The 54,287-nt window shown below is 71.4% G+C and carries 48 protein-coding genes (1 of these 48 only partly in view); 29 read left to right on the top strand and 19 right to left on the bottom strand.

Features of this window, described 5'->3' with window-relative positions; genetic code table 11:
* The 3 genes from DI272_RS25680 to DI272_RS25690 form a co-directional block, all read left to right on the top strand.
* Positions 1-303, top strand: the 3' portion of a protein-coding gene (locus DI272_RS25680; RefSeq protein ID WP_109497626.1) for a sensor histidine kinase. 900 nt of this gene lie to the left of the window's left edge; 303 of the gene's 1,203 nt are visible here — the last part of the coding sequence; its start codon lies off the left edge, out of view; its stop codon occupies positions 301-303.
* A 92-nt stretch (positions 304-395) separates the two neighbouring features.
* On the top strand, positions 396-1,067 hold the full coding sequence (locus DI272_RS25685; protein WP_109497627.1) for a response regulator transcription factor: 672 nt from the start codon (positions 396-398) through the stop codon (positions 1,065-1,067).
* 57 nt (positions 1,068-1,124) lie between these two features.
* Entirely contained in the window at positions 1,125-1,757 is a 633-nt protein-coding gene (locus tag DI272_RS25690; protein WP_109497628.1) for an AAA family ATPase, read from the top strand.
* Between the two features lie 11 nt (positions 1,758-1,768).
* On the opposite strand, the gene DI272_RS25695 is transcribed toward DI272_RS25690, so the two are convergent.
* Positions 1,769-2,875: a DUF5937 family protein gene (locus DI272_RS25695; protein WP_109497629.1), complete on the bottom strand. Its 1,107-nt coding sequence runs from the start codon at positions 2,873-2,875 to the stop codon at positions 1,769-1,771.
* Between the two features lie 155 nt (positions 2,876-3,030).
* On the opposite strand from DI272_RS25695, the gene DI272_RS25700 reads away from it, so the two are divergent.
* On the top strand, positions 3,031-3,234 hold the full coding sequence (locus DI272_RS25700; RefSeq protein ID WP_109497630.1) for a hypothetical protein: 204 nt from the start codon (positions 3,031-3,033) through the stop codon (positions 3,232-3,234).
* Positions 3,235-3,255: 21 nt separating this feature from the next.
* Here the strand turns inward: DI272_RS25700 and DI272_RS25705 are convergent, their stop codons facing one another.
* Complete coding sequence (locus DI272_RS25705; RefSeq protein ID WP_109501034.1) at positions 3,256-4,419, bottom strand: low specificity L-threonine aldolase; 1,164 nt, start codon at positions 4,417-4,419, stop codon at positions 3,256-3,258.
* A 198-nt stretch (positions 4,420-4,617) separates the two neighbouring features.
* On the opposite strand from DI272_RS25705, the gene DI272_RS25710 reads away from it, so the two are divergent.
* The 10 genes from DI272_RS25710 (at position 4,618) to DI272_RS25755 (ending at position 13,163) form a co-directional block, all read left to right on the top strand.
* A complete protein-coding gene (locus DI272_RS25710) occupies positions 4,618-5,574 on the top strand; it encodes a Rossmann-like and DUF2520 domain-containing protein (RefSeq protein ID WP_109497631.1) in 957 nt (318 codons plus the stop codon).
* Positions 5,571-6,572, top strand: a complete 1,002-nt coding sequence (panC, locus tag DI272_RS25715) for a pantoate--beta-alanine ligase (protein WP_109497632.1) — start codon at positions 5,571-5,573, stop codon at positions 6,570-6,572. The genes DI272_RS25710 and panC overlap by 4 nt, the downstream gene beginning before the upstream one ends.
* Positions 6,569-8,284, top strand: a complete 1,716-nt coding sequence (locus DI272_RS25720; RefSeq protein WP_109497633.1) for an L-aspartate oxidase — start codon at positions 6,569-6,571, stop codon at positions 8,282-8,284. The genes panC and DI272_RS25720 overlap by 4 nt, the downstream gene beginning before the upstream one ends.
* Positions 8,285-8,289: 5 nt before the next feature.
* A complete protein-coding gene (gene nadC, locus DI272_RS25725; protein ID WP_109497634.1) occupies positions 8,290-9,267 on the top strand; it encodes a carboxylating nicotinate-nucleotide diphosphorylase in 978 nt (325 codons plus the stop codon).
* A 5-nt stretch (positions 9,268-9,272) separates the two neighbouring features.
* On the top strand, positions 9,273-10,070 hold the full coding sequence (locus tag DI272_RS25730; protein ID WP_109497635.1) for a type III pantothenate kinase: 798 nt from the start codon (positions 9,273-9,275) through the stop codon (positions 10,068-10,070).
* 159 nt (positions 10,071-10,229) lie between these two features.
* Positions 10,230-10,964, top strand: coding sequence for a hypothetical protein (locus tag DI272_RS25735; protein ID WP_109497636.1), 735 nt, complete (start codon positions 10,230-10,232; stop codon positions 10,962-10,964).
* A gap of 311 nt (positions 10,965-11,275) precedes the next feature.
* Complete coding sequence (locus tag DI272_RS25740) at positions 11,276-11,455, top strand: hypothetical protein (protein WP_109497637.1); 180 nt, start codon at positions 11,276-11,278, stop codon at positions 11,453-11,455.
* Between the two features lie 144 nt (positions 11,456-11,599).
* The gene (locus DI272_RS25745; RefSeq protein WP_258314675.1) at positions 11,600-12,046 is read left to right on the top strand and encodes a BlaI/MecI/CopY family transcriptional regulator; all 447 of its coding nucleotides are present in this window, start codon (positions 11,600-11,602) and stop codon (positions 12,044-12,046) included.
* A gap of 9 nt (positions 12,047-12,055) precedes the next feature.
* Complete coding sequence (locus DI272_RS25750) at positions 12,056-12,604, top strand: amino-acid N-acetyltransferase (protein WP_109497639.1); 549 nt, start codon at positions 12,056-12,058, stop codon at positions 12,602-12,604.
* A 220-nt stretch (positions 12,605-12,824) separates the two neighbouring features.
* A complete protein-coding gene (locus DI272_RS25755; RefSeq protein ID WP_109497640.1) occupies positions 12,825-13,163 on the top strand; it encodes an Lsr2 family protein in 339 nt (112 codons plus the stop codon).
* A 9-nt stretch (positions 13,164-13,172) separates the two neighbouring features.
* Here the strand turns inward: DI272_RS25755 and DI272_RS25760 are convergent, their stop codons facing one another.
* Positions 13,173-13,850 carry an SCO3374 family protein gene (locus tag DI272_RS25760; RefSeq protein WP_219933859.1) on the bottom strand — a complete coding sequence of 226 codons (678 nt, stop codon included), beginning with the start codon at positions 13,848-13,850 and terminating at the stop codon, positions 13,173-13,175.
* Between the two features lie 430 nt (positions 13,851-14,280).
* On the opposite strand from DI272_RS25760, the gene DI272_RS25770 reads away from it, so the two are divergent.
* Positions 14,281-16,806, top strand: coding sequence for an ATP-dependent Clp protease ATP-binding subunit (locus DI272_RS25770; RefSeq protein ID WP_109497642.1), 2,526 nt, complete (start codon positions 14,281-14,283; stop codon positions 16,804-16,806).
* Between the two features lie 58 nt (positions 16,807-16,864).
* On the opposite strand, the gene DI272_RS25775 is transcribed toward DI272_RS25770, so the two are convergent.
* From DI272_RS25775 to DI272_RS25785, 3 genes are all read right to left on the bottom strand, one after another.
* The gene (locus DI272_RS25775) at positions 16,865-19,906 is read right to left on the bottom strand and encodes an NACHT domain-containing NTPase (protein WP_109497643.1); all 3,042 of its coding nucleotides are present in this window, start codon (positions 19,904-19,906) and stop codon (positions 16,865-16,867) included.
* A 60-nt stretch (positions 19,907-19,966) separates the two neighbouring features.
* Positions 19,967-20,563 carry an HAD family acid phosphatase gene (locus DI272_RS25780; protein ID WP_109497644.1) on the bottom strand — a complete coding sequence of 199 codons (597 nt, stop codon included), beginning with the start codon at positions 20,561-20,563 and terminating at the stop codon, positions 19,967-19,969.
* A gap of 117 nt (positions 20,564-20,680) precedes the next feature.
* Positions 20,681-23,860, bottom strand: coding sequence for an NACHT domain-containing NTPase (locus DI272_RS25785; RefSeq protein WP_258314676.1), 3,180 nt, complete (start codon positions 23,858-23,860; stop codon positions 20,681-20,683).
* A 385-nt stretch (positions 23,861-24,245) separates the two neighbouring features.
* On the opposite strand from DI272_RS25785, the gene DI272_RS25790 reads away from it, so the two are divergent.
* Complete coding sequence (locus tag DI272_RS25790; protein WP_109497645.1) at positions 24,246-24,812, top strand: M23 family metallopeptidase; 567 nt, start codon at positions 24,246-24,248, stop codon at positions 24,810-24,812.
* A gap of 14 nt (positions 24,813-24,826) precedes the next feature.
* On the opposite strand, the gene DI272_RS25795 is transcribed toward DI272_RS25790, so the two are convergent.
* Positions 24,827-25,423, bottom strand: coding sequence for a TetR/AcrR family transcriptional regulator (locus DI272_RS25795; protein WP_109497646.1), 597 nt, complete (start codon positions 25,421-25,423; stop codon positions 24,827-24,829).
* Positions 25,424-25,564: 141 nt separating this feature from the next.
* Between DI272_RS25795 and DI272_RS25800 the strand changes: the two genes are divergently transcribed.
* A complete protein-coding gene (locus DI272_RS25800; protein ID WP_109497647.1) occupies positions 25,565-27,145 on the top strand; it encodes an MDR family MFS transporter in 1,581 nt (526 codons plus the stop codon).
* 516 nt (positions 27,146-27,661) lie between these two features.
* Here the strand turns inward: DI272_RS25800 and cseC are convergent.
* From cseC to DI272_RS25825, 5 genes are all read right to left on the bottom strand, one after another.
* Positions 27,662-29,008, bottom strand: a complete 1,347-nt coding sequence (gene cseC / locus DI272_RS25805; RefSeq protein ID WP_109497648.1) for a two-component system sensor histidine kinase CseC — start codon at positions 29,006-29,008, stop codon at positions 27,662-27,664.
* Positions 29,009-29,019: 11 nt separating this feature from the next.
* Entirely contained in the window at positions 29,020-29,724 is a 705-nt protein-coding gene (gene cseB, locus DI272_RS25810; protein ID WP_109497649.1) for a two-component system response regulator CseB, read from the bottom strand.
* Positions 29,725-29,826: 102 nt separating this feature from the next.
* Positions 29,827-30,573: a hypothetical protein gene (locus tag DI272_RS25815; RefSeq protein ID WP_375138067.1), complete on the bottom strand. Its 747-nt coding sequence runs from the start codon at positions 30,571-30,573 to the stop codon at positions 29,827-29,829.
* Positions 30,558-31,100: a SigE family RNA polymerase sigma factor gene (locus DI272_RS25820; RefSeq protein WP_059193955.1), complete on the bottom strand. Its 543-nt coding sequence runs from the start codon at positions 31,098-31,100 to the stop codon at positions 30,558-30,560. Before DI272_RS25820 ends, DI272_RS25815 begins: the two co-directional genes overlap by 16 nt.
* A gap of 226 nt (positions 31,101-31,326) precedes the next feature.
* A complete protein-coding gene (locus DI272_RS25825) occupies positions 31,327-32,379 on the bottom strand; it encodes an A/G-specific adenine glycosylase (RefSeq protein WP_258314677.1) in 1,053 nt (350 codons plus the stop codon).
* 515 nt (positions 32,380-32,894) lie between these two features.
* Between DI272_RS25825 and DI272_RS25830 the strand changes: the two genes are divergently transcribed.
* The gene (locus DI272_RS25830) at positions 32,895-33,725 is read left to right on the top strand and encodes a hypothetical protein (protein WP_109497650.1); all 831 of its coding nucleotides are present in this window, start codon (positions 32,895-32,897) and stop codon (positions 33,723-33,725) included.
* Positions 33,726-33,806: 81 nt separating this feature from the next.
* Here DI272_RS25830 and disA read toward each other — a convergent pair whose 3' ends face one another.
* The 3 genes from disA to DI272_RS25845 form a co-directional block, all read right to left on the bottom strand.
* Positions 33,807-34,931 (bottom strand): DNA integrity scanning diadenylate cyclase DisA, encoded by a 1,125-nt coding sequence (gene disA / locus DI272_RS25835; protein ID WP_109497651.1) that lies wholly within the window; start codon positions 34,929-34,931, stop codon positions 33,807-33,809.
* An 82-nt stretch (positions 34,932-35,013) separates the two neighbouring features.
* Entirely contained in the window at positions 35,014-36,423 is a 1,410-nt protein-coding gene (radA, locus tag DI272_RS25840) for a DNA repair protein RadA (RefSeq protein WP_109497652.1), read from the bottom strand.
* Between the two features lie 56 nt (positions 36,424-36,479).
* Positions 36,480-37,166: a hypothetical protein gene (locus DI272_RS25845; protein WP_146238389.1), complete on the bottom strand. Its 687-nt coding sequence runs from the start codon at positions 37,164-37,166 to the stop codon at positions 36,480-36,482.
* Between the two features lie 247 nt (positions 37,167-37,413).
* On the opposite strand from DI272_RS25845, the gene DI272_RS25850 reads away from it, so the two are divergent.
* The gene (locus tag DI272_RS25850; RefSeq protein WP_109497654.1) at positions 37,414-39,129 is read left to right on the top strand and encodes a sigma-70 family RNA polymerase sigma factor; all 1,716 of its coding nucleotides are present in this window, start codon (positions 37,414-37,416) and stop codon (positions 39,127-39,129) included.
* 144 nt (positions 39,130-39,273) lie between these two features.
* Here DI272_RS25850 and DI272_RS25855 read toward each other — a convergent pair whose 3' ends face one another.
* Entirely contained in the window at positions 39,274-40,068 is a 795-nt protein-coding gene (locus DI272_RS25855; RefSeq protein ID WP_258314906.1) for a hypothetical protein, read from the bottom strand.
* Between the two features lie 218 nt (positions 40,069-40,286).
* Here DI272_RS25855 and DI272_RS25860 point away from each other — a divergent pair, with 218 nt between their 5' ends.
* From DI272_RS25860 to ilvD, 4 genes are all read left to right on the top strand, one after another.
* Positions 40,287-41,219, top strand: coding sequence for a Ppx/GppA phosphatase family protein (locus DI272_RS25860; RefSeq protein WP_109497656.1), 933 nt, complete (start codon positions 40,287-40,289; stop codon positions 41,217-41,219).
* Between the two features lie 139 nt (positions 41,220-41,358).
* Positions 41,359-42,183 carry a sugar phosphate isomerase/epimerase gene (locus tag DI272_RS25865; RefSeq protein ID WP_109497657.1) on the top strand — a complete coding sequence of 275 codons (825 nt, stop codon included), beginning with the start codon at positions 41,359-41,361 and terminating at the stop codon, positions 42,181-42,183.
* Positions 42,180-42,791, top strand: a complete 612-nt coding sequence (locus tag DI272_RS25870) for a TetR/AcrR family transcriptional regulator (protein ID WP_109497658.1) — start codon at positions 42,180-42,182, stop codon at positions 42,789-42,791. Before DI272_RS25865 ends, DI272_RS25870 begins: the two co-directional genes overlap by 4 nt.
* Positions 42,792-42,897: 106 nt before the next feature.
* Positions 42,898-44,751, top strand: a complete 1,854-nt coding sequence (ilvD, locus tag DI272_RS25875; RefSeq protein ID WP_109497659.1) for a dihydroxy-acid dehydratase — start codon at positions 42,898-42,900, stop codon at positions 44,749-44,751.
* A gap of 170 nt (positions 44,752-44,921) precedes the next feature.
* Here ilvD and DI272_RS25880 read toward each other — a convergent pair whose 3' ends face one another.
* On the bottom strand, positions 44,922-47,021 hold the full coding sequence (locus DI272_RS25880; RefSeq protein ID WP_109497660.1) for a serine/threonine-protein kinase: 2,100 nt from the start codon (positions 47,019-47,021) through the stop codon (positions 44,922-44,924).
* A 180-nt stretch (positions 47,022-47,201) separates the two neighbouring features.
* Here DI272_RS25880 and DI272_RS25885 point away from each other — a divergent pair, with 180 nt between their 5' ends.
* From DI272_RS25885 to DI272_RS25895, 3 genes are all read left to right on the top strand, one after another.
* On the top strand, positions 47,202-47,531 hold the full coding sequence (locus DI272_RS25885) for an SH3 domain-containing protein (RefSeq protein WP_109497661.1): 330 nt from the start codon (positions 47,202-47,204) through the stop codon (positions 47,529-47,531).
* Positions 47,532-47,910: 379 nt separating this feature from the next.
* A complete protein-coding gene (locus tag DI272_RS25890; RefSeq protein WP_109497662.1) occupies positions 47,911-48,414 on the top strand; it encodes a hypothetical protein in 504 nt (167 codons plus the stop codon).
* 230 nt (positions 48,415-48,644) lie between these two features.
* Positions 48,645-49,457: a class I SAM-dependent methyltransferase gene (locus DI272_RS25895; protein ID WP_109497663.1), complete on the top strand. Its 813-nt coding sequence runs from the start codon at positions 48,645-48,647 to the stop codon at positions 49,455-49,457.
* Here the strand turns inward: DI272_RS25895 and DI272_RS25900 are convergent.
* On the bottom strand, positions 49,391-49,789 hold the full coding sequence (locus DI272_RS25900) for a hypothetical protein (protein WP_258314678.1): 399 nt from the start codon (positions 49,787-49,789) through the stop codon (positions 49,391-49,393). The genes DI272_RS25895 and DI272_RS25900 overlap by 67 nt on opposite strands.
* Positions 49,790-49,918: 129 nt before the next feature.
* Here DI272_RS25900 and DI272_RS25905 point away from each other — a divergent pair, with 129 nt between their 5' ends.
* The 3 genes from DI272_RS25905 to proC all read left to right on the top strand — a co-directional run bounded on the left by DI272_RS25905 (position 49,919) and on the right by proC (position 52,437).
* Entirely contained in the window at positions 49,919-50,710 is a 792-nt protein-coding gene (locus DI272_RS25905; protein ID WP_109497664.1) for an ABC transporter ATP-binding protein, read from the top strand.
* Positions 50,707-51,495 (top strand): ABC transporter permease, encoded by a 789-nt coding sequence (locus DI272_RS25910; RefSeq protein WP_109497665.1) that lies wholly within the window; start codon positions 50,707-50,709, stop codon positions 51,493-51,495. Before DI272_RS25905 ends, DI272_RS25910 begins: the two co-directional genes overlap by 4 nt.
* A gap of 132 nt (positions 51,496-51,627) precedes the next feature.
* On the top strand, positions 51,628-52,437 hold the full coding sequence (gene proC / locus DI272_RS25915; RefSeq protein WP_109497666.1) for a pyrroline-5-carboxylate reductase: 810 nt from the start codon (positions 51,628-51,630) through the stop codon (positions 52,435-52,437).
* Positions 52,438-52,484: 47 nt separating this feature from the next.
* Here the strand turns inward: proC and trpS are convergent, their stop codons facing one another.
* Positions 52,485-53,504 (bottom strand): tryptophan--tRNA ligase, encoded by a 1,020-nt coding sequence (gene trpS / locus DI272_RS25920; RefSeq protein ID WP_109497667.1) that lies wholly within the window; start codon positions 53,502-53,504, stop codon positions 52,485-52,487.
* Between the last annotated feature and the right edge of the window lie 783 nt (positions 53,505-54,287).

Genomic DNA, 54,287 nt, shown 5'->3' on the forward strand with positions numbered 1-54,287 from the left:
GAGCTGACGGCGTACCGCATCGTGCAGGAGGCGCTGACCAACACCCGCAAGCACGGCGGGCCCAACGCGGGCGCGAGCGTGCGCCTGGTCTACTTCGACGACGGTCTCGGTCTGCTGGTCGAGGACGACGGCAAGGGCGCTCCGCACGAGCTGTACGAGGACGGCGGCGCCGACGGCCAGGGACACGGCCTGATCGGCATGCGCGAGCGCGTCGGTATGGTCGGCGGCACGCTGGATGCGGGGCCGCGTCCGGGCGGAGGATTCCGTATCAGCGCGCTCCTGCCGCTCAAACCGGCGCACTGACGCCGACGCGCGCCCCCTGTTGACACCTGTAACACCCCGGTCGACGCAACCAGAAGACGCGTCCAGACACGACAGAGACGGAAGAGGCCCCGATGACGATCCGCGTGATGCTCGTCGACGACCAGGTGCTGCTGCGCACCGGGTTCCGGATGGTGCTCGCCGCCCAGCCGGACATGGAGGTCGTCGCGGAGGCGGGCGACGGCGTCGAGGCCCTCCAGGTGCTGCGGGCGACGGCCGTCGACGTGGTGCTGATGGACGTGCGCATGCCGAAGCTGGACGGTGTGGAGACCACCCGTCGCATCTGCCAGGAGGAGAACCCTCCGAAGGTGCTGATCCTGACCACCTTCGACCTCGACGAGTACGCCTTCTCGGGGCTGAAGGCGGGCGCGTCCGGCTTCATGCTCAAGGACGTGCCGCCCGGCGAGCTCCTCGCCGCGATCCGCGCGGTGCACAGCGGCGACGCCGTGGTGGCGCCCTCGACCACACGCCGGCTCCTCGACCGGTTCGCGCCGATGCTGCCGAGCGCCGGCAAGGAGCCCCAGCACAAGGAGCTGGAGCGGCTCACCGACCGCGAGCGCGAGGTCATGGTGCTGGTCGCGCAGGGCCTGTCCAACGGCGAGATCGCGGCCCGGCTGGTGCTGTCCGAGGCGACCGTGAAGACCCACGTGGGCCGCATCCTGACCAAGCTGGGACTCAGGGACCGGGTGCAGGTGGTCGTGCTGGCCTATGAGACGGGGCTGGTGCGGGCCGGCGGGCACGGCTGACGGCTGACATCCGGCGAGCGCGGCCCTCACCGGACCGCCACCCACTAGGGTCTGCGCATGCTTCTCTGGATCAACGGCCCCTTCGGGGGCGGCAAGACACAGACGGCATACGAGATCCAGCGCCGCCTGCCCGGCAGTGTCGTCTGCGACCCCGAGCACGCGGGCTTCGGGCTGCGCCGCATGCTGCCGCCCGAACTCCGGGGCGATTTCCAGGACTTGGCCGCATGGCGGCAGGGCGTCGTGGAAGTGCTCGACCTCGCCCTCACCAAGCACGACGGCGTGGTCATCGCTCCCATGACGGTGACGGACTCCGGCCACTTCGCGGAGACCGTGGGGCGGTTGCGCGAACTCGGCCATGACGTACGGCACTTCACGCTCCTCGCGCAGCGCGAGACCGTCATCAGGCGGCTGCGGGAGCGCGGTCCGGGGCATCTCCTTCGGTTCGCCGTAGGGAAGAACGTCGGCCTGGGGCGCGAGACGTGGGCCGTGCAGCAGCTCGACCACTGTCTGGAGCGGCTGCGCGAGCCCGAGTTCGCCGAGCATCTGTGGACCGACGACTCGACCGTGCCGAAGACCGCGGACCGTATCGCCGTCCTGGCCGGGTTGAGGCTGCGGCCCAACCATGAAGGCGCGCTGCGGACGCGGTTCAGGCAGGTGCGCGTCGGTGTGAAGCACATCCGGTTCGACTGAGCGGGGTGCGCTCAGCGCAGGATGCCCTCCAGGAAGTCGCTGCCCAGGCGGGCCACCATGGTCACGTCCAGCTGGTGCAGGACGTAGCGGCCGCGACGGCGGGTGGTGATCAGGCCGGCCTTCTTGAGGACGCTCAGGTGCCGGGATATCTCGGGGGCCGTCATGCCGTGCACCTGAGCCAGCTCGCTCGTGGTGTAGGCGCTGCGGGCCAGATGGCGGCACAGGCGCATCCGGACGGGGTGGGAGAGCGCGGTCATCCGCAGGGTCAGCTGTTCCACCGACGGCGGTGACGTCAGCTCCGGCGAGCCGACCGGGTAGTGCAGCGTCGGCTGCCAGTCGTAGCGGTGCAGGACGCTCAGATGCGGCCAGCCCAGGCTCGTCGGGACGAGCAGCAGGCCGCCGCCCCCCGTGGCCGTGTGGCCCTCGCCCAGCTTGTCGACCGTGATCCGCGCGGAGGGCTCGTCGAGCGTCACCGCCGGGGACACCGCGGTCAGCGCCTCGGCGAGCCCCTTGCGTCGCAGCAGGTCGGTCTTGTGGCGGGCGTCGGCCGCGAGCTGGTGGCGCAGCCGGGACCAGGTGTCGGCGAAGAACGCCGCGTCGCAGTCCTCGACGAACTCCCGGAACCAGGCCCGGATCCGCGCCGGGTCGGCCAGCAGCCGCTCGGTGAACCGCACCTGCTGGGGGCCGCGGGACGCGGACAGCTCCAGGGCGCGTCGGTGCAGCCCGGGGTCGGAGAGCACGCCGGGGCCGTACGAGGAGTACGGCGGGGCGCAGGTGAACTCCAGAGCCGCGTCCACGAACTGCTCGTCCGTCAGCTTGTCCAGCGAGTCCAGGTCCTGGGCGATGGTGGCCCCCGGAAGCGCGCTCCGGCCCGGCAGGCCGGCGAAGGGCATGAACAGGTCGGAGAAGGTGGTCCGCCACAGGAAGTCCGCCTCGCACATCCGGTCGGCGAGATGCGAGTCGAGCCGCGCGGTCACGCCCGTCACCCAGCCCTGCAGCCCCGGATGGTGACCCGGCTCGGACAGTGCGTGCAGCGCCATGCCGAGCTCGGCCAGGGGGGAGGGGACGACGGCGACCCTCTCCGGCCGCAGCCCCGCGATGTCGATGCGCACGCTCATGCCCTCATGGTGCACCCCGCCACTGACAACGCCGCCCCCGATTGACGGCGGCCGTCAAACGGCGCGACTTCGCCGCCGTACCGGCGCAACCTGGGACGACCGGGGCAGCCGCGGCCCCCGCCCCATCGGAGAACGTCCCGAGAAGGCGACCAGTCATGAGCATCACGCAGCAGTACCTCCTCGACACCTACCGCGCCCGGCAGCACGGTGAGCCCGCCCCGCCCGCGCCCGGCGCCCACGACTGGCAGGTCGTGCGCGAGTGGCGGGACCACCGCCTCTTCCGCGCGGTGCTCGCCGAACGCCCGGCCCGCGGGCGGATACGCCGGGCCCTGGGCCACTGGCTGCACCCCACCCGTTGAGCCCTGGGACGTGTCCGCGACCTAGGGCAGCCTGGCCGCGAAGTCCGCGACGGCCGCCTTGACGTCGGCGGCCGTCCACTCCAGGCCGGCGGCGCCGACGGTGACCTCGGAGACGGCGAGGCCGGGCCCGCCACGCTCCCAGTACCCGGTGAACAGGTACGTCCCGGTCTCCTCCGCCTGGCGCACCGCCGCCTCGATCAGCACGTCGGGGTCATGGGGCAGCCAGACCTGGAACTGGTGGGTGTGCGGCTCCTCGGGGTGCACGCGCGCCCACGCCAGGCCGGCGTCGGCGAACCCTTCCCGCAGCGCGGCGGCCACCACGCGCGCGTGGCGGACGTACTCCGGCAGCCTGGGCAGTTCCCGTTCCAGGCCGACGAGCGCCGACAGCGCCGTGGGGAACTGCTGGAAGGCCGTCCCGCCGTACCGGTGCCGCCAGGTCTTCGCGTCCTCCACCAGCGTCTTCGGGCCGGCGAGCGCGGCGCCGGCGAGGCCCTCCAGGGACTTGTAGAACGACACGTAGACGCTGTCCGCCAGTCCCGCGATCTCGTCCAGGGGACGGCCGAAATGGACGGTGGTCTCCCACAGGCGCGCGCCGTCGAAGTGCACCACCGCGTCGCGCTCCCGCGCGGCCTCCACGACCTCGGTGAGCTCCTCCCAGGTGGGCAGGACGAATCCCGCGTCCCTGAGGGGCAGTTCCAGCATCAGCGCGCCGCAGGGCTCCGCGAAGTCGCGCACCTCGTCGGCGCTCGGCATCCGCGGCTCGCTGGTCAGGCGCACCGGACGCAAGCCGCTGACCTGGGCGAAGGCCTGGCGTTCATGGACCTCGGGGTGGGCCAGGGCGTGCAGGGCGACCGTGGGGTTGCCGGTACGGGCGGCCCAGCAGCGCAGGGCGACCTGCTGGGCCATCGTGCCGGTCGGGAAGAACGCGGCGGCCTCCTTGCCCAGCAGGGACGCGACCCGCTCCTCCAGGGCCGTCACGACCCCGTTCCCGTAGATGTCCGCGGGCTCCTCCACGTCGTAGACCTCGGGGGCGGCCTCCGCCAGTGACGCGAGGCGCTCCCGGATCGTGAGGCTCAGCCCGCCGCGCCACAGAACACGCCGTGCCTCTCGCACGGCGTTCCGGCGGCGCTTCCGCAACCGTTCCTCCGCCGACTGTTCGTCCACCTGCTCCGCAGCATCGCTCATGCCCCGGATCATCCCCCGCGCACTTTCCCGCGGGCACCCGCATTTCCGTTCGCGCGCGGAGTGCGCAAGCCCGTGGTCCGCGGAGTGTGGAAACCCACAGCCTGTGGACAACCGGACGCCCCTGGAACCGATCGCGTTAACATGACGAGAAATCGTCCGGTACCCAGATGCGGACTGGAACGGGAAGGCCACCGTCGCGTGAGTACTAGCCAACAGCCAGACCCCAGGGACCGCCCCGCGCGCCTCACCGTCGGCGTCGTCGGCGCCGGACGCGTGGGGCCCGCGCTGGCCGCGTCCCTCCAGCTCGCCGGGCACCGCCCGGTGGCCGTCTCCGGGGTGTCCGACGCCTCCCGCAGGCGGGCCGCGGAGATGCTCCCGGACGTACCGCTCGTGCCGCCCGCCGAGGTCCTCCAGCGCGCCGATCTGGTGCTGCTGACCGTCCCGGACGACACCCTGCCCGGCCTCGTGGAGGGCCTCGCCGAGACCGGCGCCGTCCGGCCGGGACAGCTGCTGGTGCACACCTCCGGGCGGTACGGCGCGAAGGTCCTCGACCCCGCGCTGCGCGCGGGCGCGCTGCCGCTCGCCCTGCACCCGGCGATGACCTTCACCGGCACCCCCGTGGACGTCCAGCGGCTCGCCGGCTGCTCGTTCGGGGTCACCGCGCCCGAGGAGCTGCGGCTGGCCGCCGAGGCGCTCGTCATCGAGATGGGCGGCGAGCCCGAGTGGATCGCCGAGGAGCGCCGGCCGCTCTACCACGCGGCGCTCGCGCTGGGCGCCAACCACCTCGTCACCCTGGTGGCCCAGTCCATGGAACTGCTGCGGGAGGCCGGTGTCACCGCCCCCGACCGCATGCTCGGCCCGCTCCTCGGGGCCGCCCTGGACAACGCCCTGCGCTCCGGCGACGCGGCCCTGACCGGCCCCGTCGCGCGCGGGGACGCCGGCACCGTCGCCGCGCACGTGTCCGAGCTGCGCAAGCACGCCCCGCAGACCGTCGCCGGCTATCTGGCGATGGCCCGCGCGACCGCCGACCGGGCGCTCGCCCACGGGCTGCTCAAGCCCGAGCTCGCCGAGGACCTCCTCGGGGTACTCGCCAACGGGACCCAGGGAACCAGCGGGACCCACGGCACCGACGGCACCGAGGGAGACGCCGGATGACCACCACCCTGCTGCGCACCGCCGACGAGCTCCACGCGCGCGTACGCGAGGGCCGCCGTGCCGTCGTGATGACCATGGGCGCCCTGCACGAGGGCCACGCCACCCTGGTCCGCACCGCGCGCGAGATCGCGGGGCCCGAGGGCGAGGTCGTCGTCACGGTCTTCGTGAACCCCCTCCAGTTCGGCAAGGGCGAGGACCTCGACCGCTACCCGCGCACCCTCGACGCCGACCTCAAGATCGCCGAAGAGGCGGGCGCGGACGCCGTGTTCGCGCCGTCCGTCGACGAGGTCTACCCCGGCGGCGAGCCCCAGGTCCGCGTCAGCGCGGGCCCCATGGGGGAGCGCCTGGAGGGTGCCTCGCGCCCCGGCCACTTCGACGGCATGCTCACGGTCGTCGCCAAGCTGCTGCACCTCACCCGGCCCGACGTCGCCCTGTACGGGCAGAAGGACGCCCAGCAGCTCGCGCTGATCCGGCGCATGGTGCGGGACCTGAACTTCGGGGTCGAGATCGTCGGCGTCCCGACCGTGCGCGAGGAGGACGGCCTGGCCCTGTCCAGCCGCAACCGCTATCTCTCGCCCCAGGAGCGCCGCACGGCCCTCGCGCTGTCCCAGGCGCTGTTCGCGGGCCGCGACCGGCACGCCGCGCAGGAGGCGCTGCGGGCCCGCGCGCGGGAAGTGCCCGCCACGCAGGCGCGCGCCGAGGCGCTCAGCGCCATCGGGGAGTCCCGCGCGGCCGCCGACGCGCACGCCGTCGCGAAGGCGATCCCGGGCGCCCCCACGGCCGTACGAGCCGCCGCCCGCCTGGTCCTCGACGAGGCCGCCCGCCTCTCGCCGCCGCTGGAGCTGGACTACCTGGCCCTCGTCGACCCCTCCGACTTCACCGAGGTCGAGGACGGCTTCACCGGCGAGGCCGTCCTGGCCGTGGCCGCCCGGGTCGGGACCACCCGGCTGATCGACAACCTCCCCCTCACCTTCGGAACCCTCGGAGCCGCCTCGTGACCAGCACAGGCATACGACTGCACGCACCCGCACCCGGGTGGTCGATCGACGCGGACGTGGTGGTCGTGGGCTCCGGCGTCGCCGGTCTCACCGCCGCCCTGCGCTGCGAGGCCGCGGGCCTGCGGACGGTCGTCGTCACCAAGGCCCGCCTCGACGACGGGTCCACGCGCTGGGCGCAGGGCGGCGTCGCCGCGGCCCTCGGCGAGGGCGACACTCCCGAGCAGCACCTCGACGACACCCTGGTCGCGGGCGTGGGCCTGTGCGACGAGAACGCGGTCCGCACCCTCGTCACCGAGGGCCCCGGCGCGGTACGCCGCCTCATCGAGACCGGCGCCCACTTCGACGAGTCCGAGGAGGGCGACCTGGAGCTCACCCGCGAGGGCGGCCACCACCGGCGCCGCATCGCCCACGCGGGCGGCGACGCGACCGGCGCGGAGATCTCCCGCGCACTGGTCGAGGCGGCACGCGCGCGGGGGGTGCGCACGATCGAGAACGCGCTCGTGCTCGACCTGCTCACGGACGCCGACGGCCGTACGGCGGGTGTCTCCCTGCACGTCATGGGCGAGGGCCAGCACGACGGCGTGGGCGCCGTGCATGCCCCCGCGGTCGTTCTCGCGACCGGCGGCATGGGACAGGTCTTCTCCGCGACCACCAACCCGTCCGTGTCGACCGGCGACGGCGTGGCCCTCGCACTGCGCGCGGGGGCGGAGGTCAGCGACCTGGAGTTCGTCCAGTTCCACCCGACCGTGCTCTTCCTCGGCCCCGACGCCGAGGGCCAGCAGCCCCTGGTCTCCGAGGCCGTACGGGGCGAGGGCGCCCACCTGGTCGACGCCGACGGCGTGCGCTTCATGGTCGGGCAGCACGAACTGGCCGAGCTCGCGCCCCGGGACATCGTCGCCAAGGGCATCCTGCGCCGCATGCAGCAGCAGGACGCCGAGCACATGTACCTCGACGCCCGGCACTTCGGCGCCGAGATGTGGGAGCACCGCTTCCCGACCATCCTCACCGCCTGCCGCGCCCACGGCATCGACCCGGTCACCGAGCCCATCCCGATCGCCCCGGCCGCCCATTACGCCTCCGGCGGCGTGCGCACCGACTCCCGCGGCCGTACGACCGTCCCGGGCCTGTACGCGTGCGGCGAGGTCGCCTGCACCGGCGTGCACGGCGCGAACCGGCTCGCGTCTAACTCCCTCCTGGAGGGCCTCGTCTACGCCGAGCGCATCGCGGCCGACATCACGGCGGAGCACGCGGCGAACGGCCTCCACGCGCGCGTGCCCGAGCCGGTCGAGCACCCCGAGACGCCCGCGCACCCCTTGCAGTCGCCCGAGGCCCGGTTCGCGATCCAGCGGATCATGACGCTCGGCGCGGGCGTCCTGCGCTCCGCCGAGTCCCTGGCGCAGGCCGCCGAACAGCTCCAGCGGCTGCACTCCGAGGCCCGCGTCGCCCTCGACGAGAACGGCAAGACCGCCGAGCCCGGCGTCGACACCTGGGAGGCCACCAACCTCCTGTGCGTGGCCCGCGTCCTGGTCGCCGCCGCGCAGCGGCGCGAGGAGACCCGCGGCTGCCACTGGCGCGAGGACGCGCCCGACCGCGACGACGAGGCATGGCGCCGCCACATCGTCGTACGGCTGAATCCGGACCGCACACTCGCCGTGCACACCACGGATACCGCAGACTTCCCCCCGACCCGCCGGCCCCTTCAGGAGCAGTGACAGCAGTGAGCACCGACGACCTTCCCCTCGCCTCCTCCGGCGGCTGCGGCGACGGCTGCGCCTGTGGCGCGGACGGCGGCGAGGAGTACCTGGAGTGCGGGCTGGACCCCGCGCTCGCCCAGCTCCTGGCCGACGCCGGGCTCGACCCCGTCGAGGTCGAGGACATCGCCAACGTGGCCATCCAGGAGGATCTGGACCACGGCGTGGACGTGACGACCGTCGCGACCATTCCGGAGGACGCCGTCGCCACCGCCGACTTCGTCGCGCGCGAGGCGGGCGTCGTGGCCGGTCTCCGGGTCGCCGAAGCGGTCGTCTCGGTGGTCTGCGAGGACGAGTTCGAGGTCGAGCGGCACGTCGAGGACGGCGACCGGGTGGAGGCCGGACAGAAACTCCTGTCGGTCACCACGCGCACCCGCGACCTGCTCACCGCCGAGCGCAGCGCGCTCAACCTCATGTGCCGGCTGTCCGGCATCGCGACCGCCACGCGCGCGTGGGCGGACGCGCTGGAGGGCACGAAGGCACGCGTGCGTGACACCCGCAAGACCACCCCGGGCCTGCGGTCCCTGGAGAAGTTCGCGGTGCGCTGCGGCGGCGGCGTGAACCACCGCATGTCGCTGTCCGACGCGGCGCTGGTCAAGGACAACCACGTGGTCGCCGCCGGTGGCGTCGCGCAGGCCTTCAAGGCCGTGCGGGAGGCCTTCCCGGACGTGCCCATCGAGGTCGAGGTCGACACCCTGCACCAGCTGCGCGAGGTCGTGGACGCGGGCGCGGACCTGATCCTTCTGGACAACTTCACGCCCGGCGAGTGCGAGGAGGCGGTGGCGCTCGTGCACGGGCGGGCCGCGCTGGAGGCCTCGGGCCGGCTGACGCTGGACAACGCGCGCGCGTACGCCGACACCGGCGTCGACTACCTCGCCGTAGGAGCCCTGACGCACTCCTCGCCGATCCTGGACATCGGCCTCGACCTGCGTGAGGCGGAGTAGTCGCGATGCTCCTCACGATCGACGTAGGCAACACCCACACCGTCCTCGGCCTGTTCGACGGCGAGGAGATCGTCGAGCACTGGCGCATCTCCACGGACGCCCGCCGCACGGCCGACGAGCTGGCGGTGCTGCTCCAGGGCCTGATGGGCATGCACCCGCTGCTCGGCGACGAACTGGGCGACGGCATCGACGGCATCGCCATCTGCGCGACGGTCCCCTCGGTGCTGCACGAGCTGCGTGAGGTCACGCGGCGGTACTACGGCGACGTGCCGGCCGTCCTGGTCGAGCCGGGTGTGAAGACGGGCGTGCCGATCCTGACCGACAACCCCAAGGAGGTCGGCGCGGACCGCATCATCAACGCGGTCGCCGCGGTCGAGCTCTACGGCGGCCCCGCGATCGTCGTCGACTTCGGTACGGCGACGACGTTCGACGCGGTCTCCGCGCGCGGGGAGTACGTCGGCGGGGTCATCGCTCCCGGCATCGAGATCTCGGTCGAGGCGCTCGGCGTCCGGGGCGCGCAGCTGCGGAAGATCGAGGTGGCCAGGCCGCGGAGCGTGATCGGCAAGAACACGGTCGAGGCGATGCAGTCCGGCATCATCTACGGCTTCGCCGGTCAGGTCGACGGGGTCGTGAACCGGATGGCGCGGGAGCTGGCCGAGGACCCGGACGACGTGACGGTAATCGCCACCGGCGGTCTCGCGCCGATGGTCCTGGGCGAGTCCTCGGTGATCGACGAGCACGAGCCGTGGCTGACGCTGGTGGGGCTGCGGCTGGTCTACGAGCGGAACGTATCCCGCATGTGAGCGGATGCGAGGCGCCGTCCCCGGCCGCGGGGCGGCGCCCCCTGCCGCGGGGCGGCGCAACCGGGTGGCCCCGCACGCCACGCCCATCCCCTATGTCGAATTTGTCTGATTAGCGCGTATCGTCGCCGCATGCCCACGCCATACGGATCCCGCGGCGGCATGGCGTTCGGCGCGGAGGAGCTGCGTGTGCTCCGCCGCGCTCTCGCCCTCGCCCTGCACCCCCGACCCGCCTCGGCCGAGGACGTCCAGGACTGCCTACGCCTCGCCGACTCCCTCGACGAGGCGATGCGCGAGGGCGCCCGGCTGCGTGCCTTCCTGGTGGCCGACCTCGCCCGGTACCGCGACGCCCTGCCCGGCACCGCCGCCGGCTACCTCGCCCTCCTGGAGGAGGCGCTGAGCGCCGGGTACCACCCGAACCCCGACGACCTCGCCGGGCTGCGCGCCCTGCGCGGCAACCCCACGGCGGCGGCCTTGCTGGACCGCTGCCAGAGGCTTGCGGAACAGGACGTACGAGCCCGTCTGGCCCGCGGCACGGCCCGCCGGGTCACCCCGGCCGTCCCAGCCTCCCGCACCCGCCTCCTGGCCCTCCCAGGGGGCCTGTCGGCCGTCCCCGAGAGTTCCGGCGACAGGCACGCCGATTCCGCGTCCGGCTCCGGCGCGGGCGGCTTCGGAGCACCCTCCGGCGGGCGTCACGCCGTGGTCGTCGGCGAGGCATCCGCCGCGCAGCCCGAGAAGCCCGCCGCACCCGCGAAGAAGCCCGCGGACGAACCGGCCCCGGGTTCCGAGCCGCCGAAGCCGAACCGCCCCATCCCGACCCCGGGCGAGGTCTTCCCGCGCCGCAAGCCGACACCGCCACCACCCGCGAGCCCGCCGCAGCAACTCGCCGCGGGCTGATCCGCCCGAGCGCCCCCGGGGGCACCGCACTCCGGGCTCCAGGGGGCGCCTTGCGGACGGGTGCATCGCGCGTCTGCGCCTCGCCCCGGGGCATCGTCGGGCGCCCTCGCTGCGGTGCATCGCCGCGAGGCCCCCCGGAGGCATCGAGCGTCACAACCTCGCCCCTGGGGCAGCACGCGGGGGCTGCGCCCCGGGTACGCACGGCCCCCGCCCCACCCCGGCCCGCACGGCCCCCGCCCCACCCCGGCCCGCACGGCCACCGCCCCCACCCCCGGCCCCGCGCGTCCGCGCGCCGTGGCTACCCTGGAGGCATGGACTATGTCTCCGCGCTCGTGCCCCCCGTCGTCATGGCGGTGCTCTTCATCGGTGTGATCAGGGTGATCGTGAAGACCCAGGGCGGGGCCAACAAGGCCAAGGAGGACGCGGTCGTCGACGCCGCCCTCGCGCGCGCGGAGGGGGCCCGGCAGGCCTCTCCGAAGGCCGACGCCTGACGGACTTGCCCCCGGCGCCACTCCGGCACCCCCGGCGTACGACTCCCTCCGTTTCCGAGTCGTACGCCCTTTTTGTTCTTGTTTGCCGGTGAACGTGCACGTCCGGCACGCCAATACCGAGATCTCCCACTATTGTGCTGAGCTGTGCCTCGCCCATTGGGAGAACTCGAAGACGCGGTCATGACGCGGGTGTGGAAGTGGAACCGCCCGGTGACCGTTCGGGAAGTCCTGGAAGATCTGCAACAGGAACGGTCCATCGCGTACACCACGGTGATGACCGTTTTGGACAATCTCCATCAGAAGGGCTGGGTGCGGCGAGAGGCCGAAGGACGGGCCTATCGATATGAGGCCGTCTCCACTCGCCCCGCCTACGCCGCCGCGCTCATGAACGACGCCTGGTCGCAGAGCGACAACCCCGCCGCCGCTCTCGTCGCCTTCTTCGGCATGATGAGCGACGAACAGCGGCAGGCGCTGCGGGACGCCGTACGCATCGTCCAAGGACCGGAAACCCCGGAAGCGTCCGCAACGGATACCGGCGCCGAAACCAGCCGCGAGAACCCCGCCTCGGCACCGGACGGCGACGGGCGATAGCGTCCGCTCATGTCAGCAGAGAGCTCGTCTCCTCAGAGCCCCGAAGTCACCGCAAAAGCCATCACCGTCCGGCGGGCCCGCACCAGCGATGTGCCGGCCGTGCGCAGTCTCCTCGACGAGTACGTCCGCGCTCGCATCCTGCTCGACAAAGCAACGGTGACGCTTTACGAGGACATCCAGGAGTTCTGGGTCGCCGAACGGGACGACAACGGCGAGGTCGTCGGCTGCGGCGCACTGCACGTGATGTGGGAAGACCTCGCCGAAGTTCGTACTCTCGCGGTGAAGCACGGCCTGAAGGGTGCCGGTGTCGGCCATCAGTTGCTGGAGAAGTTGCTGCACACCGCGCGCTGGCTCGGTGTTCGCCGGGTTTTCTGTCTGACCTTCGAAGTGGACTTCTTCGGCAAGCACGGCTTCGTCGAGATCGGTGAGACGCCCGTCGACACCGATGTCTACGCGGAGCTCTTGCGTTCCTATGACGAGGGCGTCGCGGAGTTCCTGGGCCTCGAACGAGTGAAACCGAACACCTTGGGCAACAGCCGGATGCTTCTGCATCTGTGATCAAGGGGTATTCGGCCCCGACGCCTTGCCCAGGTTCCCTATGTCCGAAACGCGCATGTTTCCGGACCGGAGGCGGCCGGTCTGTCTCTCCCAGGGGTTTGTGTTTTTCCAGCAAAAGCGGTTTGCTTTCCGACGTACTGCAGTACTGCATATAACAGGGGTGGCGAAACGGCGGACGCCGCAGACCCCGGTCCTGAAGTTATCGATGAAAGGGAATCCCGTGGCACAGAAGGTTCAGGTCCTTCTTGTCGACGACCTCGACGGCGGCGAGGCCGACGAGACCGTGACGTTCGCGCTGGACGGCAAGACGTACGAGATCGATCTCACGACTGCCAATGCGGACAAGCTCCGTGGGCTTCTTGAGCCTTACGTCAAGGGCGGTCGTCGTACCGGAGGCCGTGCTGCGGGCGGTCGTGGAAAGGCGCGCGCCGCTTCCGGCGGCGGCAGCCAGGACACCGCGCTGATCCGTTCCTGGGCGAAGGAGCAGGGTCTTGAGGTCAATGACCGCGGTCGTGTTCCCGCAGCCATTCGTGAGGCGTACGAGAAGGCCAACGCCTGAGCGCGAGGCCTAGGAAAAGGCAGGCGGCTGAGTGCACACGCGCAGCCGCAGGCGGTGGCACTGCGTGGCCACCGTGTCCAGCACCCGTACGAGATCGGGGGCGCCCCCACCGCCCCCCAGGGCCGACAGCGTCGGCAGCGAGGCCTCGACCTCGCACCCTGTCCCGGGGGGCCGCAACCATACGGCGGCCCCCTGAGCGGCGTCGGCCGCGCCCCGGGGGAGCGGCGGCCGGTGACCGGCGGGGTCCGGCTCCGGAGGCGCCGGCGCGTCCATGACGTCGCCCTCTGAGAGCGTCCTCAGGCCGAGGCGCAGCGAGCCCCACTCCAGCCAGTCCAGGACCCCCGGCACCTCCTCCGCGCTGCCCGCGGCCAGCAGCAGCCGCATCCGTCCGTCCTGCACGGCCACCGGAGAGCCCGGCGCCAGATGGCGCAGCGCGGCGCGGCCGGCCTCGGCGGGGACGTCCAGGACGTCGAAGCGCGGGCCCACGAAAAGTCGTACCGGAGCTCCCGGGCCGTCGGGCACCGTCGGCCACCCCAGTTCGTTCTCGTACCAACGGCGGACCTGATCGCTCGCGTCGAGCGGCCGGCGGGGGAGCGGGACCGTGGTGGCCGCCGCGATCGGAGAGCCCGCCGGAGCGGTGACCGCAGCGGCGGCCGGGGCAGTGGCCGGGGGAGGGGTGCCAACCATGCCAAGTGCAACCGTCCGGCAGGGGTGCGAGTTACGCTGGGTGTTCCGGTGAATGCGCAGCGTGGCAAAAAAGGGAGCGTCCGGGGGTGCGGGGAGACGCAAGGTTGTTCGCCCATAGCGGAGGGAACCGGGCCGCTCGGCATGGAGTGTCAGTCCCAGCGGGTAAGACATCCCTAGTGGGAGGGGGCGACACGCAGGACAGGCCGTCTCACGTTCGCCATCGGCGTACTGACAGTAGGGGTAACTGCCTGGCCTGCGGGAACATCGTCTCGCACCATCAGGTTGGAGCAGATGTCGGCGTTCGGGGTCAGGAGGCCAAGGACGGTGTCGGCAGTTGGAATGAGCGGTCCCCGCTTGCGGGACTAAGCTGCGGAAGGACAGGGAGGGGAAGTTCCCCCCACTGCCTGACCGCTCTGAGGAGCGATTAACGATGTTCGAGAGGTTCACCGACCGCGCGCGGCGGGTTGTCGTCCTGGCTCAGGAAGAAGCCCGGATGCTCAACCACAACTACATCGGCACCGAGCACATCCTCCTGGGCCTGATCCACGAGGGTGAGGGTGTCGCCGCCAAGGCCCTTGAGAGCCTCGGGATTTCGCTCGAGGCGGTCCGCCAGCAGGTGGAGGAGATCATCGGCCAGGGCCAGCAGGCCCCGTCCGGGCACATCCCCTTCACCCCCCGTGCCAAGAAGGTCCTGGAGCTGTCGCTCCGCGAGGCCCTTCAGCTGGGCCACAACTACATCGGCACGGAGCACATCCTGCTCGGCCTGATCCGTGAGGGCGAGGGCGTCGCCGCCCAGGTCCTGGTCAAGCTGGGCGCTGATCTCAACCGGGTGCGGCAGCAGGTGATCCAGCTGCTCTCCGGTTACCAGGGCAAGGAGACCGCCACCGCCGGCGGGCCTGCCGAGGGCACGCCCTCGACGTCCCTGGTCCTCGACCAGTTCGGCCGGAACCTCACCCAGGCCGCTCGTGAGTCCAAGCTCGACCCGGTCATCGGGCGCGAGAAGGAGATCGAGCGGGTCATGCAGGTGCTGTCCCGCCGTACGAAGAACAACCCGGTCCTGATCGGTGAGCCCGGCGTCGGCAAGACCGCCGTCGTCGAGGGCCTCGCCCAGGCCATCGTCAAGGGCGAGGTGCCCGAGACCCTCAAGGACAAGCACCTCTACACCCTCGACCTCGGCGCGCTGGTCGCCGGCTCCCGCTACCGCGGTGACTTCGAGGAGCGCCTGAAGAAGGTCCTCAAGGAGATCCGCACCCGCGGCGACATCATCCTGTTCATCGACGAGCTCCACACCCTCGTGGGTGCGGGTGCCGCCGAGGGCGCGATCGACGCCGCCAGCATCCTCAAGCCGATGCTGGCCCGCGGTGAGCTCCAGACCATCGGTGCCACCACGCTGGACGAGTACCGCAAGCACCTGGAGAAGGACGCGGCCCTGGAGCGCCGCTTCCAGCCCATCCAGGTCGCCGAGCCCTCGCTCCCGCACACCATCGAGATCCTCAAGGGTCTGCGTGACCGGTACGAGGCTCACCACCGCGTCTCGATCACGGACGAGGCCCTCGTCCAGGCCGCGACGCTGGCCGACCGGTACATCTCGGACCGCTTCCTGCCGGACAAGGCGATCGACCTGATCGACGAGGCCGGTTCCCGGATGCGCATCCGCCGGATGACCGCGCCGCCGGACCTCCGCGAGTTCGACGAGAAGATCGCCGGTGTCCGCCGGGACAAGGAGTCCGCGATCGACTCGCAGGACTTCGAGAAGGCCGCGTCCCTGCGCGACAAGGAGAAGCAGCTCCTGGCCGCCAAGGCCAAGCGGGAGAAGGAGTGGAAGGCCGGCGACATGGACGTCGTCGCCGAGGTCGACGGCGAGCTGATCGCCGAGGTCCTCGCGACCGCCACCGGCATCCCGGTCTTCAAGCTGACCGAGGAGGAGTCCTCGCGTCTGCTCCGCATGGAGGACGAGCTCCACAAGCGGGTCATCGGCCAGAAGGACGCCGTCAAGGCGCTGTCGAAGGCGATCCGTCGTACGCGTGCGGGCCTGAAGGACCCGAAGCGTCCCGGTGGTTCGTTCATCTTCGCCGGCCCGTCCGGTGTCGGTAAGACCGAGCTGTCCAAGGCGCTCGCCGAGTTCCTCTTCGGTGACGAGGACGCGCTGATCTCCCTCGACATGTCGGAGTTCAGCGAGAAGCACACGGTCTCGCGGCTCTTCGGTTCGCCCCCCGGTTACGTGGGCTACGAAGAGGGCGGCCAGCTGACCGAGAAGGTGCGGCGCAAGCCGTTCTCCGTGGTCCTCTTCGACGAGGTCGAGAAGGCCCACCCGGACATCTTCAACTCGCTGCTGCAGATCCTGGAGGACGGTCGCCTGACCGACTCCCAGGGCCGGGTCGTGGACTTCAAGAACACGGTCATCATCATGACGACCAACCTCGGCACCCGGGACATCTCCAAGGGCTTCAACCTGGGCTTCGCGGCCTCGGGTGACACGAAGACCAACTACGAGCGCATGAAGAACAAGGTCTCGGACGAGCTCAAGCAGCACTTCCGGCCCGAGTTCCTCAACCGCGTCGACGACGTGGTCGTCTTCCCGCAGCTGACCCAGGAGGACATCCTCGCGATCGTCGACCTGATGATCGGCAAGGTGGACGAGCGCCTGAAGGACCGGGACATGGGCATCGAGCTCTCCCAGTCCGCCAAGGAGCTGCTGTCCAAGAAGGGTTACGACCCCGTTCTGGGCGCGCGTCCGCTGCGTCGCACGATCCAGCGCGAGGTCGAGGACACGCTGTCGGAGAAGATCCTCTTCGGCGAGCTGCGCCCCGGTCACATCGTGGTCGTGGACACGGAGGGCGAGGGCGACGCCCAGACCTTCACGTTCCGCGGCGAGGAGAAGTCGGCACTGCCGGACGTTCCGCCGATCGAGCAGGCGGCCGGCGGGGCCGGGCCGAATCTGAGCAAGGACGCGTAAGCCGCAGGGCGATGCGTTGAAGGGGCCGGTGCCTTCGGGTGCCGGCCCCTTCGCCTTGTCAGCGCTGGTCGAGGCTGATCTCGACGCCGGGGAAGACGCCGGCGTAGCGGGCCGCGGGTATGAGCTTGCCGGGGTAGCTCTGCAAAGTCACCGAGTGCAGGCCCGGCAGCCGGTCGACCAGCGGGGACAGGTCTTCGGCGCCGTGCATGGCGGAAATCCGCAGCGTCTCGACGCCGGGAAGCACCGGCATCAGCTCGACGGAGTGCGGGAAGTTCTGGATGATCTCCGAGTTGATGTGGAGCTCGGTCAGTTCGGGCAGTGCGGCGACGGCCTGCCAGTCGCCGGTGGTCAGTTCCTTGGTCAGCGGACCGAGGCTGAGGGTGCGCAGCCCGGACCAGTGCTGGAGCCCGCGCAGGCCCGTGCTGTCGGTGGTGTTCCTGCCCAGGAAGAGGAACTCCAGGGGTGCGTCCGTCGGCAGCGACTCGGTGAGATCGGCGCCCGGCAGCTCCTGCGACAAGGACAGGTACCGGGCGCCGCGGAAGCACCGGAGTCCGGTCAGGTCCTCGACGCCGGTGACGGTGACGCCGGTGAGCGACCGCGTGGACAGCCGGTCCAGGCCGGCCAGGGTCGGGCAGCCCTCCAGCCGCAGTACGCGGAGTGAGCCGAACGCCGACAGGGCGGCCAGGTCGGTGAGCAGCGGATTGCCCTGCACATCGAGCTGCTCCACGGCCTCGGGCGCGGGAACGGCGGCCAGGATGTCCTCGACCCGCTGCGGCCCCTGAAACGCCAGGCTGTACCAAGGGCGCATGCCGGCGAGCGCCGACCTCTCCTCGGCCGTCTTGCAGGTGAGGAACAGATGCTTGCGCTCCAGATGGTCCAGCACCTCCGTGGCGTACTCCTCGGTGTCGAACCGCTGCCAGGTCCCGGCGAGCTGGCGTCGTACCTCGAGGTCCGGGTGCTCGCGGAACCGGCGGAGCACGGCCAGAGCCCCCGTCGGTTCCTCTCCGCCGAGGATCGAGGCGGTGATCGTGACGCCGAGGGCGGCCTCCTCCGTCAGGCCGGCCGGCCCCGGCAGCAGCTCCAGGACCAGGGGCCCGGCCTCGGCCAGGACCTTGGCCTCCTCTTTGGTGCCCGGTGGTATCAGCGCGGACGCCTGGGACTCGACCGCCGCGCGCACCCCCGGGTCCAGGGCCGTGACGTGTTCCAGGCAGGCCAGCGCCAGCAAGGTCAGCCGGGGGACGTCCCGGGACAGCAGCGCCTTGAGGAGATGGGCCCGTTCCCGCGGCCGGGCGTGGGCCACGGCCAGCCGGATCACGTCCTCCCACTGGGTGTCGTCCGCGTGGCTGAGCAGGACGTCGAGGTGGCCCTCCTCGACCGCGTACCGGGCTCCGAGGTAGTCCTGGAACGTGCGGTGCACGAAATCCACGACGCCCGCGGCCGGCTGGCGGAGCAGGCCGCTGCGCAGCAGCAGGGACTGAAGCACCGTGCGCGCGTCACCCGGTACCGCGATCGACGGCAGACAGCGCTCCACGATGCCCTCGGCGGTCTCGACGTCCATCTCCGTACGGCCGCTCAGCACCAGGGCGTACGCGAGGCGTTGGAGCACCTCCAACTGGGCCTCCTCACCCAGTTCGGAGACCGTCGGCATGCCCCGCTCCAGGTCCCGGCGGGTGAGCAGCATCGTGAGGGCGGCGTCGTACAACTCCTTGCGGCCGGTGGGGAGATAGCCGCGGCGCTCCCGGTGCAGGGCGCAGATCAGGCCGCACATCAGGGGGTTGGTGGCGAGGCGGGCCAGGTCGCGTTGGGTGCGGAGGGAGTCCAGGAGCGGGCCCTCGTACTCCGGGGCCCGGGCTGCCGTGTGCCAGCGGTGGACGAAGGTGGCGATGTCCGGGCGGCGCATCGGGGCCATGGCCAGCTCGTGGAAGCCCTCGCTCGCCAGCCAGTCGGGGCGGACCGCGGTGGGGCGGGAGGTCAGGAGCCAGCGGTTGCCGGGGAAGGCGCGGATGAGGGCGAGGAGCCAGTCGCGGGTGCGGGTGCGGTCGGGGGCGGGGATCTCGTCGAGACCGTCGACCAGGATCAGCCCCCGGCCAGCCGTCAGGACGCGTTCCGCCCAGCCCTCGGGCGGGGTGTGCGGGCAGCTCACCGCGGACAGGAACTCCGCCGGGGCCGGGAGCGTGCCGGTGCGGATCAGGGTGCGCAACGGGAGGACGTACGGGATGTCGAGGCCGTCGCGGGCCGCCGTCACCGTCAGCCATTGCACCAGGGTGGTCTTGCCCGAGCCCGCGTCCCCGCGCAGGAACACGCGGTCGTGGGCCAGCAGCGCTCCCTCGGCCGGGAGTTGGACGGTCACCGGGCCGCCGGAAGGGCGCTCCTCCTCCGGCGCCCGCTCCTCGGACGTGGTCGCCTCCAGGCTGAGGTACGCCACTTCGAGGGGCCAGCGGTCGGGGGAGTCGCGCAGATCGATGCCGTAGATGGTGATGTGGTCGTGGCGGTCGGCCAGATGGCGCAGGTAGCGGCGTTCGAAGGCGTGGTCGCGGCTGCCGGGGCGGGGGGTGCGCACCAGCAACTGGTCGACCTTGGCGATGAGTTCGGCCTGGCGCCGGGTCTGCTCGACGAGGGTGCGGGCCACGAAGGCGGACCGGCGGGTGAAGTGCTCCAGGATGTGCAGACAGGCCCACTCGGTCGCCGAGTCCAGGAAGTAGTCGGCGTCGGCGGACAGCCCAGTGGCCGGCGAAGCCCGGTGGGCGAGCCGTTTCGCCAGCTCGCGGTGGCCCAGGCTCACCGCCTGGACGTCGTCCATGTCCAGCTCGCCCAGGGCCAGCAGGCGCAGCACGAGGGCCTCGATGACCGCCGTCGTCTCGTCGGGCGGGAACGGCGGCTCGCCCGGGGTGTCCGTCGCCGCCTCCACCAGGCGGGACGCCAGGACGTGGACCTCCTTCTCGCCCAGTCTCCGCCGTTCGCCCCGGAACGAGACGAGTGACTTCAGGCGTACGGGTCTGTCGACCAGGCCGGCCCCAGGGGCGTCCGGTGGGAAAAGCCGCCGCAGCAAGGAAGCCACCGCGCCGGACGCCAGTTTGCCGCCGAGGACCGCCGGGTCCATCCGCCCCACCCCCGTGATCGTGCGAACGGGGGTGAGGATATCGGCAGTTGACCGGTCGGGTCAGGAAAGCTGACCGTCGTAGTCCGGCAGCTTGTACGTCTTCTCGGCGTGGCCGCCGGAGAGGTCGGTGGCGCTGTTGCCGATGTTCGCGATGATCGTGTAGCCCTTGTTCTCGATGTCGACGCGCTGGGCGGTCTTGTAGGCGGCGACGTCCTTGAACAGGTCGAGGAAGCCGCGGACGTAGAGGCCGGAGACGTCGTAGCCGACGTGGTCGAGGTTGTAGTCCGTGAACGAGTAGATGATGCCCGGGCGGGCCGTCACGAAGAACAGCGATACGCCGTGCTCCTGCGCGTACTTGGCGACGTCCAGGACCGGCTTGTTGGCGGGCTGCGGGTAGCTGAAGCCGAAGTCGGTCTCCAGGGTGGTGTTGTCGATGTCGAAGACGATCGCCTGCTTCTCGCCGGGCTTCGTGGCGGCGATGCGCTGCTTCAGGTACGGGAGCGCCTGGTCCATGACCGCCCGGCAGTCCTGCTGCCAGGTGGTGTAGTCGATGTCTTCGGTGGTCGCGGCGTCGGCCGGGGCGGCGAGTGCGACGAGGGCCGCCGTGGAGACGGCGGTGACGGTCATGCGGCGCACCAAGGGGCGTCGGTTCGTCATGGGTGGGGGGTCCTCTCACGTCCGGTGCTGCTGCCGTTGACGGGGGCATGGTGGTTGGCGTGGGTGGCGCGAGGGGAACCGTAAGGTTACTGGAGGGTAAGTGGGAAGAGGCTTGCGCTACTTGATCTGGACATGGGCGGGGAGCCGATCGAGGCCGCGGGGGCGGAGGGTGGCGCGTGGCAGGGTGAGCTGCTGGAGCGCGGGCAGGTGCCTGAGCGGGGTGAGATCCCAGTTCGGCAGGGAGTCGTGAGGGGCTTCGAGGGTGAGGTGTGTCAGGGCGGGGAGGCGCGCGGGAAGGCGTTCGAGGTACGGCGGCTCGGTCGGCTCCGCGATCAGGGTCAGCCGCGTCACCTTGGGGAACACCGTCGTCGGCGGGCACCGTTGCAAGGAGGCGGTGGACACCCGGAGCGTGAGCAATTCGCTGAGTGTCTCGATCTCCGACCATTCGGCGGCGGACGACGGACTGGCGGCCTGGCTCAGGGCGAGGTTTCTGAGCTCCGCGAAACGACTCAGGCCGAGCAGGCCGTCCTCGGGGGCGGGCGTTCTCAGCCCGAGCTTGAGCCGGCGCAGGGGTGCCCGGGCCGGCAGCATCGACGTGGCCCAGACGCCTCGCTGCGGCAGGGAGAGTTCGAGCATCTGCAACCGGTTGAGGCCGGTGAGGGGGCGCAGGTCGAGGTCGGGGCCGAGGCGTTGGAGGTTCAGCCACTTGAGGCTCGCTCCCGGGAGGCCGCCGATGTCCGTGAGGCGGGGGCAGTTCGCGAGGGACACGGTCACCAGCGCCGTGGCTTCGGCCAGCAGGGAGAGGTCGGTCAGCTCCGGGTTGCTGCCGATGGTCAGGTCGGTCGGCTGCGTCTCGGTGACGTACTCGGTCATCTCGTGCCGTGGCAGCGCTCCCCGGAAGAGCACCAAGGGACGTCCGCCCATGGAGCGCAGCGCCCGCAGCTGCTCGGGGCTGTCGACCGGGAAGACGATGCCGTGCGGGGTGATGCGGGCGATGACGTCCCGCGCGTAGGCCTCGGCGTCGAACCTGTTCCAGGCGGCCGCGAGCGGTGACCGCACCGACCGGGACGGATGGTCGGCGAACCGCGCCAGATAGGGGATCGCCGTCTCGGACGCCACGCCGGTGGCGGTGATCACCGCGTGGTAGGCGGCCTTGTCGTCGAGCCCCTCCGGCCCCGGCAGCAGGTCCAGCACCAGCGGACCGACCGCCGCGAGCGCCTCGGCGGCCGGTGCGGTGGCCGGCGGGACGAGCGTGGCGGCCCGCTCCTGCACCGCGGCGCGGACCGCCGGATCCAGCTCCGTCGCGTGTTCCAGGCAGGCCGCCGCGAGCAGATACACCCGGCTCCGCTCCCGCCCCTTCTCGTACGCGTCCCCCTTCGCCAGCAACTCCTGGAAGATCTCCGCCCGCTCCCGCGGCCGGGCGTGTGCCACGGCCATCCGGATCACGTCCTCCCACTGGTCGTCGACCGCGTGCTCGACGAGCAGGCCGAGGTCCCAGATCTCCACGGCGGCACGGGCGGCCAGGTAGTCCTGGAAGGTGCGGTGGATGAAGTCGACGGCGTCCGGGGCGGGTTCGCGGAGCAGCCCGGTGCGGTCGAGGAGGTGCCGGAAGACGGCCCTGGCGTCGCCGAGGGCCGCGGCGGACGGCACGGCGGGCAGGATGTCGGCGACGATCTGTTCGGCGCGGTCGCGGTCCATCTCCGTACGGCCGTTGCGGATCAGCCAGTAGGCGAGGCGCTGGAGAAGCTGCGTCTGGGATTCCTGTTGCAGCTCGACGCCGCCTGTGGTGACCACGGCACGTTCGCGGTCCCGGCGGGTCAGCAGCATCGCGAGCGCGGCCTCGTACAACTCCTTGCGGCCCTGCGGGAGATAGCCGTGGCGGTCGCGGTGCAGGGCGCAGATCAGGCCGCACATCAGGGGGTTGGTGGCGAGTCGGCCGAGGTCGGTCTTGCTGCGGATGGCCGCCAGCAACTGGCTCTCGTATGCGGCCAGTTGCGCGTCCTCGTCGGCGTTTCCGGTGGTCGCCGCCTTGTGCCAGTGCGCGATGAAGGTGGCGACGGCCGCGGGGCTCATCGCGGACAGGGTGAGTTCCGTGAAGCCGTCGTCGGCGAGCCAGTCGTCCTGTACGGCGCTCGGTCGGGAGGTCACCAGCCAGCGGTTGCCGGGGTGGGCGGCGATCAGTTCGCGCAGCCAGGTCCGGGCGCGGTCGCGTTCCGCCTCCGGGATCTCGTCGATGCCGTCGATCAGGACGAGGCCGCGGCCCTGGGCGAGCACGCGGTCGGTCCAGCCCTCCGGCTGCCTGCCGGCGAGGGGGCAGCCGGAGGCCGCGAGGAAGCCGGCGGGGGCCGGGAGCGGTTCGCCGTGCCGGGTGAGGGTGCGCAGGGGCATGACCAGTGGAATCCGGCCGTACAGGTGGGACATCGCGTCGTCCGCGTCCGCCCGGGTGGCGGAGACGGCCAGCCACTGCACGAGTGTGGTCTTGCCCGAACCGGCGACGCCGCGCAGCAGGACGCGGTCGTGGTGGGCGAGGACCTGGTCGGCGGGAAGGACGGCGAGGCGGCTGATGTCGAGGGAGGGCAAGGGGTCGGCCACGGGCTTCTTCTTGAAGGCCGCGGGGGGCCAGAAGCCGTCGACCCCCACGACTGGCTCGCTCGTCGTGTTGAGCCAGTAGTGTCGCGATGCTGTTGCCTCCAAGCTGAGATAGGCCACCTCCAGGGGCCATTTGGAGGGGGAGTTCACCAGGTCGATGCCGTAGATGGTGAGTCGGCCGTGTCGTTGGGCGACGTACTGCAGATAGTCATGCTGGAACGCCGTGTCACGGGGGTCCGGGCGAGGGGCGCGCGTGATCAGCTCGTCGATCCTGACGACGAGGTCGGCCAGGCGGCGTGCTTCCTCGGGCAGGGTTCGGGAGACGTACTCCGAGTGCCGCGCGAGCCGGGCGACGATATGGAGGCAGACCCATTCGGTGAGGTTGTCCATGAAGGACGCGGAACCGGAGGAGAGATCCGATTCCGGCGCGGCCCGGCGAAGCTCTCGCGCCAGTGCGCGGTACCCCAGCCGCACCGCCTCCACGTCGGTCATGGCCAAGCGCCGCAGGCCCAGCAGCCGCAGCGCGAGGGCCTGGCGGACCTCGGTTCCCTCGTCGGGGAGCAGGTGCTGTGCGCTCAGCGCATCCGGATCGGTCAGCCACGACAACGGCACCGGCCCGGCGGCCTCGCCCTCCCGCACGAACAGCCGCTCCACCATCGGGCCCACCACGCTCGCCCCGAGCCCGGCCCCGATGCTCGTCGGATCCACCCGGCATCCCCCCCCGCATTCCCCATGTATCCCTCGCAGAGACCCGGCAGCGTAGCCCCCGTCACATCCGCATGTCCGTCGATCTCCGCACCCGGTGACATGGCGCACAGGCGATTTGTCCGTTACTAGGACGCTTAGGAGTAGGCCCGATAAGGGCAAAAAGGACTTTTATCCCGGAACCCTCGACGGCATTCCGCCGTCCTGGGTGGATTCGTACCTCCTGGGTCCTCTGTCAAGGAAGCGGAAGTTTTCGGATGAAGTACTAGCTTCCGTCGTAGATCGGCGGTTTGGGTGTTCCGCGGGGGCGGGGTTACCAAGGGATGCCCCATCCGGCGGATGCCTGTGCGCCGGGTGGTTTTTCTGTCCCCGTCTCCATGAGGTTCCGATGTCCCCGCGTTTCGCTTCCCGTTCCGCCCGTACGTCCAAGCTCCGCACCCGCGCGGCCGTGGTGGCCGTCGGCCTGGGGGTCTCGGCCGTGCTGGGGACCGGGGTCGCGGCGGCCGCCGAGACCGGTGTCGCCGCCAAGAAGGCCGTCTCCTGGGTCGACCCGGTGAAGAAGTACACGCTCAGCGCGAGCTTCGCGCAGGCCGGCAAGATGTGGCAGTCCACCCACAGTGGTCAGGACTTCGCCGTGGCCAGCGGCACCAAGGTGTTCGCCGCGCACGGCGGCACCGTCGTCAAGGCCGGCGGGAACGGTGCCGGTGACGGCTCCGCGTACGGCAACGCCATCGTCATCAAGCACGGCAACCGGCTCTACTCGCAGTACGCCCATCTCTCGCGCATCGAGGTCAAGGTCGGCCAGGTCGTCAAGACCGGCCAGCGCATCGCCCTGTCCGGCAACACCGGCAACTCCAGCGGTCCGCACCTGCACTTCGAGATCCGTACGACCGCCAACTACGGGTCGGCCGTGGACCCGGTCGCCTTCCTGCGCTCCAAGGGTGTGACCGTCTGAGTCTGAGGCGGGCCCTACTTCTCCGTGGCGCCCCGGTGGGCCTGGGTCACCAGGTCCGACGCCACCTCCAGGACCGCCTTGCGCTTGGCTTCGGGGTCGGCGTCGAAGTCCTGGAGGAAGAACATCCCGGCGTGCAGGGTGAAGATCGCGCTGACGTAGCGGACCTGGTCGACCAGGTCCGCCGACGGGTCGATCATGATGTCGCGCAGTCCCTGCATGCGCTCCTTGAAGGTCTCGCCGACGCGCAGCTCCCGCACCGTGGCCTGGTTCTCCTGCATGAAGCGGAACAGGGGGGCGGCGTCGGCGAGGATGTCGCTGTAGCGCCGTACGATCTCCTGCTTGGTCTCCAGGGTGTGCGGCTGCCGCTTGCCCCAATCGATCAGGTCGAGGATCGGCTGCGTCAGATCGTCGAAGATGCTGACGAGGATCTCTTCCTTGGTCTTGAAGTGGTAGTACAGCGCCGCCTTCGTGACCTCCAGACGCTCCGCGATCTCGCGCAGCGACGTCTTCTCGTAGCCCTGCTCGGCGAAGAGTTCGAGGGCCACGTCCTGGATGCGCTGGCGGGTGTTCCCGCGGCGCCGCTGCCTGGTGCCGTCCATGGTGTCGCCCATCCTCGCGCACTCCTGACTTGAAAACTCGGGACACAACCGCTGCCGGTAAAACTTACTTGACGCCCGGCTAGTTACGGGTCTACCTTCCCTCAGTGTAGTTAACTAGCCGGGCGGCAAGTAAGTGCCGGGGGAGTGGGAACAATGGCGGACACACAGGCAGCCGAGCCACAGGCGCCGGAAGACGAGAAGCAGCCCAGGAGCGTGCGGGTCGTCCTGCTCGCCCTGATGATCACCATGATGCTCGCGATGCTCGACAACATGATCGTGGGCACCGCGATGCCGACGATCGTCGGTGATCTGGGCGGACTGGAGCATCTGTCATGGGTCGTGACGGCGTACACGCTCGCCACCGCGGCCTCCACCCCCGTGTGGGGCAAGCTCGGTGACATGTACGGGCGCAAGGGCGCCTTCATGTCGTCGATCGTGATCTTCCTGATCGGCTCCGCGCTCAGCGGCATGGCCCAGGACATGCCGCAGCTCATCGGGTTCCGGGCCGTCCAGGGCCTCGGCGCAGGTGGTCTGATGGTCGGCGTCATGGCGATCATCGGTGACCTCATCCCGCCGCGCGAGCGCGGCAAGTACCAGGGCATGATGGCCGGCGTCATGGCGCTCGCGATGATCGGCGGTCCGCTGGTCGGCGGCACCATCACCGACAACTGGGGCTGGCGCTGGTCCTTCTACATCAACCTGCCGCTCGGCGTCGTCGCGCTGGCCGCGATCAGCGCCGTACTGCATCTGCCGAAGAAGCGGTCCCAGGCGCGGATCGACTACCTCGGTGTCGCGCTGCTGACCGTCGGCATCACCTCGATCGTGCTGGTCACCACGTGGGGCGGCACCGAGTACGCCTGGACGTCCGCGCGGATCATGGAGCTCATCGGCATCGGCGTGGCCTCGCTGATCGGGTTCGTGTTCTGGCAGACCAAGGCCGCCGAGCCGGTGGTGCCGCTGCACATCTTCCGCAGCCGCAACTTCACGCTGATGTCCGTCATCGGCTTCATCACCGGCTTCGTGATGTTCGGCGCCACCCTGTACCTGCCGCTGTACCAGCAGTCCGTGCAGGGCGCGTCCGCGACCAACTCCGGGCTGCTGCTCCTGCCGATGCTCGGCGCCATGCTGGTGACCTCGATGGTGGCGGGCCGGGTGACCACGAGCAGCGGGCGGTACTACGTCTTCCCCGTCATCGGCAGCGTGCTGATGGTCGTCGGGCTGTACCTGCTGTCCCTGATGGACACCGGCACCTCCCGGTTCACCTCCGGTGTGTTCATGGCCGTCGTCGGGCTCGGCATGGGCTGCCTGATGCAGATCACCATGCTGGTCGCGCAGAACAGCGTCGAGATGAAGGACATGGGCGTCGCCTCGTCCTCGACCACCCTCTTCCGGACGCTGGGCTCGTCGTTCGGCGTCGCCATCATGGGCGCGCTGTTCAACAACCGGGTCCAGGACGTCATGGCCGAGCGCGCCGGGGCCGTCGGGGCCAAGATGACCGAGCAGTCCGCCCAGCTGGACGCGGCGAGCCTGGCCAAGCTGCCGGACGCGGTGCGCGAGGCGTACCAGCACGCGGTGTCCGCCGGCACGCACTCGGCGTTCCTGCTGGGAGCCGTGGTCGCGGTGGTCGCGCTGGTGGCGGCCGTGTTCGTGAAGGAGGTTCCGCTGAAGGGCGCGGGGCCCAAGACGCAGGACGCGGAGGCCGCGGCTCCGCCGGCGGTGGTCGAGGCCGTCTGATCGGACGGTGCGCCACTGAGCAAGGCGCACCAGCGCGAAAGCGCAGCAGAGCTGAAGGCCCCCGGTGGGTGTCCGCCCCGGGGGCCTTCGTCATGCGGTGACGGTCGGCCGGGGGCGGCCCGGTCTCAGCGGGCTCGGTCCGTTCTCCGCGCGCTGCAAGGCTGCAAGGCTGCAAGGCACGGAGGGGATGGATCGGGCTCGCGCCGAGCGACTCCCCGGCTCGTTCGTTGCGCGCTGCATGGCGCTGGGCCCGGATTGGGCTCGCGCCGAGCGACTTCCCGGCTCGTTTGTTGCGCGCTGCATGGCGCTGGGCCCGCCCGGACTGGGCCCGCCCGGACTGGGCTCGCGCCGCGCGATTTCCTGGCCGAGCACATGGGGCGCGGAGCGTTCCGAATCTGCGGGTGCCACGCGCTGTTCCCGGCCGCGATTGGCCGCGGAGCCTTACGGCATCGAGCCTCGCGGCATCGAGCCTGACGGCATCAAGCCTGACGCCATCAACCCTGACGCCATCAACCCTCACGGCATCATCGGATAGCTCCCCGTGTTCGTCGGCGCGTGTTCCGGCAGCCACAGCACCGCCACCGCACCCTCCGCCCGCACCCCCTCCGGCGCGCCCGCCGGGCGGACGTTGCGGAAGGTGAGGCGGGCGCCCAGCACCCGGGCCTGGCCGGCGGCGATGGTCAGGCCGAGGCCGTGGCCGTGCCCCGCGCGGTCCGCGCTGCCGGTGCGGAAACGGCTCGGGCCCTCGGCGAGGAGGTCCTCGGGGAAGCCGGGGCCATGGTCTCGGACGCGGATGACCCGGCCCTCGACGGTGACCTCGATCGGCGGCTCGCCGTGCCGGGCGGCGTTGGCGAGCAGGTTGAACAGCACGCGCTCCAGACGGCGCGGGTCGGTGGTGACCATCGACTCGTGCACCACGCGGACCTCGATGTCGGGGTCCTTCGCTGCCACCCGTCGAGTGACGAACTCACCCAGCAGGATGTCCTGAAGCTCGGCCCGCTCGGACGCGCTGTCCAGGCGGGCCACCTCCAGCACGTCCTCGACGAGCGTGCGCATCGCCTTCGCCCGGTCCAGGACCAGTTCCGTCGGCCGGCCGGGCGGCAGCAGCTCCGCGGCCGTGAGCAGGCCGGTCACGGGGGTGCGCAGTTCGTGCGCGATGTCCGCGGTGACCCGGCGCTCGGCCTCGATGCGCTGGTGCAGGGCGTCCGTCATCGCGTCCACCGCGCTCGCCAGGTCGTCGGTCTCGTCCCGTACGACACCGCCGATGGCGTCCCGCACCCGTACGTCCGTCTCGCCGCCGGCGACCTGGCCCGCGGCGGTCGCCGCCTTGCGCAGCCGGCTCGACAACCGGCCGCCTATGAGCACCCCGAGGGCGCTGCCGCCGAGGACGACGGCGATGGAACCGATCACCAGGGCCTGGTCGAGGTCCTTGAGGATGTCGGTGCTGCGGTCGGTGAACGTGGTGTGCAGGGACAGCACATGGCCGTCCGACGTCGGGACGGCGGCCCAGATGTCCGGCTCCCCGCCCGGCCGGTCGGTCACATACGTCGCCCGGCGCCCCTGCTCGACCTTCTCCCGCAGCTCCACCGGCAGCGAGGAGTCGTTGATCTTGACGTTGGGGAAGGGGTTCGGTCGTTTGTACTGGTCGTAGTTGCGCTGGGCGATCTGGATGCGCTCGTCCGCGAGGTCGCGGGCGTTGTCCAGCATCGAGACCCGGGCCGCGTTGTGCACGACCAGGCTCAGCGCGATCGCGACCAGCGCGCCCACGAACGCGATGGCCGCGCTGAGCTTCCACCGCAGTCCCGTACGGATGCCCGCGCGCTCCAGTCGCGCCGGGACCAGGCGCTGAAATGTCCCCCGCATGTCCGCCCCGCTCAGGCCTTCAACTTGTAGCCGAAGCCACGGACCGTCTCGATGCGGTCCTGGCCGATCTTCGTCCGCAGCCGCTGCACATGGACGTCCACGACACGGGTGTCACCACCCCAGCCGTAGTCCCACACGCGCTCCAGGAGTTTGTCACGGGACAGGACCGTGCCCGGCGCGGAGGAGAACTCCAGGAGCAGGCGCATCTCGGTCGGCGTGAGCGCCACCGGCTCGCCGGCCCGGCGCACCTCCATGCCCTCGGTGTCGATCTCCAGCTCGCCGAAGGTCAGCACCCCGCCGTCCGCCGCCGACGCCGTCTCGGCCACCCGCTCGCCGCCCCCCGCGTGTCCGAAGCGGCGCAGCACCGCGCGGATGCGCGCGACCAGCACGGCGCCGTCGAACGGCTTCGTCACATAGTCGTCGGCGCCCGCCTCCAGGCCCAGCACGACATCGATGGAGTCCGCGCGCGCCGACAGCATGATCACCGGCACGGTCGACTCGTCCCGGATGCGCCGGCACAGGCTGACGCCGTCCAGGCCCGGGACCATGACGTCCAGCAGGGCGATGTCGGGGCGGTTCGCCCGGAAGGCCTCCAGGCCCGACAGGCCGTCGGGCATCGCGGTGACCGCGAAGCCGTCCCGCTCCAGGGCGAGCTGGGTGGCCTCGCGGATGACGTCGTCGTCCTCGACGAACAGAACGTGGGTCTGGTCTGCCATCCCGCTGCTCTCTGTCCTTGGTCCTGCGGCTTGGTCTTGCTCTCGAAAGGTGATCGTCCCGGAGGGCCCGATCGGTTCACGGAACCCGGGGCGTTTGCGGACTCAGGTCGTCGGCGCCGGCGTGCTCGACGTCGTCGGCGCCGGGGTGGGCGTGTCCCCGGACGAGCGGCCGGACGTGTCGCCGTACTCGCTGTACTGGTCCCAGCGCTTGACGAACCGGCCCGCCGTCCAGTGGTAGATGAACACGTACTCACCGGAGGGTGCCGCCACCGCGTCGCCCTTCTCGTAGACCTGCTTGTCCACCACCAGATCGCCGCGGTCGATCTGTGCGTAGACCGGAGGCTCCTCGGCCTTGAAGACATTCTCGTACGCGCCGTCCTGGAGGCGATATACGTAGGCGCCTATGCCGATGATGTCGCCGCAGGTCAGCACGTTGACCACGACATCGCGCGCGGTACCGCCGGTGAGGTTGCCGGAGGTCACGTCGAGGGGCGGGTCGTCGCCGGTGCAGGGCTGGAGGTCGTTCTTGACCTCCGCCGAGACCGCGGGGTCGTCCTTGAGCAGCTGGGCGGCCTCGGCCTTGGTGAGGTTGCCGGAGTACGAGGCCGTGGCCGACGGCGCGGCGCCCGCCGCCATCTCCGAGCCCGCCGAGGTCTCCACATGGGCCGGGCCCTCGTCGCGCGTGCCGGTGCCGCCGGTGGCGCAGGCGGAGGCGAAAAGGGCAAGGGCGGCGAGCACGGCCACCGCCGTCATCGCCGCCTGGAAAGCGCCCCGCCCCGGTGCGGGGTCGAGATCGGCGCCGAGCATTCCGTCCGCGCCGCGAGCCCTGTCGGTCAGGCCGCCGTGCAACGCTCCCGCTCCTCACGCTCCAGCGCGCGTGCGTCCAGATCGCGGCTCTCCAGCTCCTCGCGGAGCCGGGCGAGGGCCCGGTGCAGCGTGCTCTTGACCGTACCGGCCGACATGCCGAGGGCGGCGGCCGTCTCCTCCGTGGACATCTGCTCCCAGTGTCGCAGCACGACCACGGAACGCTGTTTGGGGGCGAGCACCTTCATGATGTCCATCAGCAGGGCGCGGTCCGCGTGCTGCTCGGTGGCGTCGTCGACCGAGGCGTCCGGGAGCTGCTCGGTCGGCACCTCCTCCAGCTTGCGCGCCCGCCACCACTCGGTCCGGGTGTTGATCATGACCCGGCGCAGGTAGGCGTCCGCGAGCCGCTTGTCCTCGATGGTCTCCCAGCGGCCGTACGTCCGTGCCAGCGCGGTCTGGAGCAGGTCCTGCGCGTCGACGGGGTCCGGAACCAGGCGACGGGCGCTGCGCAGCAGCGCGTCCTGCCGGGTGCGGACGTACTCCTCGAACTCGAGCACCTCGCCCTGCGCCATGATCGACCGCCTCCATCCCCGTTTCCGACTCGCCTGCCGCCGGTTCTCCATTGCCTGTGTGCCGCCGTCCTGCGGTACGCCAATGAAGCTACGGAGCGGTTGTCACGGGGCTGTGCGGAGCAGCGCGCGGCTAGCCCTCGGCTGTCCGTCGGTTGTGTAACGGAAGTAGGAAAGGGGTAAACCGGCACCCTGATTGGTGCCGGTTCGGGGTGATTTGGTGCTCGGCTCAGGTCAAGGGCAGCCGATACAGACCGCCGGGCAGCGGCTCCACGAGCCCGTCCGCGACGAGCCCGTCCAGGGCCCGGGCGCGTTGCACCGGCTCGTGCCACACGCGGTCGAGCACGGCCTGCGGCACGGGCGCGTGCGCCTCCCGCAGGACCGCCAGCAGCTTGCCGCGCACCTGGCGGTCGGTACCGGCGTACGTCTGGCCGCGCCGCGGCGGACCGTCGTGCTCGGGCTTGCCCGCGAGCCGCCAGGCGCACTGCGCGGCGATCGGGCAGCGGTGGCAGGACTCGTTCTTGGCGGTGCACACCAGCGCGCCGAGCTCCATGGAGGCGGCGGCCCAGCGGGAGGCGGTGGGCTCGTCCGCCGGCAGCAGGGCGCGGGCCAGCTTGCGTTCGGCGGCGGTGGTCGCGTTCGGCGGGTACTGCACACCGGTGACGGCCCGCGCGAAGACCCGCCGGACATTGGTGTCGAGGACCGCGTGCCGCTGGCCGTAGGCGAAGGAGGCGACGGCGGCGGCCGTGTACTCGCCGATGCCGGGCAGCGCGAGCAGCTGGGTGTGGTCGGTGGGTACGTCACCGCCGTGCCGTTCCGTTATCGCGACGGCGGCGCCGTGCAGCCGCAGCGCCCGCCGCGGATACCCGAGCCGGCCCCAGGCGCGCACGGCCTCGCCGGGCGCCTCCTGGGCGAGGTCGGCGGGGCGCGGCCAGCGGGCCAGCCACTGCTCGTAGACCGGCAGGACCCGGCTGACCGGCGTCTGCTGCAGCATGAACTCGCTGACCATCACCCCCCACGGCCCGGCCTCGGGGCGCCGCCACGGCAGATCACGGGCGTGCTCGTCGAACCAGTCGATGACGGGGGCGTGCAGATGCTCTCCGGCGGGGGCGGCGGGCTCGGCACCGGTGAGGGTGCCGGGCCGCGCACCGGCGTGGGCCTCGGCTCGGCCGTCGCGTCGGGCTTCGCTCCGGGCTGCGGTTGCGGCTTCGGCCGTGACCTCGGCTTCAGCGTCAGCGACGGCTTCGGAGGGGGCGGGGGGCTTGGTGATGGGCGCAGTCATGGCCTTCCGATCCTGCCATGCGGGGGAGGGCGCGCGGGGGCTCCGCCACCCCTGAGGCTTACGGCGACACCCGGCGATCGACAGCAGTGCCGTTTCTCCGGTCGTGTGCCCGTCGGACACCAGAGCCCTGGCCAAAGCTGCAAGGGCTGCTGTCGCGAACGTGCGTGCGGCAGGCGTGAGGGGAACGCCGCCGCAGTCGGGTCAACGGCCCGGCGAACAGCCCGGTGAGCAGCGGCAGTCGGCATCCCGTCGATGTTCCGGCCGTGTGCCGTACCCACGTTGGGGTGTCGTGGCCGCAGTCGATGACGTCGAGGCGGACGCGGCATCCCGGACGCCCGTGGTCACCCACCGTAGGCGGCGGCCCGAAACGGTCACACCCCGCGATCGCCAGGAGTCGCACCCGACGAAGGGCAGCCGGTGGAACTCCCGCGTCCGGAATGATGATCCGGAAAAGTTGTGATCCCCCGCGGCGGGTAGGGGCAGCGAAGGCGCCGATCTCTCGTACAGTTTGCGCCGTGGGATCTCTGCGCAATCCGGTCGGGCCGCTTCCCTCCTCCATCTACTGGCGTCGGAGGGCCGTACTGCTGTCTGTATTGGCACTGTTGGCGTTGCTGATCACCTGGGTGGTCGCCTCGGGCGGCGGCGGTGGCAAGAACGGCGCCGACGGGACCAACGGCAAGAATCCCGCTTCTTCCATCACTCCCGGGCCGTCGAGTTCCGGGCCGGCGATCAGTCAAGCCCCCGGCGGGCGCGACGAGTCGAGCGGTGGCGGGGACGACGGCGGATCGGGGTCCGGCGACGCGTCCGGTGACGGCTCCGGTTCGACCGCGGGCTCAGGGTCCTCGGGGGCGGCCGGTTCCGGTGGCTCGGGCGACGGGGCCGCCGGTGGCGGCGCGGGCAGCGGCGTCGGTCAGAACGACACGGTACCGGCGGGCTCCACGCTCCCCAACTGCACGACCGGCGCGGTGAAGTTGACCGTACGCAGCCTCCGCAACGGGTACGAGCCCGGTGAGACGCCGACCCTGCTGGTGACCGCGACCAATTCCTCCGGCAGCGACTGCAAGGTGGATCTCGGGCCGAAGAGCGCGGTGTTGACGATCACTCAGGCCGCGGAGGACGACGAGTTCTGGTCCTCCGCCGACTGCCCGAAGACCGCGGGCAGCCTGGTGTTCCGGGCGCCGGCGGGCAGCAGCATCACGTACACCGTGAAGTGGGACCGGAAGCCGAGTGCGCCGCAGTGCGCGACGCCTCCGGCGGGGGTGGCGGGCGCCGGGACGTATCTGGTGGAGCTGGCCGCGCCGGGGTTTGCGAAGGTGCAGACGTCGTTCGTGCTGGAGAGCGACTGAAGGGGAGCCGCTCGGCGGTTCTTCGTCGCCTGCCGCGCCCTCGTGGTTGATCGCGCAGTTCCCCGCGCCCCCTTGGGGGCGCTAGACGTACCGCTCCAGGATCGAGCTCTCCGCCAGCCGGGACAGGCCCTCTCGTACGCTCCTCGCCCTTGCCTCGCCCACGCCGTCCACCGTCTGCAAGTCGTCCACGCTTGCCGCGAGGAGCTTCTGGAGGCCGCCGAAGTGTTCCACCAGGCGGTCGATGATGGCGCCGGGGAGGCGGGGGACCTTCGCCAGCAGGCGGAAGCCCCGCGGGGACACCGCCGAGTCCAACGTCTCCGGTGAACCCGTGTAGCCCAACGCCTTCGCCACCGTGGACAGTTCGAGGAGCTCCGCGTGGGTCAGGGCGTCCAGCTCGTAGAGCGCCTCGTCGACCGTGCGGGAGCGCTTGGCGGTGGGCTCGGGGACGTAGTCCCGGACGACCAGCTCGCGCTCCGGCTCCACGCCCGCGATCAACTCGTCGAGCTGGAGGGCCAGGAGACGGCCGTCCGTGCCCAGCTCGACCACGTACTCGGCGATCTCCGTCGCGATCCGGCGCACCATCTCCAGGCGCTGGGCCACCGCCGAGACGTCCCGGACCGTGACCAGGTCCTCGATCTCCAGCGCTGACAACGTTCCCGCGACCTCGTCCAGGCGGAGCTTGTAGCGCTCCAGCGTCGCCAGGGCCTGGTTCGCGCGGGACAGGATCGCCGCGGAGTCCTCCAGGACGCGGCGCTGACCGTCGACGTAGAGGGCGATCAGACGCATCGACTGGGAGACCGAGACGACCGGGAAGCCGACCTGCTTCGAGACGCGGTCCGCGGTGCGGTGCCGGGTGCCCGTCTCCTCCGTCGGGATCGTCGGGTCGGGCACCAGCTGCACGCCCGCCCGCAGGATCTTCGACAGGTCGGAGGAGAGGACGATGCCGCCGTCCAGCTTGCACAGCTCACGCAGGCGCGTGGCCGTGAACTCGACGTCCAGGACGAAACCGCCCGTGCACATCGGCTCCACGGTCTTGTCGAAGCCGAGCACGATGAGCCCGCCCGTGTTGCCGCGGAGAATCCGCTCCAGGCCGTCGCGCAGGGCCGTGCCGGGTGCCACGGCGCTCAGTGAGGCGCGCATCAGGCCATCGGCACCGGAGCTCCCGCCGGACTTTCCGGGAGCTGCTGCCCGGTCGTTGGCTGCCACTGCACTCCTCCGGTCGCAGGTTCTTCAGGCGCTCCCGTTTCGCACATTCGGTTCGTACGGACGGGCGAGACCAGGGCAAAGTCTACCGGCGCTCCTCCTCGTCCCGTGGGGCCTCTCGCCGACGCGACCGCGGAAGGACCCTCAGAGCGTCCCCTATGTCGGCGACTTCCAGGACCTTCATGCCGGGAGGGATCTTCCCGGGGTCGCCCGGCACGAGCGCGTGCGTGAAGCCCAGCCGGTGCGCCTCGGTCAGCCGGCGCTGGACGCCCGTGACCCGTCTGACCTCGCCCGCGAGGCCCACCTCGCCGATCGCGACGAGGTTCTTCGGCAGCGGGGTGTCGCTCGCGGCGGAGGCCAGCGCGAGGGCGATCGCCAGGTCCGCGGCGGGCTCCGAGAGCTTCACTCCGCCGACCGTCGCGGAGTAGATGTCCCGCTTGCCGAGCGCGCTGATCCGGCCCCGCTGCTCCAGGACGGCGAGCATCATCGAGACGCGGGAGGTCTCCAGACCGGACGTGGTGCGCCGGGGCGAGGGGATCTGAGAGTCCACGGTGAGGGCCTGGACCTCGGCCACCAGCGGGCGGCGGCCCTCCAGGGTGACCGTCAGACAGGTGCCGGGGACCGGTTCGTCACGACGGGTCAGGAAAAGTCCGCTCGGGTCCGCAAGACCCGTAATGCCCTCGTCGTGCAGTTCGAAGCAGCCGACCTCGTCCGTCGCGCCGTACCGGTTCTTGACGCCCCGGACGAGGCGCAGGCGCGCGTGCCGGTCGCCCTCGAAGGAGAGCACCACGTCCACGAGGTGCTCCAGCAGGCGCGGGCCCGCGATCGCGCCGTCCTTCGTGACATGGCCCACCAGGAGGGTGGACATGCCGCGCTCCTTGGAGGCCCGGATGAGCGCGCCCGCCACCTCCCGCACCTGGGCCATGCCGCCGGGGGCGCCGTCGATCTCCGGTGAGGCCACCGTCTGCACGGAGTCCAGGATCAGCAGGGACGGCTTCACCGCGTCCAAGTGCCCGAGCACGGCCGCCAGGTCGGTCTCCGCGGCGAGGTAGAGATGGTCGTCGATGGCCTTGATGCGGTCGGCGCGCAGCCGGACCTGGCTCGCCGACTCCTCGCCCGTGACGTACAGCGTGCGGTGCTCGTCGCTCGCCGACTTGGCCGCCACGTCGAGGAGGAGCGTCGACTTTCCCACGCCGGGCTCGCCCGCGAGCAGCACGACCGCGCCCGGGACGAGACCGCCGCCCAGGACGCGGTCCAGTTCGGGTACGCCGGTGGACCGAGCCGTCGCCTGACGGCCGTCGACCTGGCCGATGGGCAGGGCGGAGGTGGTGACGCGGCCGGGTGCGGTCGTGCGCACCGCGGGCGCGCCGTACTCCTCGACCGTGCCCCACGCCTGGCATTCGGGGCAGCGGCCGAGCCACTTCGCCGTCTGCCAGCCGCACTCGGTGCAGCGGAAGGCGGGGCGGTCCTTGGCGGTCTTCGTACGGGCAGCCATGACGAAACCGTAACCGCCCGCACTGACAACGCCCGCCGCGGCTCAGTGTCCGGGCCTCACCTCCGCACCTCGGTGCAGTCGGCCTCCACGTCGGCGCCGTAGGAGTCGATGGTGGTCTTCGTGCCCGTCGTGGTGCCGGACAGGCACAGGGAGCCGCCCATCACCCGCAGGTCGAGAGTGAACTCGACGCCCCCACGCGCGCGTTGCGGGCCGTCGACCCGCTCCTGGATGTAGCCGAGTCCGCCGAGGACCGCGCCGACGTCCTCCGGCGCCGGGTCCGCGCTGCCGGCGGCGAGGGCCTTCGTGATGCGGCGCACGTGCTGCCGGGCCTCGCACTTCTCGACGGGGCTCAGCTCGATCTCCTGGCGGGCCTCCTGGGGGTCTCTCGGCTCGCTCGAGGGCGGCGGCTCGTCCGGGAGGGGCAGTTCGGGCAGGGGTGAGGCGGGAGGCTCGGCCATGGCTTCCGACTCCTCCGGGGGCACCGCGGTCGGGGGCTCCGGCACGCACGGCTCGGCGACCGTGTTGAGGAGCATCATGAACGCGATGAACTCGGAGTCGCCGGACTCGTCGTCGGCCGGGTCGGGCCGAGGGGTGGCGGTCTGCGTGGCGGAGGAACCCGGCTGGACCCGGTCGACCTCGGTCCGCGCGGCCGCGGACCCCGCCCGTTCATTGCCGCAGCCCGTGAGAGCCAGCGCGCACACCGCAGTCAGTGCCGTGATCGACACCAGCGAAATTCTTCTCATGCCGGAAGTCTGTGGGCCCGCGGTGGACCGGACATGAGTACGACTACTCAGAAGAAGGCGGGCGGCACACTCAGTGGGTACGGGCCGCCGACGGGTGAGACGCGCCGTCGGTAACCGGCCACCGCTGTCAGGAACAAGCCACGGAACGAAGCGTTCCTGTCCCCTTATGAGGGATCGTTTCACCCGTACGGAGTAAAAGTGCTCAAGGTGGAAGAAGGGGCGATCGCCCGCGCCCTACGGTCCACGGATGATGAGCAGCAGCCCGGAGACCACGACCCGCACCACCGGCGCACATCGGGCGCAACGGGAGGCGCGCGATCGCGGTGCCGCGCGCACCCTGGCGCAGCGGCCGCCCGCGCGTTACGAGCCGTACCTGGACGGCCTGTTCACCTACTGCCTGTCCGTGCTGTGCGACCACGACGCGGCCACCGCCGCGCTCGGCGACGTCCTGGTGCTCGCCGAACGCCGCCGCGGCCCGGACGCGGCCGGCGACCGCCGGGCCTGGCTCTACGCACTGGCCCGCTGGGCCTGTCTGCGCAAGCTGGCCGAGGCCAAGCAGAAACGTCAGGCCACCCACGCGGCGGGCCGCCACACCGCCGGCCGCAAGGCCGGTGACCGCAGGACCGACGAGCGGCGGACCACCCCGCCGGTCTCCGAGGCGGTCCAGGAGGAGCGCCGGCGCGAACTCGCCCTGCTCGCCTGGCCGGAGGCGGCCGGCACCACCCCGGAGCAGCGCGAGGCCCTCGAACTCGCCGTACGCCACCACCTCGCCGCCCACGAGGTCGCCGCCGTCCTCGGCATGGACCTGGCCGCCGCCCGTGAGCTGCTCGCGGCCGCCGCCTGTGAGGTGGAGCGCACCCGCGCGGCCCTCGCCGTCGTACAGACCGGCACCTGCCCGGGCGTCGCCCGCCTCACCGGCGACCACCAGCTGGTGCTCAGCACGGCCGTGCGCCGCGAGCTGGTCCGGCATGTCGACGACTGCCCGCGCTGCCGCCGCACCGCGGAGCGCGCGATCACCGGTAGCTGGCCCGGCGCGAGCGTCACCCCCTCGGAGCTGCCCGTCCTGGAGGCGCCCCGCGCGACCCTGCACGTCGCCATGGCGCATCTCCCGCGCGCGCGGGGCGCCGCGGCGCCCCGCTTCGACCGGCGCGGCTTCCCGATGGACCCCAAGGACCGCGCGGCCCGCCGCGACCGCCTCCGCGCGCGTGCCGTCACCACGACCGTCGTCGCCACCGTCGTGGCGGCCCCGGTACTGGCGCTCTGGGCCGCCTACCGGGGCACCCCCACCGCCGAGGGCACCGAGGGCCGCTCGGCCTCCGCCAGCGAGGCACGCGGCCCGGGCGGCCTGGACGGCGAGGCGGTCGGGGACGGCTACGAGAACGCGGGCAACGCCAGCACCCAGCCCGGCCGCGGCTTCGGCAAGGGCAACCGGCCCGATGTGTCCGTGGAGGTCATCAGCGTCACCGGCGCCGGCACGAAGGGCGCCGGTCACCTGGACGTGGCGGCCGGCAACAGCGGCGACACCACGCTGATCACCCTCACCGCCACCGGCGAGACCCCGGTGCGCTGGTCCGCGACCACGGGCGCCTCCTGGCTCTACCTCAGCCAGACCTCGGGAACCCTCGCCCCCGGCGAATCGTTGACGATCAAGGTGTACGTGAACCATCTGCGCGAGCCGTCCGGCTACTGGACCGCGCGGGTGGCCGTGTCACCGGCCGGCGCCGTCGTCTCCATCGAGGGCTACGGCACCGCGCCCACCCCGACCGACCCCGACACCCCCGCCGACCCGCCGCCCTCGTCCTCCGACCCGACACCCACCACGCCGGCCCCGACGGACCCCGCGCCGAGCGACCCGCCGCCCTCGTCGCCGGACCCGACACCGACCGGCACCGCGCCCTCGGACCCGGCGAGCTCGACCCCGCCGCCCAGCGACAGCGGGGACCCGAGCCCGTCGACGTCATGACCCGCAGCCGCACCCGGGGACGCGGACGTGAGCGCAGCCACCGACGTGACCACAGGCACCAGCGGTGACGTGGACCCAGACGTGGAGCGGCCAGCCCACGACCCAGACGTGGAGCGGTCAGCCCACGACCCAGACGTGGAGCGGTCAGTCCACGGGGTCCGCGGGATGCGGTGCCAGCAGCGGCAGTTGCGAGGCCAGCCGCTCCTCGCACAGCTCGACCAGACGGTCGTAGCCGGCCTTGCCCATCAGCTCGGTCAGCTCCGGGCCGTAGGACACGTACACCGGGTCGCCCGCGCCGTGCGCCGAGGTCGCCGAGGTGCACCACCAGTGCAGGTCATGGCCGCCCGGGCCCCAGCCGCGGCGGTCGTACTCACCGATCGACACCTGGAGCACCCGTGTGTCGTCGGGCCGGTCGATCCACTCGTAGGTCCGCCGCACCGGAAGCTGCCAGCAGACGTCCGGCTTGGTCTCCAGCGGCTCGCGGCCCTCCTTGATGGCCAGGATGTGCAGCGAGCAGCCCGCGCCGCCGGCGAAGCCGGGACGGTTCTGGAAGATACAGGAGCCCTGGTAGGGGCGGGTCTGCCGGTCGCCGTCCTCGTCCTCCGCGACCCAGCCGTTCTCCCGGCCCTCGTCGTGGAACTGCCAGATGTCCGGAGTGAGCCTGGCCACATGCCCGGCCACCCGCTTCTCGTCGTCCTCGTCGGAGAAGTGGGCGCCCAGCGTGCAGCACCCGTCGTCCGCGCGGCCCGCCTGGATGCCCTGGCAGCCGCTGCCGAAGATGCAGTTCCAGCGAGAGGTCAGCCATGTCAGATCGCACCGGAAGACCTGCTCGTCGTCTGCCGGATCAGGGAATTCCACCCATGCGCGCGCGAAGTCGAGCCCCTTCTCGTCCGCTGCCCGGGCCTTCTTCGACATCTTCGGCGACTTCACCTTGGTCATCAGCTGCGACTTCTGGGAGTCCGCCGATGCCGTCGCCGAGGACTTCACCGAGGACTTCGCCGACGACTCCACCTGCGACTTCGCCTGCGAAGAAGCGCCGGAGGCCGTGGCGGCCTGCTCATTCTTCGCCTTTTTGGTCTTTGGCACGCGTCCAGGGTAAGTCGCCCAGGACGGCTCCGGGGACGGCGTACGGCTCGGCTGGCAGTAGCGTTCCGTACATGAGACTCGGTGTCCTCGACGTGGGATCGAACACGGTGCATCTGCTGGTGGTGGATGCACACCCCGGCGCGCGCCCGCTGCCCGCGCACTCGCACAAGGTGGAGCTGCGCCTCGCCCAACTCCTCGACGAGGCCGGGGCCGTCAGCCCCGAAGGGGTCGACAAACTGATCGCGGTCGTCAAGGAGGCCCTTCAGGCCGCCGAGGACAAGGGCGTCGAGGACCTCCTGCCGTTCGCCACCTCCGCGGTCCGCGAGGCCAGCAACGCCGACGACGTCCTCGCGCGCGTGCAGGCCGAGACCGGCGTCGAGCTCCAGGTTCTCGCGGGCGAGGAGGAGGCCCGTCTCACCTTCCTCGCCGCCCGCCGCTGGTTCGGCTGGTCGGCCGGGAAGCTGCTGGTCCTGGACATCGGCGGGGGCAGCCTGGAGATCGCGTACGGCATCGACGAGGAGCCCGACGCGGCGGTCTCGCTGCCGCTGGGCGCCGGCCGCCTCACCGCGGGCTGGCTCCCGGGCGACCCGCCGGACCCGGAGGCGATAAGGGCGCTGCGGCGTCATGTCCGCGCCCAGATCGCCCGCACGGTCGGCGAGTTCAGCCGCTTCGGCGCCCCCGACCATGTCGTCGCCACCTCCAAGACCTTCAAGCAGCTGGCCCGCCTGGCCGGCGCCGCCCGCTCCGCCGAGGGCCTCTACGTCCAGCGCGAGCTGAAGCGGGAGTCCCTGGAGGCGTGGGTGCCGCGGCTGGCGGGGATGACGGCGGCGCAGCGCAGCGAGCTGCCGGGGGTCTCGGAGGGCCGGGCGGGACAGCTCCTCGCGGGTGCGCTGGTGGCTGAGGGAGCGATGGATCTCTTCGGCGTGGAGAGCCTCGAGATCTGCCCCTGGGCACTGCGAGAAGGCGTGATCCTGCGGCGACTTGACCACATGGGCTCGGTGTAGCGGCCCGTACAGGGGTCCAAGGGGGCGCGCGGAACCGCGCGAGCGACCACACCGCACCCGCACCCGCCCCCGTGGCGAACCCCACAACGGCGAATAGACCCCCCGCACCCACCCGGCCCAACCCTTTAGGCTGACCAACGTGGCAGAACCAGTCGTCAAGATCCCGGACGCGAAGGTCGCCCTCTCGACGGCCTCCGTGTACCCGGAGTCCACGGCGACGGCCTTCGAGATAGCCGCACGCCTGGGGTACGACGGGGTCGAGGTCATGGTGTGGACCGACCCGGTCAGCCAGGACCTGGAAGCCCTGCGCAGGCTGAGCGACTATCACCAGATCCCGATCCTGGCCGTGCATGCCCCTTGTCTGCTGATCACACAGCGCGTGTGGTCGACGGACCCCTGGGTCAAGCTCCAGCGCGCCCAGGCGGCCGCCGAGAAGCTCGGCGCGAGCACGGTCGTCGTCCACCCCCCGTTCCGCTGGCAGCGCCAGTACGCCCGCGACTTCGTCGAGGGGATCTGGCGGATGGCGAACGAGACGGACGTGCGGTTCGCCGTCGAGAACATGTACCCCTGGCGTTACCGCGACCGCGAGATGCTCGCGTACGCCCCCGACTGGGACGTCACCAAGGACGACTACCGGCACTTCACGATCGACCTCAGTCACTCCGCGACGGCCCGCGCCGACGCGATGCAGATGGTCGACCGCATGGGCGACCGGCTCGGCCACGTCCACCTCGCCGACGGGCGCGGCTCGGCGAAGGACGAGCACCTCGTCCCCGGCCGCGGCACCCAGCCCTGCGCCGAACTGCTGGAACGTCTCGCCCTGACCGGCTTCGACGGCCATGTCGTCATCGAGGTCAACACCCGGCGCGCGATGTCGAGCGCCGAACGTGAGGCCGATCTGGCGGAGGCGCTGGCCTTCACCCGGCTCCATCTGGCGTCGGCGGTCAGGGTGCCGCGGCGATGACCGACGCCACCGCGCGCAGGCGGGGCCGCCCTCGGCGTACCGAATCCGACGCGGTCGGCACCCGCGACCGCATCCTGACCGCCGCCCGCGAGGAGTTCTCCGAGCGCGGGTACGAGAAGACGTCGGTGCGCGGCATCGCGAAGGCGGCCGGGGTCGACTCGGCCCTGGTCCACCACTACTTCGGCACCAAGGAGCAGGTCTTCGAGGCGGCCGTGGAGGTCGCCTTCGCGCCCGCGCTGAAGGTGCGGGACGCCGTGCTGGAGGCGCCCCTCGACGACGTCGGCGAGCGGATGACCCGGGTCATCTTCGGGCTCTGGGAGAACCCGGTGACCCGTAAACCGCTGCTCGCGATCGTCCGGTCGGCGGTGAACAACGAGGCCGCGGCCACCGTCTTCCGCCGGCTCGTCTCCACCCAGTTGCTGCGCCGGATCGCCGGCGAACTGGACGCGCCGGACGCGGAGCTGCGGGCCGAGCTGGCGGCGGCGCAGTTGGTGGGGGTCGCGATGATGCGGTACGTGATCAGGATCGAGCCGGTCGCGTCGGCGGACGTGGAACAGATCGTCGCGCGGGTGGCGCCGGTGGTGCAGGGGCATCTGACGGGGCCGTGACGCCTCGGCTGAGACATGCGTCCCGCATTCCGGACAGCCTGTCCGCCCTCTGGATGACCGGCGTACGCTCGATAGCAGCCACAACTGTCAGAAGGAGCGAGCGACGATGCCCGAGCTGAGGTCCCGCACAGTCACCCACGGCCGCAACATGGCGGGCGCCCGCGCCCTTATGCGCGCCTCCGGTGTACCGGGTGCGGACATCGGCCGCAAGCCGATCATCGCCGTCGCGAACTCCTTCACCGAGTTCGTGCCGGGCCACACCCACCTCCAGCCGGTCGGCCGGATCGTCTCCGAGGCGATCGTCGAGGCCGGCGGCATCCCGCGCGAGTTCAACACCATCGCGGTCGACGACGGCATCGCGATGGGCCACGGCGGCATGCTGTACTCCCTCCCCTCCCGCGACCTGATCGCGGACTCGGTGGAGTACATGGTCGAGGCGCACTGCGCCGACGCCCTGATCTGCATCTCCAACTGCGACAAGATCACCCCGGGCATGCTCAACGCGGCCCTGCGCCTGAACATCCCGACGGTCTTCGTCTCCGGCGGCCCGATGGAGTCCGGCCGCGCCACCCTCGTGGACGGCACGGTCCGCACGCTCGACCTGGTCGACGCGATCTCCGACGCCGTGAACGACAAGATCTCGGACGAGGACATCCTCCGTATCGAGGAGAACGCCTGCCCGACCTGCGGCTCCTGTTCCGGCATGTTCACCGCCAACTCGATGAACTGCCTGACGGAGGCCATCGGCCTCTCCCTTCCCGGCAACGGCTCGGTCCTGGCCACGCACACGGCCCGCAAGGGCCTGTACGAGGCCGCCGCCCGCACCGTCATGGACATCACCCGGCGCTACTACGAGCAGGACGACGAGACGGTCCTGCCCCGCTCGATCGCCTCCTTCGCGGCCTTCGAGAACGCGATGGCCCTGGACATCGCCATGGGCGGTTCCACCAACACGATCCTGCACCTGCTGGCCGCGGCCCAGGAGGCGGGCGTCCCCTTCGGCCTCGCCGAGATCGACGCCGTCTCGCGCCGCGTCCCGTGCCTGGCGAAGGTCGCGCCGAACGTCGCGAAGAACCGCACGTACTACATGGAGGACGTGCACCGCGCGGGCGGCATCCCGGCCCTCCTCGGCGAACTGCACCGCGCCGGCCTCCTCAACGAGGACGTCCACTCGGTCCACAGCCCGTCCCTGGCCGACTGGCTGAAGACCTGGGACGTGCGCGGCGGCTCCCCGTCCCCCGAGGCGGTGGAGCTGTGGCACGCGGCCCCCGGCTGCGTCCGCTCCGCCGAGGCCTTCTCCCAGTCCGAGCGCTGGGAGGCGCTGGACGAGGACGCCGAGGGCGGCTGCATCCGCTCCGCCGAGCACGCGTACTCCAAGGACGGCGGCCTGGCGGTCCTCAAGGGCAACCTGGCGGTCGACGGCTGCGTGGTGAAGACGGCCGGCGTCGACGAGTCCATCTGGACCTTCGAGGGCCCGGCGGTGGTCTGCGAGTCCCAGGAAGAGGCCGTCCAGAAGATCCTCCTGAAGGAGATCAAGGAGGGCGACGTGGTGGTCATCCGCTACGAGGGCCCCAAGGGCGGCCCCGGCATGCAGGAGATGCTCTACCCGACCTCGTACCTGAAGGGCCGCGGCCTCGGCAAGGCCTGCGCCCTGGTCACCGACGGCCGCTTCTCCGGCGGCACCTCGGGCCTGTCGATCGGCCACGCCTCTCCGGAGGCCGCCGCGGGCGGCACCATCGCCCTCGTCGAGGACGGCGACCGCATCCGCATCGACATCCCGAACCGCACGATCGACCTCCTCGTCGACGACGCGGAGCTGGCCCGCCGGGAGCAGGCGCTGGGCGGGGCGTACGTCCCCAAGAACCGCGAGCGCAAGGTGTCCGCCGCGCTGAAGGCGTACGCCGCGATGGCGACGAGCGCGGACAAGGGCGCGGTGCGCGACGTGTCCAAGCTGGGCTAGGCGTTCGACGCAGAGGGGCCGTCTCTTTCGGGGCGGCCCCTTCGGCATGCGTACGGCCGCGGGGGCGGGGGCGGGGGCGGGGGCGGGCTGCGGTTCCGCGGCGTCCCGATGCCGCCGCTTCACCACTTCGCGCCGCTGCGGCTGCCAGGCGGCCGGGGCGTGGGCGGCGGCTACCAGGCGGCCGGGTCCCGGGCGTCCACGGCGAAGACCGTGCCGTCGGGGGCGCTGGCGTAGGCGCCGGCGTCGGCGAGGAGGGGCACCGGCAGCGAGGACGTCACCTGGTCCGAGTGCGGGCCGGGCCGGAGCGGAGTCTGGCCGAGCAGCTTTCCGCCGCGGGCGGAGACGGCGAGCAGCCGGCCGTCGGGGGCCGTGACGTACACCCGGCGGCCGTCGGTCACCGGCGCCGAACCCTGGCTCACGCCTGTCTCCAGGGACCACACCTGCCGCTTCGCGCTCATGTCGACAGCCACCAGCGAGCCGCCCGTGCCCAGCAGCCAGACCAGGTCACCGCGCACGGTGGCCTGCGCCTGGTCGACGGGCACCGTCAGCGGCACCCGCCGGGACGCCCCTGACGCGAGGTCGTAACGGACCACGGCGCTCGTCTCGCCGTAACTGCCCCCGTCGGCCAGGAAGAAGACACCGCCGGCCGAGGTGCCGACGGGCCGCAGCGCCCCGTCGAGCCGGTCGTCCCGCTCCACCTCGCCCGTGGCCGGGTCCACCGTCGTCACCCGGGTGCTGGTCCCGTCCGCGGATCTGCCCGTGCGGTAGGCCCAGGGGCTGGCGGGGAACGACCCGAAGCTCGCGTCGGCCGAACCGGGAATCCGCTTGCTCCACTTGATCTCGCCCGTCGCACTGTCGACACCGGTGACCTTGCCGTCGGCGCCGGTCAGGAGCAGCGTTCCGCGCGCGTGGGCGAAGCCGCGGTACGCGGACAGGTCGAGCTTCCACCGCGTACTGCCCGTCGCCGGATCGAGCGCGAGCAGCCGCCGGCCCGTGTGGGTCACCACATGCGCCAGGCCCCCGGAGAAGACCGGAGGCTCGCTCGGGGAGTCGCCGTCGCCCAGCGGATGCCGCCACAGGACGTGGCCGTCGGCCGGATCGAGCGCGCTGACCAGCCCGGTCTGCACGCACAGCAGCGCCTGACCCCCGTGCGAGCACCGGGGCAGGCCGCCCTCCGCGCCCTTCGGCCGGGTCGCCCACGGGCTGAACCCGGCGGACGCGGCCGGTGCCGCGCTGCTCGTCGGGCTCGACCCCGAGGTGCCGACGACCTGGACGGAGACCAGCGTGGCGAGCGCCGCGAGGCCCAGCACCCCGGCTCCGATCACCGTCCTCCTGCCCGGCCGCCGACCGCGCCGCCGTCTCTCCGGCTCCACGGGGCGCGGTTCCGGCCCGGGCGTCTCGCCGGTGCGCTGCGCGGGGATGAACGCCTGGGTGTCGTACGAGGCCGCGACCGACCGCAGCTCCCGCATCAACTCGTCCGGCGTGGGCCGGTCCTCGGGTTCCTTGGCCAGACAGCGCTCCACCAGCGCCGCCAGATTCTGCGGTACGCCGGTCAGATCGGGCTCGTCGTGCACGACCTGGTACGCGACGACGTACGGGCTGTCGGAGTCGAACGGCCCCCGCCCCGTGGCCGCGTGCACCATCACCGAGCCCAGCGCGAAGATGTCGGCGGCAGGACCGACGGCACGGGGCCGCCGGAACTGCTCGGGCGCCATGAAGGGCGGCGTACCGATCAGTTTCCCGGTCTCGGTGCGCAGTTCGCTGTCCTTTGGCCGAGAAATGCCGAAGTCGATGACCTTGGGCCCGTCCTCGGCGAGCAGCACATTGCTCGGCTTGAGATCCCGGTGGACGACCCCGACCCGGTGGATGTCGCGCAGGGCCTCGGCCAGCCCGGCCATCAGCCGACGCAACTGGGCCGGGGCCATCGGTCCATTCCGCTTGACCTCGTCGGAGAGGGTCGGTCCGGGGATGAACAGCGTGGCCATCCAGGGCCGTTCGGCCTCCGGATCGGCATCGACGACGGGTGCGGTGAACGCCCCGCTGACCTTGCGCGCCGCGGCGACCTCCTGCCGGAAACGCCCCCTGAACTCGGGATCCCTGGCGAATTCGGCGTGTACGACCTTCACCGCGAGCGTCATCCCCGAGGCGCTGCGCGCACGATGCACGACACCCATGCCACCGGACCCGAGACGTGCTTCCAGGCGGTAGTGACCGGCGTAATCGGGAAGTTCCGCTTCCGCGCCCGCTCCGGTGTTCTGCTGTGGCGCCATGGGACCACCCCCGTGCTGTCCGTCCGCGTGCGCGACGCACGGAGCCTAGTCGATGACTCGTACGAGACAGAGGCGGCTTGCTAGCGTTCGTGTTCGAGTCGCGCACGTCTGTTTCGGGACGCGTCGCGGGGGAATCAAAGGGGCCCACGACAGGCGTGGGACTCAACGGGGGAGGCAATCATGTCGGTTGACCGTGTCGAAGAGGCCCAGGGCGGCGAGCAGGAGATCGCCGTGACGGCGGCGGCCTCCACAACGACCGTGCGCTACTACTCGGTCGCGCCCGGGGTCCGCCTCAACGTCCGCAGCGGACCGGGCACCACCTACTCCATCGTCGACGTGCTGCCCGAGGGCGCGCAGGTCGCGATCCTGTGTCAGACGCCCGGCACGACCATCACGGGCCCCTATGGCACGAGCAGCATCTGGGACTGCATCGCCAACGGCAAGTACGTCTCGGACGCGTACGTGCAGACCGGCAGCGACGGCTACATCCGCCCGCGCTGCTCGCTCTGACCCTCACGGGACGCGGGTCCGACCCGCACCAGAGGCAGGGGAATCCCGTGACATCGCCGAAGCGCCGCTCGCTCCTGCTGGTCAGGACCGTCGGCGCTTTCCGGCGTCGAGGACCGTGAGGCCGTGAACATGTGCGGCGGCCCGGGAATCAGCCACCGGGTCATCAAGGAGATCGAGCAGGGCACGAACGGTCACGCTGGTCCGCCGGACGCCGGGCCGGACGATCACCGGCCCGCTGTGCACCTCGCACACCCGGGACAGGCTCGCCGACGGCGGCCACATCCCGGACACGTACCCGCGGACGGTCAGCGACGGCTGTGTGTCCGGCCGCTGCCGAGCCCTCGCGGGGCCCGCGCTCGTCCCCGGCCATAATCGACGCGTGAGCGACGAACACGGCACCCAGGACAGCGCGGGCCCCGCCACCGGTCCCCGCCCGGAACCCATCCGCTTCTTCGGCACGACCTGGGTCGAGCACACCGACGGCTACACCCTCCGCCGCGTCGCCGCATCCGCCGGCTCCCTCGCCGCCGCCGTCGCCTCCTGCCTGGTCCTGCGCTTCGCCTACGAGGGCCTCGCGATCGCCGACATCGGCAGCTTCGTCACCCTCCTCATGGTCGTGATGTTCGCGATCTGCAGCGCCCTCGCCTTCCGCCACACCTGGGAGGCCTTCACCAAGCGCCCCGACCCCGACCGCCAGGCATCCCTCCGCGGCCTCCTGGCCATCGGCTTCGTCGGCTCCCTCCTCGCCTACTTCTTCCGCTCCCTCACCGAGGCCCCGGGCGAGAAACTCCACCGCGAGGAGTACGAGACCGCCCGCAAGCAGCACGAGAAGCGCACCACCCGCCGCACCGGCAACCCCTCAAAGAAGCGCCGCCGCCCCTGAGGACCCTCGCGAGCAAGGCCGGGCGGCCCCCGGCAGAGCAGGGCTGTCGCCCGCCCCACGGGGCCAGGGCACCACGCCGCGCGAGGGCACGGCTCCAGGGCCGGCACCGGCCCCGTACGCCCCGCGACGGCACGGCTCCCGGCACGGCGCCCCACACCCCGCGAACGCGTCGTCCGCCCTCTCACCAAAAACTCACTGCACCCTGCACCCACCTCCGCCACCATGGCGCTATGACGACGGCCGCCTCGCACTCCGCCCGTGCCCACTCCTTCAACGCCGCCGCAGCCCAGTACGCGGCGAACCGCCCCTCCTACCCGCCCGCCCTCTTCGACGCGATCGAGGACCTTGCGGGCCGGCCCCTCGCCGGTGCCCGCGTCGCGGACGTCGGGGCCGGTACCGGTATCGCCACCGCCCTCCTGCACGCCCGCGGCGCCGATGTGATCGCCGTCGAACCCGGCGACGGCATGGCCGCCCAGTTCCGCCGCAGCCACCCCGGCATCCCGATCGTCCGCGGCAACGGCAACACCCTGCCGCTGGCCGCCGCCTCCGTCGACTTCCTCACCTACGCTCAGGCCTGGCACTGGACGGACCCGCGCCTCGCGGCCCCGGAGGCCCTGCGCGTACTGCGGCCGGGCGGGGCGTTGGCGCTGTGGTGGAACATCTCCCCCCTCGACGTGCCCTGGATCGCCACCCAGGCCGAGCGCATGGCCGCGAGCTTCAGCGACATCGCCACCCCGCCGAGCGTGGAGGCGAACGGCAGCGGCACCCGGGCCGCCCTCGCCGACCCCATGCGCTGCCTGGACTTCACCCAGCGCAAGGTCCGCTGGAGCCGCCGCGTCCCGGTCGACACCCATCTCGCCAACATCGGCAGCCACTCGCTCTTCCTGGTCGCAGGTGAGGAACGCGCCACGGCCTTCCTCACCGAGGAGCGACGGCACCTGCTGGCGGCCTTCCCGGACGGAAGCGTCGAGGAGACCTACGACGTGGAACTGCTGGTCGCCACCAAGCCGCTCGCCACCGAACCGCTCACCCCCAACGCCTGACCTCGCCCGGCGGCCCATCCCTCCTGGGCCGCCGCGCACGCGTGGTCCAGGTGCCGCGGCCCGCCCCATTCCAGCCGTACCTTTCGGTCGCGCGGCCATGCCCCCAACGCGTCCAGCAGTTTCGGCAACCGCGAGAGCGTCGCGTGGCCCAGCACCCGCACGACGACCCCCGCCGCGCCCCGGTCCTCGGTCCCCACTTCCATAGGACCGGTGTCGTACGCGCGCTTCGCCACCGCCAGGGCCAGTCCCACCAGCACCCCCTCGAAGAGGTCCCCGATGACGATCACCGTCGCCGTCACCACCAGCGCGGCCGGCGCCGCCACCGGGATCACTCGGCCTGCATACCCCCCAGAGGGCACTCCAGCCGCGCTCCGCAAGATCGCGCGGTCACGGGCCTGCGCCGCCGAAAGCCGTACGCACCCTGCTTGACGACACCTGCCCCCGAGAGGATTATTCATCGCATGATGAATTATTCTTCCAAGCCTCCCGACACCCCCGCCGTCCACGCCGAAGGCCTCACCGTCGTCCGCGGCCCCCGCACCGTCCTGCGCGGCCTCGACTTCAGCGTCCCCCGCGGCCAGATCACCGGCCTCCTAGGCCCCTCCGGCTGCGGCAAGTCCACCCTCATGCGCGCGATCGTCGGCACCCAGGCCAAGGTCACCGGCACCCTCGACGTCCTCGACCACCCCGCCGGACACCCCACCCTGCGCACCCGCATCGGCTACGTCACCCAAGACCCCTCCATCTACGACGACCTGACCGTCCGCCAGAACCTCGACTACTTCGCCGCGATCCTCGCCCCCGGCCACGCCGCCGCCGACCGCCGCCGCACCGACGTCACCCGAGTCATCGACGAAGTGGACCTCGCCAGCCACACCGACTCCCTCGCCGGCAACCTCTCCGGCGGCCAACGCAGCCGCGTCTCCCTCGCGGTGGCCCTCCTCGGCACGCCCGAACTCCTTGTCCTCGACGAACCGACGGTCGGACTGGACCCCGTCCTGCGCCGCGACCTCTGGAACCTCTTCCACGACATCGCCGCCCAGCGCGGCGCCACCCTCCTCATCTCCTCCCACGTCATGGACGAGGCCGAGCGCTGCCACCGCCTCCTCCTCATGCGCGAGGGCGAGATCCTCGCCGACGGCACCCCGGACGCCCTGCGCACCGACACCGGCTCCGAGACCGTCGAAGGCGCATTCCTGCACCTCGTGGACGAGGCCGTCGCGGCCGGACGCAAGAAGGAGACGACCCGATGAGCACCACGACCGCCACCACGCCGCTCCCGCCCGCGCCCACCAGCGCCCTCAACGCCTCCCGCACCCTCGCCACCGCCGCCCGCGTCCTGCGCCAGCTGCGCCACGACCCGCGCACGATCGCGCTGATGCTCCTCGTCCCGTGCGTGATGCTGCTCCTGCTGCGCTACGTCTTCGACGGCAGTCCGCGCATCTTCGACAACATCGGAGCCTCCCTCCTCGGGATCTTCCCGCTCATCACGATGTTCCTCGTCACCTCCATCGCCACCCTCCGCGAGCGCACCTCCGGCACCCTCGAACGCCTCTTCGCCATGCCGCTCGGCAAAGCCGACTTCATCGCCGGCTACGCCCTCGCCTTCGGCACCCTCGCGATCATCCAGTCCGCCCTCGCCACCGCCCTCGCACTCTGGGGCCTCGGCCTGGACGTCACCGGCAGCCCCTGGCTGCTCCTCCTGGTCGCCCTGCTGGACGCCCTCCTCGGCACCGCCCTCGGCCTCTTCGTCTCGGCCTTCGCCGCCTCCGAGTTCCAGGCCGTCCAGTTCATGCCGGCCGTGATCTTCCCGCAGATCCTCCTCTGCGGCCTGTTCACCGCCCGCGACAACATGCACCCCGTCCTGGAGGCCATCTCCGACGTCCTGCCCATGTCCTACGCGGTCGACGGCATGAACGAGGTCCTCAAGCACACCGACATGACCGCCACCTTCGTCCGCGACGCCCTGATCGTGGCCGGCTGCGCCCTACTCGTCCTCGGGCTCGGGGCAGCGACCCTCAGGCGCAGGACCCAGTAGCCGCACCGGCCCCCACACCCCGCCGAGCGGTCGGGCACAGACGTTCCGCCCACCGGACAGCCGCGCCGCCCGCCACCCCCCGGTGCGAGGATGAACTCCGGACGACGAAACCCCCGGAGGGCACCCGCAGCCATGACCCAGAAAGTCGCAGTCCTCGGCACCGGCAAGATCGGCGAAGCCCTGCTCAGCGGAATGATCCGAGGCGGCTGGGCCCCGGCCGACCTCCTCGTCACCGCCCGCCGGCAGGAGCGAGCCGAAGAACTCCGCGCGCGCTACGGAGTCACCCCGGTCAGCAACGCCGAGGCCGCCAAGACCGCCGACACCCTGATCCTCACGGTCAAGCCGCAGGACATGGGCACCCTCCTCGCCGAGCTCGCCCCGCACGTCCCCGCCGACCGACTGATCATCAGCGGCGCCGCGGGCATCCCCACCTCCTTCTTCGAGGAGCGCCTCGCCGCAGGCACCCCGGTCGTCCGCGTCATGACGAACACGCCCGCCCTCGTCGACGAGGCCATGTCCGTCATCTCCGCCGGCAGCCACGCCACCGCCGCCCACCTAGCCCACGCCGAGGAGATCTTCGGCGCCGTCGGCAAGACGCTCCGCGTCCCCGAGTCCCAGCAGGACGCCTGCACTGCCCTCTCCGGATCCGGCCCGGCCTACTTCTTCTACCTGGTCGAAGCCATGACGGACGCCGGCATCCTGCTCGGCCTGCCCCGCGACAAGGCCCACGACCTCATCGTCCAGTCCGCGATCGGCGCCGCGACGATGCTCCGCGACAGCGGCGAGCACCCGGTCAAGCTCCGCGAGAACGTCACGTCCCCCGCGGGCACGACGATCAACGCCATCCGCGAACTCGAGAACCACGGCGTACGAGCAGCCCTCATCGCCGCCCTCGAAGCCGCCCGCGACCGCAGCCGCGAACTGGCCTCCGGCAACAACTGACACCGCCCGGCCGCCCCACCCCGGAGCGGGGCGGCCAGGCGCACGCCCTACACGCTCACGCCGATATCGGCAGCCGCCGGCAGCAACCCGATCGCCCGATACGCGGCATCCACGGTCGGCCGGGCCATCTCCCGGGCCTTCTCCGCGCCATCCCGCAGCACCCCCTCCACATAGCCAGGATCCGCGCACAACTCCTTGTGCCTCTCCTGCACGGGCCTCAGAGCCTCGACCACGGCGTCTGCGGTGTCCTTCTTCAAGGCCCCGTACGACTCATATACACCGCTCAGCTCCTCCGGGTTCCCATCGGAGCACGCCGCGAGGATCTCCAGCAGATTCGCCACCCCCGGCCGTGCCTCCCGGTCGTACACGACCTCGGACCCGCTGTCCGTGACCGCCCGCATGACCTTCTTCCGCACCACGTCCGGCTCGTCCAGCAGATAGACGATCCCGGGCCCGACGTCGTCGCTCTTCCCCATCTTCGACGCCGGATCCTGAAGGTTCATGACCCGGGCCGCCACACCCGGCCGCGTGACCCGAGGCACCACGAACGTATGGCCGTACCGCTGGTTGAACCGCACCGCGATGTCCCGCGCCAGCTCCACATGCTGCGTCTGATCGTCCCCGACCGGCACCTCGTCCGTCCGGTACGCCAGGATGTCCGCCGCCATCAGCACGGGATACGTCAGCAGCGACAGCCGCACACTCCCACCGCGCTCCCGTTCCCGCGCCGCCTTCTCCTTGTACTGGATCATCCGCCGCATCTCGCCGTCCGTGGCCACGCACTCCAGCAGGTACGACAGCCGCGCGTGCTCGTCCACGTGGCTCTGCACGAACACGGTGCACAGCTCGGGATCCAGCCCTGCCGCGAGCAGCAAGGTCGCCGCCTGCCGACTGAGCCGCCGCACCCGCGCCGGATCGTGGTCCACGGTCAGCGCGTGCAGGTCCACGACGCAGAAGAGCGCGTCGGCCTGGTGCTGATCCACCTCAGCCCACCGCCGCATGGCTCCCAGGTAGTTCCCCAGCGTCAGATGCCCGGTCGGCTTGACCCCACTGAAGACCCGCGTCATCTCTCACTCCATCTCCTGGTCGGGACCGCCGCCTCCGCGGGCCGTCCCCCTGGAGCTCTGGAGGGAGATACGAGAACGGCCGCCGAGTCGGCGGCCGTTGAGTGCATACGTAAGTCCGGCCGCCGTCAGGCGGCCCACCACAGCTGGGTGTACGTACGCGTCGTCATGCGTCCCAGAGTACGCCGGGAGGGTTCCCTCCGGAGCGGAGTTGACACACCCAGACGCGGTCCGTACTGTTCTCCGAGTTGTCCGACGTGAGAGCCGACTCCGGTCGGTCCCCGGACAGCCATTCCGTAGGTAGCCAGCAAACAATCGACGATCTGTCGTCGTGCGTATCTGCATGCGTATTTGCGAAATGAGGAATCCACGTTCGAAAGGACGCGGTCCCCGATTAGCTCGGGAGCCGGGAATCCGCTAAAGTCTCACTCGTCGGAACGGCCCAACGGCCGGGAAGACAAGCCCCTCTGACTGGGAGTCAGGCCCGAAAGGATCTGATAGAGTCAGAACCGCCGGAAAGGGAAACGCGGAAGCGGGAACCTGGAAAGCACCGAGGAAATCGGATCGGAAAAAAGCCTTACAGCGCCGATGGTACTGCAGGGGGGACCCTGTGGGAGAGTAGGACGCCGCCGAACAAATTTTGAGAAAACCCCCGGCCGGGGATACCGGTCCGGGGGTTTTCTGTTTTTAGGGGATCGGGGGAACGCCCTTTCCCCCGATTACTCAGGTTGAATCGGTGATGTCCGGTGTCTCGATCAGGCCCTGAAGGTCCAGGCCGGTGGTCGG

This window comes from Streptomyces sp. Act143, assembly GCF_003143935.1.
GTDB lineage: Bacteria > Actinomycetota > Actinomycetes > Streptomycetales > Streptomycetaceae > Streptomyces.

Coding starts and splice junctions, on each gene's coding strand:
- DI272_RS25685 (WP_109497627.1), top strand. CDS start 396: ATGACGATCCGCGTGATGCTCGTCGACGACCAGGTGCTGCTGCGCACC.
- DI272_RS25690 (WP_109497628.1), top strand. CDS start 1,125: ATGCTTCTCTGGATCAACGGCCCCTTCGGGGGCGGCAAGACACAGACG.
- DI272_RS25695 (WP_109497629.1), bottom strand. CDS start 2,875: ATGAGCGTGCGCATCGACATCGCGGGGCTGCGGCCGGAGAGGGTCGCC.
- DI272_RS25700 (WP_109497630.1), top strand. CDS start 3,031: ATGAGCATCACGCAGCAGTACCTCCTCGACACCTACCGCGCCCGGCAG.
- DI272_RS25705 (WP_109501034.1), bottom strand. CDS start 4,419: ATGAGCGATGCTGCGGAGCAGGTGGACGAACAGTCGGCGGAGGAACGG.
- panC (WP_109497632.1), top strand. CDS start 5,571: ATGACCACCACCCTGCTGCGCACCGCCGACGAGCTCCACGCGCGCGTA.
- DI272_RS25730 (WP_109497635.1), top strand. CDS start 9,273: ATGCTCCTCACGATCGACGTAGGCAACACCCACACCGTCCTCGGCCTG.
- DI272_RS25735 (WP_109497636.1), top strand. CDS start 10,230: ATGGCGTTCGGCGCGGAGGAGCTGCGTGTGCTCCGCCGCGCTCTCGCC.
- DI272_RS25740 (WP_109497637.1), top strand. CDS start 11,276: ATGGACTATGTCTCCGCGCTCGTGCCCCCCGTCGTCATGGCGGTGCTC.
- DI272_RS25750 (WP_109497639.1), top strand. CDS start 12,056: ATGTCAGCAGAGAGCTCGTCTCCTCAGAGCCCCGAAGTCACCGCAAAA.
- DI272_RS25760 (WP_219933859.1), bottom strand. CDS start 13,850: ATGGTTGGCACCCCTCCCCCGGCCACTGCCCCGGCCGCCGCTGCGGTC.
- DI272_RS25770 (WP_109497642.1), top strand. CDS start 14,281: ATGTTCGAGAGGTTCACCGACCGCGCGCGGCGGGTTGTCGTCCTGGCT.
- DI272_RS25775 (WP_109497643.1), bottom strand. CDS start 19,906: ATGGACCCGGCGGTCCTCGGCGGCAAACTGGCGTCCGGCGCGGTGGCT.
- DI272_RS25780 (WP_109497644.1), bottom strand. CDS start 20,563: ATGACGAACCGACGCCCCTTGGTGCGCCGCATGACCGTCACCGCCGTC.
- DI272_RS25790 (WP_109497645.1), top strand. CDS start 24,246: ATGTCCCCGCGTTTCGCTTCCCGTTCCGCCCGTACGTCCAAGCTCCGC.
- DI272_RS25795 (WP_109497646.1), bottom strand. CDS start 25,423: ATGGGCGACACCATGGACGGCACCAGGCAGCGGCGCCGCGGGAACACC.
- DI272_RS25800 (WP_109497647.1), top strand. CDS start 25,565: ATGGCGGACACACAGGCAGCCGAGCCACAGGCGCCGGAAGACGAGAAG.
- cseC (WP_109497648.1), bottom strand. CDS start 29,008: ATGCGGGGGACATTTCAGCGCCTGGTCCCGGCGCGACTGGAGCGCGCG.
- cseB (WP_109497649.1), bottom strand. CDS start 29,724: ATGGCAGACCAGACCCACGTTCTGTTCGTCGAGGACGACGACGTCATC.
- DI272_RS25820 (WP_059193955.1), bottom strand. CDS start 31,100: ATGGCGCAGGGCGAGGTGCTCGAGTTCGAGGAGTACGTCCGCACCCGG.
- DI272_RS25825 (WP_258314677.1), bottom strand. CDS start 32,379: ATGACTGCGCCCATCACCAAGCCCCCCGCCCCCTCCGAAGCCGTCGCT.
- radA (WP_109497652.1), bottom strand. CDS start 36,423: ATGGCTGCCCGTACGAAGACCGCCAAGGACCGCCCCGCCTTCCGCTGC.
- DI272_RS25845 (WP_146238389.1), bottom strand. CDS start 37,166: ATGAGAAGAATTTCGCTGGTGTCGATCACGGCACTGACTGCGGTGTGC.
- DI272_RS25850 (WP_109497654.1), top strand. CDS start 37,414: ATGATGAGCAGCAGCCCGGAGACCACGACCCGCACCACCGGCGCACAT.
- DI272_RS25855 (WP_258314906.1), bottom strand. CDS start 40,068: ATGACCAAGGTGAAGTCGCCGAAGATGTCGAAGAAGGCCCGGGCAGCG.
- DI272_RS25860 (WP_109497656.1), top strand. CDS start 40,287: ATGAGACTCGGTGTCCTCGACGTGGGATCGAACACGGTGCATCTGCTG.
- DI272_RS25870 (WP_109497658.1), top strand. CDS start 42,180: ATGACCGACGCCACCGCGCGCAGGCGGGGCCGCCCTCGGCGTACCGAA.
- ilvD (WP_109497659.1), top strand. CDS start 42,898: ATGCCCGAGCTGAGGTCCCGCACAGTCACCCACGGCCGCAACATGGCG.
- DI272_RS25880 (WP_109497660.1), bottom strand. CDS start 47,021: ATGGCGCCACAGCAGAACACCGGAGCGGGCGCGGAAGCGGAACTTCCC.
- DI272_RS25885 (WP_109497661.1), top strand. CDS start 47,202: ATGTCGGTTGACCGTGTCGAAGAGGCCCAGGGCGGCGAGCAGGAGATC.
- DI272_RS25895 (WP_109497663.1), top strand. CDS start 48,645: ATGACGACGGCCGCCTCGCACTCCGCCCGTGCCCACTCCTTCAACGCC.
- DI272_RS25905 (WP_109497664.1), top strand. CDS start 49,919: ATGATGAATTATTCTTCCAAGCCTCCCGACACCCCCGCCGTCCACGCC.
- DI272_RS25910 (WP_109497665.1), top strand. CDS start 50,707: ATGAGCACCACGACCGCCACCACGCCGCTCCCGCCCGCGCCCACCAGC.
- proC (WP_109497666.1), top strand. CDS start 51,628: ATGACCCAGAAAGTCGCAGTCCTCGGCACCGGCAAGATCGGCGAAGCC.
- trpS (WP_109497667.1), bottom strand. CDS start 53,504: ATGACGCGGGTCTTCAGTGGGGTCAAGCCGACCGGGCATCTGACGCTG.